This is a genomic window from Natronococcus sp. A-GB7, assembly GCF_029688865.1.
Taxonomy (GTDB): domain Archaea; phylum Halobacteriota; class Halobacteria; order Halobacteriales; family Natrialbaceae; genus Natronococcus.
Map to the genome: position 1 here is coordinate 107453 of NZ_JARUKV010000010.1, position 55225 is coordinate 162677.

Below are 55225 nucleotides of genomic sequence, written 5' to 3' on the forward strand. Positions count from 1 at the left end.
GCAGCGGTGCTCGACCGACACGGACTGCTCGAGGGGGGTCCGTGATGGCGCCGTCGCTTCGACGGGTGCTGACCGCCCCCGCGACGATCGCGACGTTCCTCTTGCTGGTCGTCCCGCTGGCGCTGGGCTGGTTCAGAACGTCGCTGCTGTCGCCGCTCGCGCTGCCAGGATATCTGATCTACATGGTTGGGTCGGCGATCGGCAATCTCGTCGCGCCGCGGTTCGAACTTTGGGTCTACTGGATCCCGTTTCTGGCGGGTTCTTACGGCATCGCCGTGACGATCGGTTACGCCGTCGAGCTCTTGGTCGATCGACCCGAGTCGCTCTGAGGTCTTCGTCCTCGACGTCCCGTCCCGATCGACTCCTTACGCCGAACTTTCGTTCTCTGTGTGCGAACTGCTAGCAAGGCTTATGATGGGTGGACCCATAGCCCCGCGTACACACCGATATGCCATCCAGGTCCCGACCGCCCCGATCGACCACCCTCTCGCTGTCACACGACGAGCACTGGACGCTTCATCACGTGTTGCTCCACCGAATCGAACAGGAAGAAACCGCTGCCGACCCGACAGACGTCGACTCGCCGCCCCTCGAGCTGTTTCAGGCGTTCGAGACGATCGACGGCGGAGCGGTCCGGTTTACCGACCCCCAGCTCGAGGCGATTCAGACGACTCTCGCCAGCTACCAGCGGTCGACGGACTGGTGGGAGCTCGAGCGCGGCGCACTCGAGTCGCTACTCGAGCACGTTACGGACGCCCTCGAGACCGATCGGCTGCCAGCCGACTGACTCGAGGGCGTGCGGAGAGAACGGTGCGACGGATACCCCGAGCGACGGCATGGCGCTCGGCGGTCGTCAGTAGTACAAGCAGCCGATCGTCTCGGCGGCGTTAGCAGTCGACCGGAAGGTCGTCGACGGTGCGGTCGCCGCTGAGGTCGTAGTCCTCGCCGGCGCCGATGCTGCCGTCCGAACTCCCGCCGCTGGTGTCGTCAGCGGACTCGTCGTCGTAGCCGTCATCGTCGTCGTCTTCGTAGCCGTCGTCGTCTTCGTAGCTGTCGTCGTCGTCTTCGTAGCCGTCGTCGTCGTCGTCGCCATCGGTTTCCTCGGTCGACTCGTCGGCTTCGTCGGCTGACTCGTCGACTTCGTCTGCGTCGTCAGCGTCGGCTTCGTCGGAGTCCTGAACCTCGGATTCCGTCTGTGGTTCCTCGGCGTCATCGTCGCCGTCGTCCGATTCGGCGTCGGCGTCGTCGTCAGATTCGGCATCGACGTCTTCATCGTCGGACTCGGCGTCGGCGTCCGTCTCTGCATCGTCCTCGAGTTTGTCCTCGGACTTCTCCCCCTCGGGCGCGGCGTCGAGACGGGCGTCGAGCCAGTCGATGATCGCCTGGGTTCCGTGGTGTGGCGCGGTCGTGTCGCCGGCCAGCTCGAGCTGTGGCGTATAGGTGATCCCGTCGTTGCTGGCCAGGGTAGCGACTTCCTCGACCGCCCCGTCGTACTCGCCGGCTTCCGCGCGGTCGATGACGGCGTCGACGTTCGACACGTCGGCAGCACGCGCTCGGTTCTCGAGCTCCTCGTAGCTGATGTGTCCCGACGGCATATCCGAGTACGTCTCGGTCACGAACTGCCAGTAGCTGTTCGGGTCCTCGTCCCAGACGGCGAGTCCGACGGCCGCGAGCCGCGAATCGGTGCCCGAAATGAACGGCTGTGAGGTGTCGCCCGGCTCGTACGCGAGGTTGCAGAACTCGACGTTGAGTTGACCGTCGGCGACGAACTCCGAGATGATCTCCTGGAGGTTTCCGGAGACGAAGTCCTGGCTCGACGGACACTTGAAGTTCCCGTAGAAGGTTGCGGTCGGCGCGTCGCTGTTCGTCCCGACCGTCGGATACGTGCGTTCGTCGGCGTCGTCCGGAATCGGTACCCCGTCGGACGATGCGTTCCCGGACGCGACCCCAGCGAGTCCGAGCAGCGAAACGGCCCCAGTAGTTGTCAGTACACTTCGACGTGTCGTCTGCGACTTCCGTGACATCGACTGCACCTCATCAGGGAGGGAGTATAAACGGGTTCAGCCGTTCTGTACGCTTCCCCGAACTTTACCAAGCTTCTACCCGTTCCAGACATCTCTCGGAACCACAACTGATCGGTGCACTGTTTCAGTCCGATTCGAGTCGTTGGCGTCGTACCCAGCAAAACGCAAGCAAGCGCCGTCGTTCGCGAGAGCGAACGATTACTCTCACCCCCAATTCGAGTTTCGATTCTCGAAATGATGTAAGTACAGCAGGCGGTTCCGACTATCCTAACTTCTATTTTGCTGATGTTTATCTAGAGATCGAATGTCGTGGTAACGACTGTCAGTATCGACCGGCCCCCAGAACTGTATCGGCTCTCGAGACGAGGCTTCTGTCGTATCGGTTACCAAACCCGGCAGCGAGATCCTTTGTCCGGAGGTGGGTTCGGCGACGGTCGCCCGTCCTGCTACCGTGCCGTGCCGACTCGGAGCGGTTGCGAGAGCGGGGCTCGTCCCGACGGTCGCGTCCTCCGGCGAAGGGGCGGTTCCTCGAAGCGTCGACGGCCCGATCTCAGCGGCCGATCGTTCCGCTGCGGGTGACCGGAGCGTCGGGATCGATACGAAACGCGATCACCGTCGATTCCTCGGTTGCGGCGACGGACACGTCGGTTTCTCCGGTCACGAGCGCGCTCTCCGTGTACCCGACCGACGCGCCGTCGACCGTGACCGCGCCCTCGAAGACGTACAGGTAAGTGTCCCATTCCGGCCGAGGGGGGAGCGTAACGGCCGCGCCGGCGTCGAGACGGCAGTCGTAGCAGTGGACGTCGTTGCGGACGGATAGCGGGGCCTCGCTGTCTTCGGGACCGAACAGGTGACGCCACTCGTTGCGAACCGCGTCGGGAATCCGCTCGTGCTGGATGCCCGGCTCGAGCTCGAGGCTGTGAGGACGGACGAATATCTGGAGCATCCGCAGCGGCGGATCGTCTGCGGCGGTTTCCTCGGCGTGCCAGAAGCCGCTGCCGGCGTTCATCACCATCAGGTGGTCCGGATCCGTGATCAGTTCGTTTCCCTGTCGGTCGTCGTGGCGCATCACGCCCTCGGGAACCCACGAGACGATCTCCTCGTTGCGGTGTTGGTGCATTCGGATCACCGTCCCCGGGTCCATGAACGACTCGACGACGGTCGCCAGCGGCCCGTAGCCGTGATCGTCGTGACCGGGAACCGCTCGGCCGGGAAAGTTGAAGTGCGTCCTGAAGTTGCCCTGATCCTGTGAAACCGCCGTTCGCGGGGCCGTATGGATCTGAAGGTTCGAGCGTGCTGATCCGGACTCGTCCATTGCCGACGTTAGCGGTCCCGTGGCTAAATGCGTTCTGAGCGTTCGAATCTCGCACCCTACGTGTGGATAGCGGAGACGAGTACGGGTCGCGAGCGTCGCCCGTTTTGTGATGGGTTCTATCTGCCCCGGATTCCGACCGGCGGTTAGTCAGAGAGCCCCGGGGAGGGTGCTGGTTCCGCCTCCTCCGGCGTTACGTCGAGTTCCGACGCGACCAGCGACCGGTACGCGCGACGAAGCCGCTCGGAAAGGGCCTGGTGGGAAACGTCGAGCTCCTCGGAGAGTTCCTGCATCGAAACGTCCCGTGGGATTTCGAAGTAGCCGTGGTTGATAGCCGCGACGAGGGTTTCGTACTGGTTCTGCGTGAGGCCGGACTGCGAGCCGGTTTCGCCGTTCGTATCGTAGAGGCGGATCACCGTCGGCTCGAGGTCCTGTTCCTCGAGTCGGGTGTGAATCGAGCTCGCGTCGCTGCGCTCTTGTACTCGAATATCGAGGATCCAGGAGCGACCCGTGGCCGAGGCGTCCAGGATAGTTCCGCCCTCCTCGAGCACCAGCTCGAAGAGGTCGATCGTTTTCGGCGCGAACTCGACGTTGTACAGCCACTGTTCGTCGTCTCCGCTGACCAGCGCGTACTCCTCGATCGTCGAGGCTTCCGCCAGGCCCGTCTCGATCTCCGCTTTCGATGCACCGGAGAGCCACAGATCGTACCCGTTCGAGACGACCCCGGCCTCCGCTTCGCACGTGAGCGACGGCACGGACTCGAACAGTTCCGCCAGCCCGGTCCCCTCGCTCGAGATCTCGAGATTGATGATCGAGGTCATGTGTTCGATTCGAACGACACGCCCCAGTTCCATAGGGGCGGCTCCAAATTTGCTAGCACCGTCAATAGAGAAAGTATCGCTGTGTTACATCCGATGCCGTAACGACGACCGAGAATCCGTTCCACTTCGGCCTCGGAATCCGGGTCGCTCGAGGTGTCAGACGTCCCGAGTCGACGATCCGGGTCTCGAGCGAACGGATACCGCCCCAGTGGGGCCGATCAGTCGTCGGCTTCGGTCTCGAGCCGGAACTGCTCGTTTTCGGAGACGGCCTCGAGGACGATACTGGTGTTCGATCGGGTAAGGTCGGGATCAGTGATCAGGGCCTTGATCTGGTCGTTCATGTCGTCGGTATCCTCGAACTTCCCGATCGCGATGATATCGTAGTCGCCGGTAACCTCGTAGACGGAGACGATCTGATCGTGATCCCGAAGTGTGGACGTGATCTCCGAGAGGGCGCTTCCGTCCACTTTGAGCTGCATCACGGCGGTCACGTCGTATCCGGCGGCGGCGTAGTCGACGACCGGTGTGTATCCCTGGATGACGCCCTCCGCTTCGAGGTCAGAGAGGTGGTTCGAGACGGTCGTGACGGAGACGTCGAGCTCCTCGGCGAGGCTCCGAAGGCTGGCGCGTCCGTTCTCGAGCAGTTCGTTTACTAGATCCGTATCGAGGTGTTCGTAGGCCACTGCGTAGTACGATCTCTCCACTCCGTCTAAACAGTTACGAACAGTCAGTTTTTCGCCCTCGTATTTGAATTTGCAGTTACCTCCGGCGACTACCCGTTGCCGTTTTGACGAGACGTCCACTCGAGCCGATCTGCGTTCTCGCGCACAGCGGCCGATGGGTGTACGGCTCCGGCCCCCTGACACCGACCTGGCGGGACGGCACCTCGCTTCGCCCACGGCTTCGCTGCTCGCGTTTGGTGGGACCTGCTCACAGCCCGTTCGTCCCCGAGTCGTCGACTGGACTTCGGACAGATTCGAGCGACGCTCGAGAACGTGCCCGCTTTGCTCGCAGAACCCCGGTCCAGTTCGAATCTGTCGTACCGATCCCCGACGGAACGATGATTCGCTTCGCTCGACAGTTCGTTTCCTCGGAGATGGGTTGGGGCAGATTTGGACCACGGTCGTTCCGCTACGCTCCACTCCTTAGCTCGAACTACCGACCGTTTTTGACGACGCGGACTCCTCGCGCTGCTCGTCGTCGTTGTGTCGTCAAAAATGGGTTGGGGCAGATTTGAACCACGCCGAGACGGTCTCGCTCGCTCCCTGCGGTCGCTGCGCGAGTTGCGACTCGCCTAGTTCAAACTGCCCAACGTAACGAATTTGCTGCTCGCGGATTGCTCGCAGCAAAATTAGTGGGTTGGGGCAGATTTGAACTGCCGACTTCCTCCGTGTGAAGGAGGTATCATAACCGGACTAGATCACCAACCCGCATCCCGTGATATCCGTGCGCTCGACTTAAGCCTTCCTTTCACTTCCGGCTCTCGAGGCCCCGCGTCGCTCGAGCGATCAGTACTGTGGGGCTTCCTCGGGTTCGCCCTCGCGCTGGTTGACCAGCCGGGCGAACGTGAACAGCCCGTCCGAGAGGCGGTTGAGGTACTCGACGGTTCGTTCGTTGATCCGCTCGCTCGAGGCCAGCCCGACGGTGCGGCGTTCGGCCCGCCGACAGACCGCGCGGGCGTGGTGAAGCCGAGCCCCGTGATCGCTGCCGGTGGGCAAAATAAACGAGGTCAGGGGCTCGAGTTCCTCGTCGTACTCGTCGATCCAGTCCTCGATCGTCTCGACGTGGTCGGCCCGGATCTCGGGGTCGTCCTCGTCGGGATCGGGGTTCGCGAGGTCGGCCTGGACGACGTGGAGGTGGTTCTGGATCGTTCGCAGTCGCTCGTCGACGTCGTCGTACCCGGTGGGACGCACCGTGCCGACCAGCGCGTTGACCTCGTCGACGGTACCGTAGGCCTCGATCCGCGGATCGGTCTTCGAGACGCGAGTCATGTCCCGGAGGTCAGTCTCGCCGTCGTCGCCGCGACCGGTGTAGATCGCCATGTCGGGATCGACGGACGGTTTGCACTTAACTTCGCCGTCCACGGCGGCGATCGGTCGCCTCCGCTCGCCCGAATCAGTACGTTAAACACGCTCGATTCGGTAGTGGCCGGTATGGCCCTGGAACTCGACCACGAGTGTCCGAACTGCGGGGAGAAGACGTTCTACCGCGCCGCGAGCACGACGGTACACCTCGGCGAGAAGGTCAAGTGGCACTGTCCGGACTGCGACTACGGCTTCGTGCGGATCAACGGCATCGACTCGAGCGCGGCCTGAGTCGACTCGAGCGGGGATTTTCCCACTCGAGTTTTCGAGGAGCACCGAGTTCGTCACGACTGCGGACGAACCCGGTCCCGAACAGTCGAGAGCGAACGCCAGACCCATACTCTCGCGGTTCGACGACTCACTCGATGCAAGGACGCCGGCTCGCGACGACCGAGGAGATCATCGCGATCGTTAGCCCCGACAGCGACGACGTCGTCGCTCGCCTCGCGGCCTGGGCCGACGACCGCGGGGTCGGGCTCTCGACGGTCGACGTCGGCGAGCCGATCGGTGACGTCTACGACGAGAATCGGGCCACGCTCGGGGTTACGATCGGTGGCGACGGGACCTTCCTCGAGGGGATCAAGACGTTCGCTCCACGGGGCGTTCCCCAGCTCGGCGTCAATACGGGCACGCTCGCGTTTCTCTCGCGCGTCGAGCCCGAGGACCTCGAGGCGGCCCTCGACGAGGTGATCCGCGGTCGGGCGACGATCGACAGTCGCCAGCAGGTCGCCGTCCGCGGTTCGGGCCTCGAGGCGACCGGGATCAACGACGTCATGATCGAGCACGTCCCGCCGGAGAACCCGATCGACCGAAAGGTGACCCGGCTGGACGTCTACGCCGACGACGAGTACGTCGGCGAGTTCGAGGGGACCGGGATCGCCGTTTCGACGCCGACGGGCTCGACGGGCGTCTCGCTGTCGGCCAACGGCCCGATCCACTATCCGGCGAACAACCACACCCTCCAGCTGGTTCCGCTCCACACCCACCAGCTCGGGGTGCGGCCGATCGTCGTCTCGCCCGAGACGGAACTTCGGATTCGGACGCAGGGCCCCGCGAGCCTACTGGTCGACGGCGGGCGGGCCAACGCGCTCCTCGAGGAGGGCGAGGAGGTGCTGATCACGGGCGCCCAGAAGCTCGCCCACGTCGTCCACACCAGCTACGACGACCACTTCTTCACCGCGATCTCGAAGAAGCTCGGCTGGGACATTCGCGATGTCGACGAACCGCCGCGGGTCCCCGCGTCGCGGTCGGAAACGGGTGCCGACGGCGACGACTTCCTCGAGCGCGCGCGGACGATCGCTACCGAGGCGGCCGAGGCGGCCGGCGAACCCCTCCGGGAGCTCCACGGCCAGGTCGAGTCCATTGCGGTCAAAAGCGACAAGTCCGACATCGTTACCGAGGCCGACCACCAGGCCAACCGGATCATCACGACGGTGATCGAAAACGAGTTTCCCGACCACGGGATCGTCTCCGAGGAGCGCCCGCGGGACGTCCGCGAGGACGGCTACACCTGGGTGGTCGACCCTCTCGACGGAACCGGGAACTTCGCCCACGGCAACCCCAACTACTCGATATCGATCGCGCTGCTCGAGGGCGAGTACCCCGTCGTCGGCGTCGTCTACGTCCCAGAAACGGACGAACTGTTCAGCGCGATCGCGGGGCAGGGTGCCCGCCGGGACGGCGATCCGATCGAGACCACCGACCGGGATCGCCTCGACGAGAGCATGCTCATCTCCGGCTACGACCCGGACGGCTCCTTTCTCACGCGGTTCTACCAGGAGACCCGCGGCGTCCGACGGCTCGGGTCGACCGCGCTCAACTGCTGTTACCTCGCCAGCGGCAGCGCCGACGCCACCTGGGAGTACGACACCTACCCCTGGGACGTCGCCGCCGGCCTGGTGATCGCCCGCGAGGCCGGGGCCCGGCTCACCGACGAGCGGGGCGAACCGTTCGTCTTCGAACTCGAGACGGAGGGACGGTCGGCTCTACTGGGCTCGAACGGCCCGCTCCATCCGGCGCTGCTCGAGCACCTCGAGGGTGGGCGGGACGACTGCGAGCGGTAGCCGGGCGGAGAGGGTCGACAGCGGTCAGCTCAGAACGGCCACGCCGGCGACCGCCGCACCGACGTAGACGCTGTGGTAGAGTGCGGTCGCGATCGACATGTGGAACGCGTACCGGCCCGCCGGGTAGGAACTCAACGCCGCGGGAACGGCGATGATGCCCCGACTCACCGGGACGACGTTGGTCGTAAAGATCGCGACCCCGCCGTGTCGTTCGAACCAGCGATCGAGCCGGCGGTACCGTGCCGACTGCGGGTCGAGTTCGACGTACGGAAGCTCCTCGAGGACGGACCAGCCGTAGCGACTGACGGCGAGATACAGCACCAGTTGCCCGAGGACGTGGGCGATCGTGACGACGACGACGACGAGTACGGCCTCGCGACCCGTGAAGCCGCCCCCGACGACGTAGCCGGGGAGGAAGACGCTCGTCGGGAAAACCTTGCCGACGAGCGCTCCCTTCAGCACGAACACCCCGAACAGCACCGGGAGGCCGAAGGCTCGGATCGCGGCCTGGAGAACGTCGACGGACGTCGCCGTCGATCCGATCATCGCTCGGCTTCGGCCGGCCCCGTTCGGACGATTTGTTCCGCTGCCAACATTCTCGTTAACTATCTGCTCCAGCCCGCCACGTTATTTATTTTGTGGTGATCCTAACAACGATCTAATTGACCGAGTCGAACAGGGATGGGACGGTCTGGTGGCGGTCGCCGATCGCGGTCGGTCCCGGTTCTCCCTTCCCTCGAGCATCGCTTGCCGGTTCCTGTACGGTCCTAACGGGCGGGGACGTACACCCGCGGACATGCAAACGATCGCCGATCGCCGGGTACAGTTCGGCGAGTTCGCCGGCCCCCTCGCGCACGGAGCGTCGTTTTTCGACTGGCAGCTGATCTCGACCCAGGAGGTTGCCGCCGCGTTCGACTACTCCTTCGCGGAGATCCTCGCCGACGGCGGGATCCCCTACGCGCCCGTGGTCGTCGCCACCTCCGTCGAGCGCTACCCGCACCTTGGGGAGACGATCTCGGTCGAGACGGTACCCCGGCGCGTCGGGGACTCGAGCGTGGAGCTCGTCTACGAGATCAACGACGACGACGAAAACCGGCTGGCGACGGCTCGAATGACCCACGTGACGATCGGACCCGACGGCGCCGCGCTGGCGCTGCCCGAGGACGTTCGGGCGGCGTTCGCGGACGCCTGCGTCGATCGGGATCCGTCAGTCGGTCCCGCGAGTGAGCCGAACGCGGAGGACGAAACTGGAGCGCTGGCGTCGTTCTCCTCGTCGTTCGAGATCCACAGCCCCCACATCGAGGGCGCCGAGTTAGCGTACTTCGAGGAGTACCCGCGCTTCGCCGACGTCGCCCTCGAGCACCACCTCGAGGAGCGCGGAACGAGCCTCGACGAGCTGCGGGGCGAGAACGAGCCCTACCGAATCCGAGACTGGCGCTGGGAGTTCAAGGCACCAGTTCAGTTCGAGACGACGCTGCGGGTCGACTGCGACGTCCTCGAGGCATCCGACGAGACGATCCGGATCGCCCACGAGCTCTCGAGCGACGGCCGAACGAACATCGAGGGGATCACCGAGTACGGCTGTTTCGACCGCTCCGGGGCGCCAGTCGCGTTCGACGAGGCGATGCTCGAGCCGTTCCGAACGTAGCGAACCGGTCCCGCTCTATTCGTCGTTCTCGAGGGCGTGCCAGGACAGCCGCGGGCTCCGCGCCGCGTCGGTCTGGTCGATCCGACGGGCGGCCGTCCGCTCGGGGGCTGCCTCGAGGGTCTCGTCGTCCTCCGCGGCGACGGCGTTGAACGCGGCGGCGAGCCGGTCTAAGGTGTCCTTGCTCTCGACCTCCGTCGGCTCGGTCATCAGCGCCTCGGGAACGATCTCGGGCCACTTCGTCGTCGGCGGGTGGACGCCGTAGTCGAGCATCCGTTTGGCGACGTCGGCCGCGTCCTGGTCGCCCGCGCTGGCGACGAACTCGTGGTGGAACGGCTCGTAGGGAACGTCGTACTCGATCTGACTGGCGAGGTAGTTCGCGTTGAGCACGGCCGTCGCGCTGGCGTCTAACAGGCCCTCGTCGCCCAGCCGAGCGATGTAGGCGAACGTCTTGACGAGCACGAGCCAGTTGCCCTGGTAGCCGTGGACCTTGCCGATGGTGTGGTCGGGGTCGAACAGCTCGTAGGTCGGCTCGGAGCCGCTCGAGTCGTCGGCCTCGCGAACGCGAGGGGCCGGCAGGAACGGCGCCAGCTCGTCGACGACGCCGACCGGGCCGGCACCGGGGCCGCCGCCGCCGTGGGGCGTCGCGAACGTCTTGTGGACGTTGTAGTGCATCACGTCGAAGCCCATGTCGCCCGGCCGGGCGCGACCCAGGAGGGCGTTCAGATTGGCGCCGTCGTAGTACAGCAGCCCGCCCACGTCGTGGACCATCTCGGCGATCTCGGTGATGTCGCGCTCGAACAGGCCGAGCGTGTTCGGATTCGTGAGCATCAGTGCCGCCGTGTTCTCGCTCAGGGCGGCCTCGAGCGCCTCGAGGTCGACCCGTCCCTCGTCGTCGCTGGGCAGGGAGACGACGTCGTAGCCGCCCAGCGCCGCGGTCGCGAAGTTGGTGCCGTGGGCGCTCTCGGGAACGATCACCTCGTCGCGGTGGCCCTCGCCGTTGTGCTCGTGGTAGGCCGTTGCGACGCGGATCCCGACGAACTCGCCGGCCGCCCCTGCGGGCGGCTGCAGCGTCACGGCGTCCATCCCGCCGATCCGTCCGAGATAGTCCTGCAGTCGGTACATGAGTTCGAGGGATCCCTGAACCGACGTTTCGGAGCGATCCGGGTGGACTGCAGCCTTCGGCAGCGCCGCCACGTCCTCGGTGAACTTGGGGTTGTACTTCATCGTACACGACCCCAGCGGGTAGGGGCCGCTGTCGATTCCGTAGATCATCTGGGAGAGCCGCGTGTAGTGGCGGGCCAGTTCGGGCTCGGAGAGGGCCGGCAGCTCGAGGGAGTCCCGCGTCAGGTCGTCGGGCAGCGGCGAGTCGTCGTCGCCGCCGATCTCGACCGTCGTCCGGTCCTTCTCCGAGAGCAGGGGCTCGTACTGGCCGTCCTCGACGTAGCGAGCCTGGTCGTAACGCGCACGGTCGTCGCGTCCGGCGCCCGAGTCGTCGCTCATCGGGCCACCTCCGTGAACGCGTCGACGAACGGATCGATCCGCTCGTCGGGGACGCCGGCGACACACACCTGAATCTCGTGTTCGCCGACGACGTGGACGGCGAAGCCGCGCTTCTCGAGGTCGTCGGCGACGGCCCGTGCGGGCTGGTCGACGCGGGCGACGAACTCTCTGAGGTGGTGGCGGTCGTGAACCGGCGCTGTGACGCCGACGATCTCGTCCAGTCGGTCGGCGAGGTCGTCTGCGCGTGTCACGCCGCGCTTCGCGAGGTCGACCATGCCGTCCGGCCCGAGGTACGCGGCGTGCATCGCGGTTCGCAACGCCACCCACGCCTGGTTCGTACAGATGTTACTCGTCGCGCGCTCCCGGCGGATGTGCTGTTCGCGGGTCTGCAGCGTCAGCGTGTACGCCCGTCGGTCGGTTGCGTCCTCGCCGGCACCGACGAGTCGGCCGGGTACCTGCCGCAGATAATCCTCACGGCAGGCGAACAGGCCCAGCCCCATCCCGTAGCTCGTCGGCAGTCCGAGCACGCTCGCGTCGCCGACGACGACGTCGACGCCGACGTCAGCGGGGCGCTGGAGCACGGAGAGCGCAACCGGGTCCGAACCGAGGACGAACAGCGCGTCGGCCTCGCCTGCGAGATCGCCGATCTCGGCGAGTCGCTCCTCGATCGTTCCCCGTACCGTCGGGTTCTCGGCGTAGACCATCACGACGTCCTCGTCGACGGCGTCGGCGAGGGCGTCGAGATCGGCGTTTGCGTCGTCCGTCGGGTACGTCGCTACCTCGAGATCGGTGCCGGCGACGTAGTTCTCGAGCGTGCTCCGGCGTCCCTCGAGCAGGAGGTCGGGAACGAGGACGCGGTGGCCGCTCGTGGACCGAACTCGCTCGGCGAGGGTTGCGGCCTCACCCAGCGCCGTCGCGGCGTCGTACATCGAGCAGTTCGCGACCTCGAGACCCGTCAGTTCGACCAGTAGCGACTGGTACTCGAACAGCGCCTGCAGGAAGCCCTGGGAGACCTCGGGCTGGTACTGCGTGTAGGAGGTGAGGAACTCCGAGCGATCCGCCAGGTGGTCGATCAGCGAGGGGACGTAGTAGCCGTAGTGACCCCGACCGAGCAGCTCGGTTAGCTCGTCGTTTCGCCCCAGTACCGATCGTACCAGCCGCCTCGTCTCCCGTTCGCTTCGCGCGTCGATTCCGAACGCGTCCTCGAAGCGAACATCGTCGGGGATGTCGAACAGTTCCTCGACGTCGTCGACGCCGACCGACTCGAGCATCGCCGTCCGTTCGTCGTCCGTGTAGGGAGCGTAGGGGCTCCCGGTAGCGTGTGATCCGTTCATGTGTAGCGAGGGTCCCGGTCGTCTCGGATCCGCCCGTTGCGATCGCGGCGAGTCCGGGTTTCGTTCCGAGACACGATACGTGGTAGTTACGGACACGGGGTAATGAACGCACCTCTTCGCGGGGCGAGTATCACTCGGCGGAGTCGGGTTCGGAACCGGTCGACCCCGACCGGTCGCTGTTGGATTCGGGGTCCGGTTCCGGACCGGGCTCGGCAGGGGGCTCCGCGCTCGAGTCGCCGCCCGGATCGTCCTCCTCGTCCGGGATCGGCGACTCATCGGTGATCCCCGTGCTCGGGGCCGTGTCGGCCGCGGGATCGGCCGCGGGAAGCGGTCCGACCGGCGGGTCCCCCTCGGCGATCGCCCACTCACGGGCGAACAGATCGAGGGTGATCTTCGCGCCGCCGAGAACGACAGGGCCGATAAAGAGCCCGACCGCGCCGAAGACGACGAGGCCGCCGAAGATGCCGACGACGACGATCGCGGAGTTGAAGGCGCTCGTGCGGCCGATGAGGGCGGGTCGGAGGTACGTGTCGGAGGCGCTGACGAGCAGGCCGTAGCCGACGAGGATCGCCGCGGGGACGGTTTCGCCGATCACCGCCAGGTAGATCGAGATCGGCATCCAGACGGCGAAGACGCCGATCAGGGGGAGCAACGCGGCGACGAACGCGGCGACGGTGAGCAACACGACCGCCGGCACGTCGAGAAACATGAGTCCGACGCCCAGCAGGACGGCCTGGATCATCGCGACGACGACGTTGCCGACGACCGACGCCCACATGAGCTGATCGAGTTCGGTGAGCAGCTCCCGCTGCACGTGGTCCTTGACGGGGAGTACGTACTGCACCCAGCCGACGAGCCGATCGCCGTCGCGGAGAAGCGCAAAGAGCACGAACACCGTCACCGTCAGCCCGATGGCGATCGACGGAACGCCGCCGACGAACTCGAGCGCACCGGTCGCGAGCTCCTGTAACCCGGTCGCGATCGGCTCCTGATAGGTGTCGTACGTCTCCTGGAGGTCGACGGGGTAGCCGAACTCCGTCTCGATCTGCTGTTCGATATCCTGTACGTTGAGCGTCCCGTCCTGGACGTCCATGGCGATGTCGAGCGCCTGCCCGAGCGCGATCGCGAGCACGTACATCACCGGCAGCAGAATCGTTAGGATCGCGACGACGACGAGGACGAGCGCGGCCGTCATCGACCGAACGTACTTCTCGAGCTGGCGCTGGGCGGGCATGAGAATGTACGCGAGGATCACGCCGAGCAGGACGTACTGGAGATACGGCAGGACGATAAGCGCCGCGAGCAGAACGCTGACGAGGGTGAGAACGACCAATCCCGCTCTGTCGGAGAGCCACTCGGACAGCTCCGGGCGCGTCGACATAGCTTCCGATTGGGTGGCCAGGACTAATTAGTTCGCGTTGAGATCGCTCCGCTGTCGCCGAAGGGGCGCCGTCGGTCAGTTCCGAAGCGACCGCGAGCTGGCCTGCGCTCGCTCCGAAAAACCGGTAATAGCTCGTCTCAGTCCTCGAGCAGCGACCGCGAGGAGTTCGTGACGACCAGGAGGCTGCTCGCACCCATCGCGAGCGCGGCGAACAGCGGGTTGAGCAGTCCCGTCACGGCAAGCGGGATCGCGATCCCGTTGTAACAGAAGGCCCAGCCGATGTTGCCCTTCACTCGGCGGTCGGTCGCTCGCGCGAGTTCGAAGACGGTGTCGACCGACCCGAGGTCGTCGTCGACGAGCGCGACGTCGGCCGCGTCCGCAGCCATCGCGGTCCCGCCGCCGAGTGCGATCCCGAGGTCGGCGGCAGCCAGCGCCGGCGCGTCGTTGGTTCCGTCGCCGATCATAACCGTCCGACCCGTTCGCTTGAGCCGTTCGACGGTCTCGGCTTTCCCCTCCGGCGGGACACCCGCGAACACCCGGTCGACCGACGGCTCCTCGCGGAACCGACGGGCCGCGCGGGCGTCGTCGCCGGTGAGCACGACGACGTCGGTGTCCGTCTCCGCGATGGCCGACAGCGTCTCCGACCATCCCTCGCGAAGGTCGTCGCCGACGACGATCACACCCTCGGCGACGCCGTTCCGGCCGACGGCGACCGGAACGCGTCCCGTCTCGCGCCCCGACTCGATGCGGCGGGCGACGTCGTCGGGAACCGTCCACCCCCGATCGCGAAGGAGATCGGGGTGGCCGACGACGATCTCGTCGCCGTCGACGACGCCCGCGACGCCGTTGCGGTGGCTCTCGAAGGAGTCGATACCGTCGTCAGCTTCCCCCTCGGTCTCGAGGGTGTCCTCGTCCTCGCCGTCGACTCGAGCCGAGCCGGGGGCCGACTCGGTCTCGAGCGTGCCGCCGTCCGCGACGGGGCGCTCGGCGGCGATCGCCTGCCCGACCGGGTGCGCGGAGCGGCGCTCGAGTCTGGCCGCCTGCTCGAACAACCCGTCCTCGAGGTCGGTCTCGACGACGGTCATCTCCCCGGTCGTCAGCGTTCCCGTCTTGTCGAAGACGACGGTGTCGGCGTCGCGGATGCGCTCGAAGACGGTGTCGTCGAAGACGACGATCGACTGCTCCAGGGCGTCGCGAATCCCCGCCGCGACCGCCAGCGGGGTCGCCAGTCCGAGCGCGCACGGACAGGAGACGATCAACACGGTGAGCCCGACCAGCAGGGCGTCGGCGACGCCCGCACCGGTCAGGAGGTAGATCGTCGTCACGACGACCGAGAGGACCAGCACGAGCGGGACGAAGATCGTCGCCAGCTTGTCGGCGAGCTTCTGGATCCCGTGGCTCGAGCTCTGGAGGTCCCAGACGAGTTCGGTGACCCGATCGAGGCTGCTGGTGGCATCCTCGCCGACGCGGACGGTGATGGCGCCGTCGGTGACCATCGACCCGCCGACGACCCGGTCGCCGGCCGTCTTCCCGACGGGCAGGGACTCGCCGGTGACGACGGCCTCGTCGACGGCGACATCGCCCTCGACGACCTCGCCGTCGACGGGGATCCGCTCGCCGGCCCGCACGAGGAGTCGGTCGTCGGCCTCGAGGTCGTCGACGGCGACCTCCTCGTGGCTCCCGTCCGGGCCGACGCGACGGGCCTCGTCGATCTGGACTGCCGTGAGGTCCGAGAGGCGCTCGGTGGCCTTCTCCTTGATCGTCGACTCGTAGTAGTTGCCGACCGAGACGATAACGATGATCGCGACGGTGACGTCGTAGTAGATGTGGTCGCCGCCGACGGCGATCGACAGCGTGCTGTAGAGGTAGGCGCTGACGGCCGCGATCGTTACCAGCAGGTCCATGTTCGGCGACCGGGTCTTCGCGGCGACGTAGGCGCCCTGCAGGATCGGCTTGCCGGTCACGCCCAGCACGATCGTCGTCAGCGCGGCGATCATCAGGTAAAACGGCGTCGCGAGCTCGCTCGCCAGCGCCTGGCTGAGGAACTCGTACGTTCGTTCGTCGTAGAACAGCCCGCCGAAGTAGGTTGGGTAGATGATCAGCAGGTACTGCATCATCACCATCATCCCCATGAGGACGCCGACGACGATCCGGCCCATCATCCAGTTGTCGGCCTTCCGGCGCATGAACGCGTCCTCACGGTCGTAGGCGCTGTACCCCAGCCCGCTGATCGCCTCCTCGAGTTGGGTCTGGGAGACGGCATCGGGATCGTGGTCGATCCGAACCGTGTCGGTGACGTAGCTCGAGTCGGCGTTGCTGACACCGTCCTCCCGGAGTGCGGCTGACTCGATGAACGCCTCGCAGGTCGCACAGTGCATCCCGTCGACCTCGAGGTACGTCGACTCGTGGTCGTCGGGCACCGCCCGCTCCCCGGCGTCGGCACGCTGTCGACGGACGTCCTCGGGGGCGACGTCCTCGACGTCGCCCAGCGCGTCGTAGACGTCCCGGCAGCCGACACAGCAGAAGCGGTTCCCCTCGTCGTCAGTGACGTCGCTGCCCTCGACGGGAAGCTCACACAGGGTGCAACCGGTTTCGTGGGTGTGGTCTGTCATCGTTCAGTGGTGGTCGTGGGCGTCGGCTCCCGGTGCGTCGATCCCGTCGTAGAACGGGAGCTCGGGATGAGGCAGGTGGATCCCGATACTCATCAGTCCGTGGGCAAAGAGGACGTAGCCCAGCACGACGAACGCAACCCCGAGCAGGCGGTGGACTCGCTGGCGGTGGACGACGTCGACCGACTCGATGACGGTGCCGTAGAGAAACACCGCGGGAACGGTCCCGATTCCCAGCGCCGCGAGCGCGAGGGCACCCCCGGCCGGCGACCCGGTCGCGAACGCGTAGAGGAAGGCCGGGTAGAGGATCGGACAGGGGAGCAGCCCGTGAAGCGCGCCCAGCCCGACGATGCCGGGGCCGTTCGCGAGTCGATCGACGTGGCCCATCAGCCAGCCGGTCAGGCGCTCGAGGCCGGGCAGGTGGATCCCGCCCGTCGTCCGCCCGAGCAGGTAGTAGATCCCGGTGGCGATGACGAACCCGCCGACGAGCAGGCCGACGCCACCTCGGATCGGTTCGACCAGGGGCGTCAGCGAGTCGGTCGTGACGAACAGGAGGCCGCCGAGCGCGCCGAAGAGGGCACCGAGGAGCGTGTAGCTCGCGGTTCGACCGAGGTTGAACAGCGCGTGCTGGCGCACCTCGTACGTGCTCAGGTGCGAGCCGCGTTTTCCGGTCGCCGCGCCGTCGTCCATCCGACCCGCGTAGACGGTCACCAGCGGCCCACACATTCCGATACAGTGGGCGCCGGCCAGCAGGCCGATGAGCAGGAACAGCGCGACGTCGATGCCGAGGAGGGTAAACGGGTCCATGTGTGGTCGGAGTCGAGGGCGATCGGGAGGCGGTACTCGTTGCTCGAGCTATCCGCCGGACAGGGTAATCGGTTTCGCCTCGAGCCACGCTCGGCCGCGGCGTCGAGGAAGCGAGCGCCGAACGACCGTACGGGTTCGGGTCCGAGCCAGCACCACACCGCGTCCGAAACGGACAAACGACTATCACGTTCGCGCCCGAACGAGGACGTATGCTTCGAACCCTCCTCTCGCGCGTGCTGCCCGGGTCCGACGACGGCCGCGACGAGACGGGCTCGGATCGGGACGAGACCGACTCCGAGTTCGCGGGCTCGCGGCTCGACGCGTCAGTGGTACACGCTCACGGCGGGGACGTCACACTCGAGAACGACGCCGACGCCGACGAGCTCGAGTCGCGGGCGCGAGCGGCCGAGCGGGAGCGGTGGCGGGAGTAAGTCGGTCCTGGCGATCGGTCAGTCGAGTGCGTTCTGCCGAACGAGCGTGTCTTCGGCGAGGTACCGCTCGAGGACGTGAGCGTCGTCCTCGAGGACCACGAGGCGCTCGCGAAGCAGTTCGCCGGTGGCCGTCTCGCCGACCCGTTCGACCTGCTCGACGTGGTCGCGAAACAGCGCCGCGAGCGTCGCGTACCCCTCGAGATCGCGCTCGAGCGACGACCGCACGTCGTAGTGGTGGGGCGCTTCGATGTGGATGGGCGCGTGCTGGCGGATCCCCATCGGACCGCAGACCGGCACCCCGCCGAGCGCGTGGACACGAACCGCGAGGGCGTCGGTCGTCTCGGCGAGTCGATCGGCGGCGTCCTCGAGAAAGCCGCCGAGGTCCTCGCGTTCGGCTCCCTCGAGCAGCCAGTAGTGTTTCCGGACCTGATTGAACAGGATGTACAGTCCCGAGAGCTCGGCGTTCAGCGCGTCGACGACCCGCTTTGCCGCCTCGCGATCGATTCGGAGCTCGTTCTCGCCGATCGTGTTCCACTCCTGGCGGACGTGCTCCGCGCCGAGGCTTCGAAGGTGCGGTTCGCTCGCCATGGTCAGTTCGTCGCCTCCGTTAGCACGAGCGTATCGCTCTCGAGGAACTGCTCGATCGCGTGGGCGTCGTCCTCGAGGGTCGTCAGGTGGTCGTCCAGTCGTTCGGCCGTCCCGAAGTCACCCACCTCCCGGGCCAACTCGACGTGCTCGCGCACGCTCGCGACCAGCGTCGCGTACCCCTCGAGATCCCCCTCGAGCGACGCGCGCAGATCGTACAGATCCTCGGCCTCGAGGTGGACCGCAGCGCGCTCCTGGATCGTCGGCGGCGTGTTCGGCGGGATGCCGCCGAGTTCGACGATCCGGACCGCGAGGTCGTCGTTGATAGCGCGGACTCGTTTGTACGCTCCCTCGAGGAACGCCGCGACCTCGCGGAACTCCGCCCCCTCCGCGGTCCAGTAGTGCTTTCGGAGGAGATAGAAAAGGTTGAACGAGCCGGCGCAGTCGACGCCGAGGGCGTCGACGACCGTCTCGGCCGCCTCGGGCTCGATTCTGAGGTCGTTCGTCCCGACGGTACCCCACTCCTGGCGGCGATCACCGGTGTCCGGTTCGCGAACCAGCCCGATCTCTCGTCTCGTCATCATGCGCTATCTTTCCCCGACCGACTTATAATTCATCGCTGGCTGGCACGTCGCCGACACGACCCCGGAGAACGATGGCTCCGAACGAGTGGTGGGTCGCTACAGAGCTACGCTACGTAGCGGTACTTGCGCTCGCCCATCCCGACGTACCTTTTTCCTCGCTCGCAAACGCGCTCGCTCGCAAAAATCTACGCTAAAAAACCGCTACTCGACGTAGCGGTACTTGCGCTCGCCCATCCGGCCCCAGCCGTCGAAGACGAACTCCTCCTCGGGCGTCGTGAACTCCTCGACGTCGACGTCCATCTCGTGGTTGTGGGCGTCGTGGACCTCCTCGTAGTCCTCCCAGCTCATGTCGTAGCGGGCCGCGAGCTGTTCGTCGACGTTTAATGCCGCGATCTCCTCGTCCCAGCTCTCGCAGACGGTCTCGGCGTGGATCTCGGCCTGGGCGCCGCTGCCGTAGGAGCCGACCAGCAGCGTCTCGCCGGTTAGATCGCGGCCGTCCTCGAGGGCGTGTTTCATCGCGCTGATTCGGGCGATGTGGACCGAACCGGTGTACCAGTTGCCGACCTCGCGAGAGATCGTCAGCGTCGGGTCGATGGTCCGAGCGTACCACTCCTGATACTGGTCGGTTCCCTTGAGTGCGTCCGTATACTCCCGGACGGCCTCGTGGTAGTCGTCCTCGGTGTCGAACGCCTCGCGCCGGGGCTGGCGGCCGATCTCCTCGGCGAGCTCCTCCTCGATGGCCGTATCCCGCGTGATGTGCCGATAGCCCAGCAGGCCCGCCTTGCGGACCATCCCCGGGAACGGCGTGTGGAACGGGATGAATGCGATGTCGTCGGGGTGGACGTCGCCCGCGACGCTCTCGAAGTCCTGTAGCGCCTCGCGCATCCGGGCGAGGTAGACCTGTACCGATCGCTTCCCGTCGACGGAGGGGAACTGCTGGTTCGGTTTGAGGAAGTCCGTCTCGTCGGCCGAGCCGTACCCCTGCTCGGGCGAGAGCTCGACGAGGTCCGGGTCCTCGGCGATGTACATCGCGACGGCTCCCGCACCCTGGGTCGCCTCGCCGGCGTCGCCGCGGGCGTAGAGCGCGGTGTCGGTCGCGATCACGATCGCGCCCCGGCCACGGTTGCGACCCGCGCGGATCCAGTTGTAGGCGTCGTCCAAGCTCTGGGTACCGGCGATGCAGGCGAACTTCCGCTCGCCCTTGTTGGCGTGGTGGAAGTCGCCCTCGTAGACCTGCTCGAGACAGCCCGCGACGTACGTCGAGACGGGCTTCGAGTTGTCGAAGGCGCTCTCGGTCGCGACGTCGATCCGACCGACGTCGTCGGGCTCGAGGCCCTTCCGTTCCATCAGTCGGTGGGCGGCGTTGGCCCCCATGGTAACGATATCCTCGTAGCTGTCGGGGAACGAGCTGGCGTTGAGTCCCAGCCCCTTCGTGTACTTCTCCGGATCCTCACCCTTCTGGGGGGCGAAGGTGCCGGGAAGGTCGAGCTTGAGGTTCCCGGTCCAGATCTCGACGGCGTCGATACCGACTGTGGTCATAGTACGGGAATACTGTCCGATCTATATGATATTGTCGTTCGTCGTTTCGACGGTCGTCGAACACCGCGTCGACGGTGCGAGTCGCTCCGGGAGCGACGACGGGCGAACCGGTCGGTTCGAGCGACGGGCGTCGCAGGAGAATCGCTCGTCGGCTGTCGAACCGATCGGAGAGAAAGCGCTGCGAGAGTCAGTCCTCGTCTTCCTCGACGACCTCGGGATCGCTCATCGCGCTCTGGAGGCTGTCCAACCCGTTGATCCACTCGGTGACCAGCCCGTACTCGAACTCCTCGGCGACGCCCATATCGAGCTCCTCGTCGTCGATGACGAGCGTGCCGGCCTGGGCGGCGTACCCCAGCGCCGCGTCGAGGTTCTCCTCGGCCTCGGCGTCGGCGGCCGCGCCGAGATAGTCGGTGACGGTCCCCTCCTCGGCTGGACCGTTGGCGATGTACTCCTCGGCGGCAAAGAAGACACAGACCAGACTCGTCTGAACGCCGTCGACGAGGATCAGCTTCTCCTCGTCCTCGATGTCGACCTCACTGAGGACGACCTCGCGAACGTCCTCGATCTCGGCCAGCGCTTCCTCCTGCTCGAGCTCGCCGTCGTCGTAGTCGGCGACGATCTTCGCGATCGCGATCGCGGTGTCGTCCTGTAGATTCAAGAGGAGCCGCGCCGAGTCCTCGTCCTCCGGATCGATCTCCTCGTCCTTGATGCGATCGATCCAGTTCTGCCAGCGTTCCGCCGAGTAGTACTCGGTGGGGGGATTGCTCATACAGACACCTACACCGGCCGCTTGAAATGCCTTTCTCTACCTGTATTCCGCGACGACAATCCCGAGACGGCCGTTTTAGGCCCGCTCGAGCGTCGATTCGGTGTCGATACCGTACACCCGCTTCGGGGTTTCGACGTGGGCGTTTCTGATGGCGTCGTCGTACCCGTTCTCGAGTAGCCACGCCACCCGCCGGGGGACCGTTTTCGGACCGAGCACGGCACCCGGGCGGTCCGGATCGTCGATGTAGTCGGTCTCCATCAGGAACGGCTCGCCGCGCTCGGCCGCGCGCTCGAGTTCGTCCTTCTCCCCGATGACGCTCGGAATCGGTCCCTCGAGACGGCCGCCCGCGTAGTGTTTGACCACCTTGTGGGCGGGGAGTCCGGCCGCTTCAGCCCACTCGGTGACCTCGGTGAGATCCTCGCCGCCCTCGGCGTGGAGCTGGACGGCACAGTCCAGGTCCGCTCCGCGCTCGAACGCGCGACGCATGACGGCGTTCGAGGCCGCCCAGACGTCGTCCGTGACCTCGTAGTGCGGTCGCCCCGACTTCAGCGCCAGCGCGTCGCCGCTCTCGACGTACTCAGCGGCGACGTCGATCCCGCCCTGCATGATCTCTCGAGCTTCCTCGGGGGCGTACCCCCGTTCGTCCACGAGCCGCGAGATCAGTCCCGGGTGGACGCCGAGGACGGGCCAGGCCCGACCCGGCAGTTCGGCCGAGGCGTCGGCGACGATCTCGAGGGTGCGCTCGAAGACGGGTCTGAAGTCCTCGCCCTCGTCAGCCTCGACGCCGAGGTGCCAGGAGGGTTTGTTCACCACGAGCATGTGGGTGCCGTCGACGCGAACGAAGTCGCGGACGGCGTCGATGCCACGATGGTTGTCCGGGTCGAGGTGGAGGTGGTTGTCGAGAACCGGCGTCTCGTCGTCGATCATACACGGCCGTGGGGCGTCCGCGGCCGAAAAGACACCGACTCGCTCGCGTCCGGCTCGCACCGACGGCGTTACTCGCCGAGCGTCACCGCGTCGTCGGCCGCGTTCCGCAGCGCGTCCGAACGGCCGTAACTGCCCGGGGCGATGGCGATCGTCTCGACGCCGACTCGACCCGCGTGCTCGAGGACGGGTTTGAAGTCGGTGTCCCGGGAGGCGATCGCGAGTCGGTCGATCGCCTCCTCGCCGGTCAGCGCGGTCGCGTCGACGGCGAGTTTGACGTCGACGTCGCCGCTGGTGACGATCACCTCGAAGCCGCGGGCCTCCGCGGCCTGGATGAGGCCGGGCGTGGCGTGCTCGTCGAGGTAGAGTCGGAGGACGCCCACCCGACCGAGCTCCTCGGCGGCGGTTCGCAGGTCGTCCAGATCGACGTCGAACTCCTCGCGGAAGACGTTCGGCCCGTCCACGAAGAGGCCGACCGTCGGTCCATCAGTTCCGGTCCCGAACCGGGCCCGGAGGCGGTCGAACATGCCGTTGAATTCCGCTCCGTAAAAAAAGGTGTGACGAAACGCCGCGGAAGACCATCGGGGCGGCGCTCCTCGAGGACCGATTCGTTTCTCCTCGGAGCGAACGCGCTGACGGCAATATCCGCTCGAGATTGCCGTCTGCCTTGTGAACCTCGTTCCGCCACGAGCGGTTCTCGTGGACCCGATGAGCGACCCACTGCCGACAGTTGTCGGCAAGTATTGCTAACATAAAACAAACTTTGTGTTAGTTTATATTTGATGTATGAGGAACTCGGAAACCAAACGTTGCTCACAGATCCATCTTAGAAGCATTCTTCCACGTACACTCAATCATATTGGTCTATACTCTATAAATTGTAACTTGTTTCATAAGAATTTAATATACTCTTGTGCTCCGACTGCATGTGTCATGACAGGTGATGACATTCACAACACTGGTCGACGAAGCGTACTCCAAGCAGCGGGCACACTGGGTGCACTCTTCGGTCTGAGCGGGGTCGCGACGGCGAGACCTGGCCGGGAGCCGGGACCGAAGAAAGAGGAGATCCTCGTCGGCGTCGACGACTCCGTCTCGGACGCGGAGGGGACAGTTGAACCGAAGATCCCGAACAACGCCGCGATCGTCCACGCGAACGAGACGCTCGGCTACGTCGTGGTGGAGTTCCCCGAAAATGCAAACGAGCGGGCGAAGGAGAACTTCAAGGAGAACGTGCTGGGCGACCGTGATATCGCGTACGCCGAGGAGAACGCGACCGTCGAGGCGTTCGCCACGCCGGACGATCCCCAGTACGGCCAGCAGTACGCGCCCCAGCAGATCAACTGCGAAGGTGCCTGGGAGACGACCTTCGGGGATTCGGACGTGACGATCTCGATCGTCGATCAGGGGATCCAGTACGACCATCCCAACCTCGAGGGGAACATGGACGGCAGCGTCTCGGACTACGGCGAGAACTTCGCCGGTAGCGGCAGCGACCCCTACCCCGTCAGCGAGGGAGAGGACCACGGCACCCACGTCGGCGGAATCGCCGCCGGCGGCACCGACAACGGAACCGGCCACGCCGGGATCTCGGACTGTTCGATGCTGTCGGCCCGCGCGTTAGACGACAGCGGCGGCGGCTCGCTGTCGGACATCGCCGACGCCATCCAGTGGTCGGCCGACCAGGGTGCCGAGATCATCAACATGTCCCTCGGTGGCGGCGGCTACTCGAGCACGATGGACAACGCCTGCGAGTACGCCCGAGAGCAGGGATCGCTGCTGGTCGCGGCTGCCGGCAACGATTTCGGGGGGAGCGTCTCCTATCCGGCGGCCTACGACAGCGTCGTAGCCGTCTCCTCGCTCGACGAGACCGAGTCGCTGTCGGACTTCTCGAACGTCGGACCGGAGATCGAACTCGCCGCACCCGGCACGGACGTGCTCTCGACGGTCAACTGGGACGACTACGACGAGTTCTCGGGGACGTCGATGGCGTCGCCGGTCGCCGCGGGCGTCGCGGGACTCGCACTCTCGGCTCATCCGGGGCTCTCGAACGAGGCGCTCCGTGACCACCTGCGGACGACGGCCGTCGACATCGGACTCCCGGAGGACGAGCAGGGAGACGGTCGGGTCGACGCCGATCTCGCCGTCAACACCGACCCCGACGAGGAGCCGGACGACGGCGATGACGACGATGACGACGATGACGACGACGGGGGAGACGATCCCGGCGACGGCGAGGAGACGACCTCCATTACCGACACGCTCTCGAGTTCCTGGGACAGCGACTGCTGGACCTACGGCTGGCAGTTCGAGGACACTCGACGGGTCGCCATCGACCTCGAGGGACCGAGCGACGCCACGTTCGACCTCTACGCCAACGAGCGCAGTAGCTGTCCGACGACCTCCGACTACGACCACATCTCCTACACCTGGGGCAGCGACGAGGAGATCGTGATCGAGGATCCCGACACGGCGGCGGACCTGCACGTGCTCGTCGACGCCTACAGCGGCAGCGGCGAGTACACGCTGACGATCACCGAGTACGAGGGCTAAGCCGCGCTCGTTCGCGGTCCTTTTTCCACCGTCGGCGACCGGGTTCTGCGTGCGAGACGACCACGACCGACGAAAAGACATTACTACCCCCGGAGTGTCAAGCCGACTATGCCGCTTCAGACGCCGCCGTTGCGTGGGATCCACGCCGATCGTGGAGCGAAGTTTACGGAGTTCGGTGGCTGGGACATGCCCGTGGAGTTCGACTCGATCCAGACGGAACACCGGGCGGTCCGGGAAGACGTCGGGATCTTCGACGTCTCTCATATGGGTCAGATCCACGTCACCGGGCCGGACGCCACGACGCTGATGCAGCGGCTCACCACTAACGACGTAACCCGCCTCGAGGTCGGCGACGCCCAGTACGCCGCGATCACCGACGAGGAGGGCCTGATCATCGACGACACGGTCGTCTACCGGCTGCCAGACGAGGACGGCCAGCCGACGTACCTCTTCGTGCCCAACGCCGGTACCGACGAGGCGACCCACGAGCGCTGGATCGGCTACCGCAACGACCTCGAGCTCGAGGCGACCGTCGACAACCAGACCGACGAGTACGCGATGTTCGCCCTGCAGGGACCCGACGCGGCCGACCTGCTCGAGGACGTCGCCGACGGCTCGCCGACCGACCTGGGTCGGTTCGAGGCCGCGTACGCGACCGTCGCCGGCGTCGAGTGCTGGACCGCCCGAACCGGCTACACCGGCGAGGACGGGTTCGAGCTCGTCGTCCCGTGGACCGAGGCCGAGACGGTCTGGTCCCGGCTCGAGTGTCAGCCCTGCGGGCTCGGCGCCCGCGACACGCTCCGTATCGAAGCGGGGCTGTTGCTCGCCGGCCAGGAGTTCGACCTCGAGTCGAATCCGCGAACGCCCTACGAGGCGGGGATCGGCTTCGCGGTCGACCTCGACACCGAGTTCGTCGGCCGGGACGCGCTGGTCGAGGCGAACGAGGACGGCGTCGAGGAACAGCTGGTCGGCTTCCAGCTGATCGATCGCGGCGTTCCACGTCACGGCTACGATATCACGAACGCCGAGGGCCGGGTCATCGGCAAGGTCACGAGCGGCACGATGAGTCCGACCCTCGAGCAGCCGATCGGACTCGGCTACGTCCCGGTCGAGTACGCGGATCCGGGAACGACGCTCCAGGTCGTCGTTCGCGGCCGATCCAAGAAGGCAAGAGTTGAAACCACGCCGTTCATCGACACAGCATAACTATGAGCTTCGACGTTCCAGACGACCGACGGTACCGCGAATCGCACGAATGGGCACTCCCGACCGACGACGGGATCCGCATCGGCATCACCGACTTCGCACAGGACGAACTCGGCGACGTCGTCTTCGTCGAACTCCCCGACGAGGGCGAGTCGATCGCCCAGGACGAGGAGTTCGGCGTCATCGAGTCGATCAAGGCCGTTTCCGACCTGTACGCACCGGTCGGTGGCGAGGTCCTCACGGTCAACGAGGAACTGTTCGACTCTCCGGAACTCGTCAACGAGGACGCGCTCGGCGAGGGCTGGATGCTCGAGATCGAGGGCGCCGACGAGACCGAACTCGAGGCGCTGCTGTCGGCCGACGAGTACGAGGACCAGATCGCCTGATCAGGGCTCCTGCGGCGTCTCCCGATTGAAAAGCACCATCGCCGCTCCGGAGACCACGACGGTCAGTACCGCCCAGACGAGCCACAGTTCCGGCTCGTCGACGACGTAGACGACGACGAGCGTCGCGAGAAAGACGGCCGTCAGCGCCGTCGTCCACAGATCCTTTCGGCGGGCCGGTGTCTCCGACATTCCTTACTCGAGCGTGACGAGGTGGTCGAGCAGCTCCTCGAGCGGTTCGGTCGTCACGGCCAGCGAGTAGCCGTCGATCCGGGCGAGGTCGGCGGCGTGCTCCCACAGATCGTCCTCCTCGATGCCGTGGAGGACGACGGCGTTGGGCGTCGGGTTGACGACCCGGAGCGCGACGGCGACGGCCTCGCCCCGCGTGACGCCGGTAAAGACCAGTACGCGGTTCGTGCTCTGGCCGTACAGCCGGAAGAACTCCTCGCTCGAGAGGCGGGTGATCGCCCCGATGCTGTCGATGACGGTGTGGCCGCTGACCTGATCCGTGCTGCCGGCGGCGACCTCGGTCGCGCCGATCTCGTCGTACAGCTGGACGAGCGGTTTCGAGGTCGCGTACTCCCGAAGGTCGTAGACGACGTCGCTCTCGAAGCCCGCCGAGAGCACGCGGCCGTACTGGCGGATGCGATCGCCGCCGCGGCGTTCGTCGATCGCGAGCAGCCCCTCGACGAGCCGGCCGACGACGCCGATCCCGGGGCTCTCTCGGCGCCCGCTCTCGTAGTCCGAGATAACCGAGGAAGACACCTCGAGTTGGTTGGCCAGGTCGGTCTGGGAGACGCCGAAGTCGGTTCGCCACTTGCGCAACGTCGCGCCGGGGTCGTCGCTCAGCGTGATCTCTCCGGCGATCTTCTCGGCGAGCTCTCGCTTGGGTCCACGGCCGCCCATACGCGACGGTCGTCCGGTCGACCCAAGTAGCTACCGGAGTCGGCGTCCCCCGAAACCGGCAGCGGTCGGCGGGCGCGCGGTCAGTCGGTCGACTCCGGCGTCGCGGGATCGACCGTCTCGATCCGCGCGTCGATCCAGCTCGCAGCGGCCTCGAGGGTCTTCGGGTCGGATCCGGAGAGGCGGATCCGACCGGGTCGGTCCTCCCCGCGGGGGTAGCTGCCGACGGCGACGTCGAACTCGTCGGTCACCCCCTCGAGGACGGCCGTCAGCGACCCCTCCGGGGCCGGTGTGTAGACGGTTCGGGAACGGGCCGCTCCCGCGAACTCCCCGGCGACCTCACGGAACATCGCCCGCATCTCCTCGGGGATGCCCGCGAAGACGGAGACGTTCCCGACCGTACAGCCCGGCGCCCACGCCTCCTCGACGACGATCGGTACCGCCCCCTCCGGAAGCGAGGCTGCGGCCTCGAGGTCGATCTCGAGGTCGTACTCCGCGACGAGATCCGGATTCTCTTCGCGGAACCGCCGGGCCTTCTCGGTCAGGCGCTCGTAGATCTCCTCGCGGACGACCATCTCGCGACCGAGCCCCGCCGCGACGGCCTCGAGGGTGACGTCGTCGGGCGTCCCGCCGAGCCCGCCGGTGACGAGCACGGCGTCGAAGCGCTCGCTCCAGTCGGCGACGGTGTCGGCGATGAGCTCGCGGTCGTCGGGGATCGTCAGGATGCGCTCGACGGTCGCCCCTCGCTGGGTCAGCTGTTCGGCCAGCCAGGCGGCGTTCGTGTTCGTTGTCGTCCCCGCCAGCAGCTCGTCGCCGACGGTGACGATCGCGACGTTCATGGATCGGGTTGGGGCTCGAGTCAGTTAGCGACTGCGCTCGCTGCTTCCGGCCCTCGACGACGGTCAGTCCCGTTTCGGTGAAAAAGAACGGTCAGGACGATTATACCGTTCTGACAGTCTCGAGCGCGTTGATCCGACCCGCACCGGTTTCCGGATCGCCGCGGCCGTCGCCCGTCGCGCCGCGCTCGATGACGTTCTCGACCTGGTTCGCGTTGGCGTCCGCTGGCTCGCGTTGGCGTCCGGCTCGAGTTCGCGCACGAGGCCGACGAGTCCGGCGACCTACGGGGCGGACATCGATGTGCCGGATGCCGAACCGTACATTTCGTCGTCGTCGTACTTCTTCTCGAAAGACGGGCGAAAGCTAGCTCGGAGACGCCCCGGAACGGTGTCTCGGCTCTACCGAGAGGAGTTGTGGCACCGCCGTTCGCACTCATCGGATCCGAGGGTACATCGTCTCGAGCGCCGATGCGAGGACATCATGTCCCGCCTCGACCCGAGGACGGTCGCCGAGGAGTGGCGCTCCGCAATCCCTAAACGCGACTCGCATCACCCACGCGTCGATGAGCGACTGGACCGAGAACTCGAGGAAGTACGATAGAGATTCGATGTACTGAGAACGTCGAATATGCGTCGTTGGTCGCTCGTGAACACAGAAACACACTCCGACAAGTGAACACAGAATGGGTATCATCCGTATATCGGGGAACGCTTTTTGTCTTGCCCACCGTACACCGAGATATGTCAGACGTAGCGCTTGACGACCGCGGTCGTCTCACGCTTCCGAAGGACGTCCGAGAGCGATACGGGGACCGATATCACGTCGTTCAGCTTCCCGACGGGATCAAATTGGTCCCGGTCGCCGACGACCCGCTCGAGGCGCTCAGGGACGAATTCGCGGACGTCGAAAAATCGGCCGACGAACTCCGTGAAGAAGCACGTGAAGCAGCGCTCGACGAGGCCGGACGATAGATGTACGCCGAGACGGACTTTCTGCTCGCGCTCATCAAGGACGAAGACTGGCTCGGCGAGGCCGCCGAGTCGGTGTACCGGGACCATCGCGACGAGTTGTGGACGTCACAGTTCACGCTCATCGAACTCCTGATGGTCGCCTACCGGGAGGAACGTGATACCGAACGCGTCGTCTCGAACGCCGCCACCCTCGTCGAGGTACGCGGTGACGTGGAGACGGTCGTTACGGCGGCGACGTACGTGGAAGACCACGATTTCACGCCGTTTGATGCACTCCACCTCGTCGAATCCGACGGCGATACTATCGTCTCGAGCGACGATACATATGCGGACGTTACGTCCCGCCTCGATCTGAAGACGGTCGCCGAGGAGTGACGCTCCGCAATCCCTAAACGCGGCTCGTTCCAATCACGAGTCAATGAGCGACTGGACCGAGACGTACCGCCCGACGACGCTATCGGAGGTACGCGGCAACAACAAGGCCCGGGACCAGCTGAAGGAGTGGGCCGAGAGCTGGGACGACCACCGAAAGGCGGTGATCGTCCACGGCAGTCCCGGCGTCGGGAAGACCTCGGCGGCCCACGCGCTGGCCAACGACATGGGCTGGCCGGTGATGGAACTCAACGCCAGCGACAGCCGCGGCGCCGACGTGATCGAGCGCGTCGCGGGCGAGGCCGCAAAGAGCGGCACCCTCACCGCAGGCGGGTCGGGGCGGCGGCTCGTCATCCTGGACGAGGCGGACAACTTCCACGGCAACGCCGACTACGGGGGCTCCCGGGAGGTGACCCGCGTTGTCAAGGACGCGAACCAGCCGATCGTCCTCGTGGCAAACGAGTTCTACGACATGAGCCAGTCGCTGCGCAACGCCTGCGAGACGATCGAGTTCCGGGACGTCTCGAAGCGATCGATCGTTCCCGTCCTCCGGGACATCTGCCGTCGCGAGGGCGTCGAGTTCGAGGAGGAGGCCCTCGAGAAGATCGCCGAATCGACCAGCGGCGACCTCCGCTCGGCGGTCAACGACCTGCAGGCGGTCGCCGAGGAGGCCGAACGGCTGACCGTCGATGACGTCGTCACGAGCGAGCGCGACACCACGGAGGGTATCTTCGACTTTCTCGACGCCCTCATCAAGGAAGAAGACGCTCAGGGGGCGCTGTACGCCTCCTACGACGTCGACGAAACCCCCGACGACCTGCTGAACTGGATCGAGGACAACGTCCCGAAGGACTACCACGGTGAGGAGCTAGCCGACGCCTACGGCTTCCTCTCGAACGCCGACCGCTGGCTCGGCCGGGTGCGGGCCACGCAGGACTACTCGTTCTGGCGGTACGCCACCGACAACATGACCGCGGGGGTCGCCGCCTCCCGCCGCGAACCGAAAGGTGGTTGGACTCGCTACGGCCCGCCGAGCTACTGGTCGAAGCTCGGCCGCACCAAGGGGACCAGAAACACTCGCGACGCCATCGCCGAGCGTATCGCCGAGCGCGAGGGTACCAGCGTCGCGACCGCCCGCCGGGAGATCCTCCCGTTCCTCTCGGCGATGACCCACCACTGCAAGAACCGCGAGCTCACGGTTCGGATGGCCGCGGTCTACGAACTCGACGAGGGCGAGGTCTCGTTTGTCACCGGTAGCGGAAAGACGACCAACAAGGTCGAGTCGATCGTCGCCGACGCCGAGGACCACCGCGAGGAACAGGCGGTCGAACACTCCGGCGGCGCCTTCTTCGGGAGCGCCTCGAGCGACGCCGACCTCGAGGACGTCGACGAAGACGGCACGGCTCAGAACGATGGGGACGACCAGCAGTCGCTCGAGGCCGTCGCCGAGACCGGAGACGAGGAGGCGTCCTCAGGGGAGTCGGCCGACGAGCCCGCGGAACCCGACGACGACCAGTCAGGGCTCTCGGATTTCATGTAGGGACGATTATCATCGGCCCGTCGATATGTTTAATTGTGAACCGATCGACACTATTACGGCGGTCGGTGTGGACACCGACTCCTGGTGAGTGTCGAATAATGACCGACTACGACTGTCCGCTCTGCTCGAACGACTACGAGGAACGTACGGATCTCCGGATCCACCTCGAAGTCAACCACCGGAAGTCGGCGATCGTCTCGGAGCTCATCGAGGCGTCGGCGGCAACCGATTCGGCGGCGGGAAGCGACGAACTCGTTCTGGAACGTGACCGGCCCGCACCACCGCTGTAGCCGGCAGCTACGCCCTTTCGTTACGCCGTTTCGAGGAGCCGATCGACGAACGACCGCTGGAGCGCGTCGTGAACGCCGTTCGCGAGCGTCGCCGGATCCGAACCCGGAAGCGGCGGCACCGTCTCGACGGGGTGGTCGGTCATGCGCTCGAGCGCTCCGGGATTCGTCCGCTCGGCGACCGACGCTCCCTCGTACTCGTTGCAGACGATGCCGTGAACGTCGACTCCGCGTCGCTCGAGGGCGTTGACGGTGAGCGCGGTGTGGTTCAGCGTGCCCAGCCCCGATCGCGTGACGACGACCGCGCTCGAGGCGAGGTCGGCGACCAGGTCGATCACCTCGCGGTCGCCCGCCAGCGGAACCCGGAGGCCGCCGATCCCCTCGAGGAGAGAAACTGGCACCTGCTCGCACTCGCGGCGGCAGTCCGCCAGCAGCGGCTCGTACTCGAGGGGGTCGTCCGCCCGTTCGGCCGCGACCCGCGGCGCGAGGGGCTCCTCGAAGTAGCGCAGGCAGGTCGCCGCCTCGTCGGTCTCGCAGGCGTCGGCGACAAACGCCGCGTCGTCGTCGGGTGGATGTCCCGTCTGTGCGGGTTTGATCGCGCGGGCGTCGACGCCGCGGTCGCGAAACTCCCAGGTGAGCCCGGCGGTGACGACGGTCTTGCCGACTCCCGTGTCGGTGCCGACGACCGCGATCGTCGTCGAGTCGCTCACAGGAGTCCGACCTCCGTCCCGGCCGCCTGGAACGCCTCGAGGCAGGCGACGACGTCGTTACGATCGTGAGCCGCGGTCGGCGCGACGCGGATCCGGCAGGTCCCCTCGGGGACCGTCGGCGGTCGGATCGCCGGCGCGATCACGTTCCGGTCGCGGATCCCGGCCTCGAGCGCCAGCGCGTCCTCGCGGTCGCCGACCACGATCGGCAGGATCTGGGACTCGCCGGGCACCTCGAACCCCATCGACTCGAACCCGTCCCGGAGGTGGGCGACGTTCTCCCAGAGCCGCTCGCGGGCGTCGCCGTGGCGGGCGAGATGGAGGGCCTCGCTGGCGGCTGCGGCCGCCATCGGCGTCAGCCCCGTCGAGAAGACGAACGGGCGGGCCTCGTTGACCAGCAGTTCGACGAGTGCGTCGCTGCCGGCGACGTAGCCGCCCTGGCTCGCCAGCGCCTTCGAGAGGGTGCCCAGTTGCACGTGAACCCGATTCTCGAGTCCCTCGGCCTGGACGACCCCGCCCCCGTCGGCGTACAGCCCGGTCGCGTGGGCCTCGTCGACCATCACCCACGCGCCGAACTCCTCGGCGACGTCGCAGATCGACTCGAGGGGAGCGACGGTGCCGTCCATGCTGAAGACGGTGTCGGTGACGATCAGCCACGACTCGTCGTCGGCGCCCGGTCGGTCGGCCCGGGCGGCCAGCTCGGCCCGGAGGCTCGCGGCGTCGCAGTGGTCGTAGACGACCGTCTGGGCGCCCGAGAGGCGACAGCCGTCGACGATGCTCGCGTGGTTGCGTTCGTCGGAGAAGATCACGTCCGGCTCGAGGGCCGTGATCGTGCCCACGTTGGCGGCGTACCCCGACGAGAAGGCGAGCGCGCGGTCGGTGCCCTTGGTCTCGGCGAGCAGCCGCTCGAGGTCCCGGTGGACCAGCGTGTCGCCGGTGACGAGTCGGCTCGCGCCGGCCCCGGTGCCGACGGTCGCCCCGGCCTGGCGCGCAGCATCCTGGACGCGCTTGTCGGCGGTCAGTCCGAGGTAGTTGTTCGAGGCGAACACGAGCGCCTCCTCGGAGTCGAGCACCGGTAGCTCGCCTCCCGACGGCGACGCGAAGTATCCCCGCTCTGCGACCCGGTCGGCGGGCGCGAGCGATCGTTTCAGGTCGTGCTCGACGAGCGCGTCGAGCCGACCCTCGAGGTCGAACCCGCGGTCTTCCATTCGAGTAAACGGAGTCTGCCGTGTGTTTTCACTGTCACGGTTCGCGTCGGGGCGACCGCGGGGTTCGCTCGAGTCGGTCATGCGATCTGTCGTCCCTGTTTCCCGAAGCGGCTGGGTTCCGTCCCGCGGTCGCTCCGGAGCGGACTTCCAGCGGCCCGTCTCAAAAGTGTGGCATCAGCTCCGCCGGACCGACGACGCCGTACTCGCCGGCGCGATTGCGACGAACGCCGGCCCGCAGGTAGCCGAGCGCGGGGCCGTTGACGTTGGCTTCCATGCTCGTCGCGTCGTCGAGCTGGAAGGTGTTCGTCCCCCGTTCGCCGTCGAAGGTCGTTCCGGTTACGGAGACGGTCGTCGTGGTCGGTTTCTCGTCGCTGCGAACGTCGAGGAGGCCGCCGACTGTAACGTCCTCGGCGTCGCAGATTCCCGCGCGCTCGAGCAACACGTCGTCGGCGTGTTCCATGTCCTCGAACTCGATGACGCCGTCGTGGTCGTCGACGATCGACTCCATCTCCTCGGCGGAGAGGTCCCGTGCGGTCTCGATGTCGTAGTCGGGCAGGTGGGCGATGTCCTCGCGGACGGTGCCGCGGTTGTCCTCGTACCCCGACTCGAGGCCGACGCCCCACCAGATCTCTACGTCCTCGATCTCGACGAACGACTGGGCCGCGAGCGCGGCCGCGCCCGTCAGCAGCCCCGGTGTCGCGCCGGCGCCGCAGACGAAGGTGATCCCCGCCTCCTCGAAGGCCTCCGCGCGGTCGTCGAGCATGCCGATTACGCGCGAGCGTTTGAGGACGTCGACCATCACGCCGCCGTAACCCCCCTCGAGGAACCGATCCGCGACGCGAGGGATGAAGTCGTGTTCGTAGTTCGGCAGCGCCAGCAGGACCGCGTCGATCCCGTCGCCGTGATCGATGACGTCCTGGATGGGGTCGTCGCTGGGGCGGGCCTGTTCGGAGGCGACCACCCCCCTGTTCTCGCCGTGCTGTTTGACGCCCTCGCCGTCGGCGGTCGCCGCGCCGCCGTCCGTCGCGACGTCGCCGGGATCGCTGTCGATGTTGCCCTCCGTCGCCGCCAGCAGTTCGTCGACGTCCAGCCCGTCGAAGTCGATCGCGGTGCCGTGGCGATCGCAGGCCGCGACGGGCGTGAGCCCCTCCTTGTGCTGGCTCACTTCGAGCGTTCGTCGTCCGATACCGCCGGTGCCGAGTACCGCAAACGTCGTTTCGTCCATGTGTAGCTGTAGTGTCGTCCCGTTGTCGTCAGTCGTCGCTCGGTTCCGCGCCCGCACTCGGGCTCGAGTCGCCCGCGCCCTCGCTGCTCGTCGCGTCGGCCGACCCGTCGTGGCGGGCCTTGACCGCCTCGGGATCGAACTCGTTTACCTCGCGGTTGGGTTCGAGGCCGGCCCGTTCGACGATCTCTATGTCCTCGCCGGGTGACTGGCCGCCGGTGGTGAGGTAGTCACCCGTCAGCAGCCCGTCGGCGCCCGCCTCGAGGGGCAGATGCTGCTCTTCGGGCGCGAGGTTGACCTCGCGACCCCCGGTCAGGCGCACCCGCGAGTCGGGGTGGAGCAGCTTGTACACCGCGACGGTCTTGACGATCTCCTCGGTCGTGATCTCGACGTCCCGCTCGGCGAGGGGCGTTCCCTCGACCGGGTTGAGCACGTTGACGGGCAGCGAGGAGATTCCGATCTCCTGCAGGGCGACGGCGGCCTCGACCCGATCGGTCGGGGTCTCGCCCATCCCGAGAATGACGCCCGCACAAAGGTCCATCCCGGCCTCCTTGGCGATCTCGAGGGTTTCAACCCGGTCCTCGAAGCTGTGCGTGTCGACGATCTCGGGGAAGTACCGCGGCGAGGTCTCGATGTTGTGATTGTAGTGGTTGATCCCCTCCTCGGCGAGGATCGCGGCCTCCCGTTCGGTGAGTATTCCGAGGGAGGCGTCGATCTCGAGGTCGCACTCGTCGCGAACGAGTCGAATCGACTCGAGGACCTCGGCCCACTCCTCGGGGCGGTGCTCCCGCGAGACGCCCTTCTCGGCGACGACGATCCCGAAGCGCTGGGCACCGTCGCGCTCGGCCCGCTTTGCGGCCTCGAGGATCTTCTCCGGGCCGAGGAAGTCGTAGGTGTCGATCCCGGTGTCGAAGTGGACCGACTGGGCACAGAACCCGCAGTCCTCGGCGCAGTTGCCCGCCTTCGCGTTGACGATCGAGCAGGCGTCGACGGTGCCGTCACCGAAGCGATCCCGAACCGTCGCGCCGGCTTCGGCGAGGGGATCGACCGGCTGGGCGATCAGCGCGAGCCCGTCGGTGCGATCGAGCCGTTCGCCGGCCAGCACCCGCTCGAGGGCGTCGTCGACCGTCGGATTTCCAGTCTCGTAAACCACACTCGACTAGCTGGTTGACGAGTATATAATAATTGTGGGGACGGTCAGGAACTGCGACTCGTCGTGCGTTTCGACTGTCGCGTCAGCGGTGGTCCCGTACCCCGCCTCGAGTGCCCTCGCCGAAGTCGGTCGGAAACGGGACGCTCAGCCGCCAGGGTGCCACGTAAGGCCGTCCCGCCGGACGGTGAAGGGCTTCGCGCCGCAGGCGGGACAGACCGTTCCGCCGCCCTCGGGGTCGTCCGGACGATCCGGAACCGTATGGCGGTGGCCACAGGCGTCGCACTCGAGGTCGACTGGCATACCGTATCGAACGTGCTGCGGTCCGATGAACCCAGTGTGGCAGCGTTTAACAGGGGTCGTAGCACGGTTTGGTATACAGTGCCTCGAGCGAAACTCGCGTTCGGTAGCGGTGAACGACGTCTCACTCCGGTCCGACCAGTCCTTCTGCGGTGGCGCACGCTGTCGGCCGATCGAGCGAAAGCGAGGGCGGTCGACGATGCCGCGCGAGGTCTTCGTGAACAGCGTGAACGAAGGCTTGTCAGAGCGCGCTCTGACAGTGGACGAACGAGCGGAGCGCGGCGCTGTTCGCCGCGGCAATGCGAACGGCGGAAGCCGTGAGCAAAGCGAGTGAGTCGGCTGGGGAGGGCGTGGCGATCCCCTGTGTTCGTGCGAGCAGGACTGCTACTCGCCAGTATTACCGCGAAAGCCCCTGGCCCCTTTCAGTCCCACCCAGTGTGGATAGTTGGGGCTGCAGACACGACGCCGGCCGTTCCATTCGCATCTATAGGCAACGAATCGACCGCTTCAGCTTCACAGTCGAGATTGAGTACCGAAATCATCCTCTCACGCGAAGCTACGCGGCGGGACGAACGAAACGGCCGCTACGCTCGCGGTCGCTCGAGGTGGACGAACGGGTCGAAAAGACGGCACGTCGAAGTATGAGTAACGAGATGTGGGTTCGGCGTCAGGAGCCTCACGAACTCACAGAGGGGCGGTATCGCCGTATCCAGTGTGTGCGGGTAGCGTGGGATTCGTTGTCATCACCACCATAGTATCGACGAGTCCGCGTACTGTAATAAGCTTTGTTGCTAGCTATGTGTCCAGCTCGAGCGACGGTTTCTACTCACACGGTTCCTGGTGCGGCTCGAAAGCTGACGTTCCGCAGGTACTACCGATCAGAGTCGACGATCTCGAGCGGGTGACGACGGCTCGTCGATCCTGCGGCCGGTTCGAGTCTCCCTCTCCGCAAACGGTCGACGGACTCACGTACGGGTCGGACTCGATGCTCGCCTCGAGACGAACGACGAGAAAAAAACGTGCGATCGACGAACGTTCGTCGTTCGCGTTCGCTCGCTACCGAACGACGGAGTTCCGGGTTACGCGAGGAACTCTTCGATGTGGTCGGCGACCTCCTCGGGGGTGTCGCCGACGGGGACGCCCGCGTCGTTCAGCGCCGAGATCTTGCTTTCGGCGGTACCGGTTCCGGAGCCGGAGACGATGGCGCCCGCGTGGCCCATCCGCTTGCCCGGCGGGGCCGTGCGGCCGGCGATGAAGCCCGCGACGGGCGTCTCGACGTAGTCGTCGATGAACGCCGCGGCCTCCTCCTCGTCCTCGCCGCCGATCTCACCGCACATGACGATGGCGTCGGTTTCGGGGTCGTCCTCGAACAGCTCGAGGGCGTCGACGAAGTCCGTCCCGATAATGGGGTCGCCGCCGATCCCGATCGCGGTGCTCTGGCCGAGCCCGCGGTTGGTGAGGTTGTCGACGACCTGGTAGGTCAGGGTGCCCGAACGGGAGACCAGGCCGACGTTCCCCTCCGAGAAGATGTTCCCCGGGAGGATGCCCAGCTTGGCCTCGCCGGGGGTGATGAGCCCCGGACAGTTCGGACCGATGAGTCGCGTATCGGTCTCGGTGAGACGCTTGTTGACCCGGGCCATGTCCTGGGTCGGGATCCCCTCCGTGATCGCGACCGCGAGCTCGAGGTCCGTATCGAGGGACTCGAAGATCGCGTCGCCGGCGAACGCCGGCGGGACGAAGATCACCGAGGTGTCGGCGTCCTCCTCCTCGACGGCCTCGTGGACCGTGTCGTACACCGGGACGCCGGCGGCCTCCTGGCCGCCCTTCCCGGGCACGGCGCCCGCGACGACGTTCGTGCCGTACTCCATCATCTGCTCGGCGTGGAACTTGCCCTCCCCGCCGGTGATGCCCTGTACCACGACGCGCGTGTCGTCGTCGACTAGTACACTCATGCTTGTCCCTCCTCAGCGTACTCGACGGCACGCTGAACCGCGTCCTCGAGGGTCTGTTCGACCGTCACGAGGTCCTCGTTCAGAATCTCCATCCCCTCCTCCCAGTTCGTCCCCGCGAGGCGGACGACGACCGGTTTGGGGATCTCGTCGAACTGCTCTAAGGCTTCGTTGATCCCCTTGGCGACCTCGTCGCCGCGGGTGATCCCGCCGAAGATGTTGAAGACGACCGAATCGACGTTGTCGTCCGAGAACACCATATCGAGGGCGTTCGCGATGCGGTCGGCCTTCGCGCCGCCGCCGACGTCCAGGAAGTTCGCGGGTTCGCCGCCGTAGTGGTCGACGAGGTCCAGCGTGGTCATCACGAGGCCGGCGCCGTTGCCGATGATCCCCGTGTTGCCCTCCAGCCGAACGTAGTCGAAGTTGTACTCGTCGGCTTTCTGCTCGAGCTCGTCACCGCCGCCCGCGGCCTCGGCCTCCATCTCGGCGAGTTCGGGCTGGCGGAACAGCGCGTCCTCGTCGATGTTCATCACGGCGTCGGCCGCGATGACCTCGTCGTCGTCGGTGACCATCAGCGGGTTGATCTCGGCGTCGGAGCCGTCGCGGTCGTCCCAGAGCTGGTAGAGCGTCGTCAGCACGCTCGAGACGTCGCGGGCGACGGCCTTGTCGACGCCGGCGTCGTAGACGGCCTTGCGGGCCTGATAGGGGTGCATGCCAAACGAGGGGTCGATGTGCTCGCGGGCGATCGCCTCGGGGTCCTCCTCGGCGACCTCCTCGATGTTGACGCCCCCCTTCGTCGAGACCATCGCGACGGGTTTGCCCTCGCCGCGGTCCATCGTGATGCCGACGTAGAGCTCGTCGACGAAGTCGACCGCTCCCTCGACGAGAACCTGGTCGACGTGGTAGCCCTTGAGGTCCATCCCGATGATCGACTCGGCCGCCTCGCGGGCCTCCTCCTCGTTCTCGACGAGTTCGATCCCGCCGGCTTTCCCCCGACCGCCGACCTGTACCTGTGCCTTGACCGCGACCGGATACCCGATCTCCTCGGCTGCGGTCAGTACGCCGTCGACGTCCGAAGCGAGCTGTGACTCCGGCGTCGGAATCCCGGCGTCGGCGAAGACTTGCTTCGCCTGGTACTCATGTAGTTTCATACCATTCGAACGGCCGTCCCGGCCTTGCTTAAATCCTGCCAGTTTCCGTTCGACTTCCGGCAGTGATTGCCACGACCGGGGCGCTCCCCGCCGCTCGAGCGAAATTAACTCAGTTCCGTATTAGGGTACTTTTATTACCTCGGCTGCGGTATGCACAGGTGATGCCCGAAGTAAACGTCTCCGAGTCCCTGTACAAGAAGCTCGAGGAAGAGAACCCCGAGTCGATCGAGGACGCGGTCTGGGAGCTGATGTACCAGGCGCGACGCGAGTCCCAGTACCAGTAGTCGATCGAGCCCTTCGTCGTGAGCGCGGCGCTATTCCTGTGCCGTCATACCCGGTAGTTGACGGTAGCTCGAGTGCTGGTACCGAAGCGTTTGACTCCGTACGGCTCCTACCCCGAAGCGAGCGGTGTCTCTCCGTATCCCCGGCAGACGCGACACGCGGGACGGACAGCTCCGGAGCCGACGCGATTGCCGGCGACCGGAGGCGGTGTCGTAGTGTCGACCTCGACGACCGCACGCGAGGGACACCACCTGCCGGCGTGGCTGCTCGCCGCGCTCCGCTTCCTGGTCCACAGCAATCTCTTCATCTCGCTCGCGGCCGCAAGCGTGGTCGTCACGACGGCCGTCCTCGCCGACCTGCCGCTCGAGGCGCTGCCCGCCTTCATCGTCTTCGCGGCGGCGATGTTCGTCTACACCATAAACCGCTTTACCGACCTCGAGGAGGACCGCGAGAACGTCCCCCGGCGCGCGGCGTTCGTCGAGCGCGCCGGCCTCGCCTGGCTGGCGCTGGGCGTCGGGCTCTACCTCGGCGCCATCGCCGTCGCCGTCGCGCTCGAACTTCCGGGCGCCGGCTACCTGCTGTTGCCCGCGGTCGTCGCCGGGCTGTACACCCTCGGGGTCAAGCGGGTCTTCCTCGTGAAGAACCTCTTCGTCGGTTTCGCCTGGGCGGTGATCCCGCTCGGGGTCGGGGTCTACTACGAACAGCTGTGGACCCGCGAGGTGCTCTTTCTCGCCGTCTACATCGGGAGCATGATCACTATCGCCGCGGCGATCTTCGACGTCAAGGACATCGAGGGCGACCGCAAGGAGGGGATCGCGACGATCCCGACGGCGTTCGGCCCGCGCTGGACCCGGATCGTCGCCCAGCTCGCCAACGTCGCCGTCGCGGTCGGCGTCGTCAGCGTCGTCGCGACGGGCGTCCTCGACGCCCGGTTCCTCGCCCTGCTCGCCTTCCACGGCTACGTCGGCTGTTACATCCCCTTCGCGAGCCGGGATCGCGGGCCGCTGTTCTACGGCGGGATCGTCGACGGCGAACACGTCTTTCTGGCCGCGCTCGTGCTCGCACTCGAGTGGCTCGTCTGGTAGCGGACGGCGAAGCTCGTCTCCGATGACGGCTACCGACGACCACGTTCGGGCGAGTAGGTCGATCGCTCGAAGTATGGGGGGCGTACGGATCGATCCGGCGGCGATACTGGAAGCATAACAAACCCCCGACCCCGGGTGTGGGTTCGACGAACGATGGACCGACGGACCTACCTCGCGATCGGAGCGGCGACCGTTCTCGCCGGCTGTACCGAACTCGGCGGCCCCGGAGAACCGGACACGAGCGACGAACGGGCTGATGGCGGCGGGACGGAGCCAACCAACGAGACGTCGGACGACAAAGATTCCGAGAACGGCGACGACGAGGGAGGTCCCGAGGACGACGACGAAGAGGAATACCCCGAACTGGTCGGCACCTTCGACGACTTCGAGGAGCTCGAGGAGTGGTGGGAGTGGCAGGACATCGGCACACTCGAGGCCGACTCGAGTCGCGCCTCGCTGGGCTCCCAGTCGGCGCTGCTCACGGCGTCGGTCGAATCACGAGGACAGGTCCGGGTTCGCCGCGAGCTCGAGGAGCCGATCGACGTTCGGGAGGTCGCGCCCGGGCTCGACCTGGCCACTGACACGGAGTCCGGCGTCGTACGCATCCAGCTCCAGGACGCCGACGCCCACTACGTCGAGTACAGCCAGGGGTTCGCGGGCGGAACGTCGCTGACGCGTCACAACTTCGGCATCACCCGGATCCGGGGCGAGCCCGACCTGAGCGAGGTCGTCGTCCTGCAGGTGATCCGCTGGTTCGGCGACGACGCCGAAGGCCGCCAGTGGGTCGACGACTTCCACTTCGTTCCTCGACCGACCCAGGGGACGGTGTTGCTCCAGTTCCACGGCGGGTACGAGACACACTACACGGAGGCCCTGCCCCGCCTCGAGGACGCAGACCTCCCGGCGACGGCGTTCGTCCCGACCGACCGCCTCCGCGAGGACGAAGCGGTCGAGGGCGACCGACTGACGCACAAGCAGGTCGACGATCTCGCTGCCGCCGGCTGGACGATCGGCGCACAGCCGGCGAACGGCCAGCCCCTCGACAGCATCGATCCGGACGGGCTCGAGGACGCCGTCGTCGACCCAGTCGACTGGCTCTCCGAGGCGGGTTACGGAGACGACGTCCGCGTTTTCACGTACCCCGGTTCGAGCTACACCGACGAGTCCGTCGATCTCGTCCGGAACAACTACGACCTCGCCTTCGCGGGCCGCTCGCGCTCGCAGGGGTACGCGGGGAACCCCCACCTCTGCTCGATGGCAGAGACACCCGAGCCGGGTGAGGCAACTGACCTGCTCGAGTGGACGGCCGAGTGGGGCGGTATTACGGCGATCCCGTTCTACGGGCTCGAGGAGGCGGACGCGCTCGAGGCGCTCGAGGAGACGCTTCGGACGCTCGAGGAGCACGTCGAAGCGGGGGAGCTCGAGGTGATCACGCCCGCCGAGATGGCCGAGGAGTACGTCTACGAATAGTTGGTCGCCGATCGACGGTGAACCGGTTCCGACGCGAGAACGAGTTCGAAAAGCGAACGGCAGCGGTGTACAAAACGCGCACGTCAAGTGTGGCCGAAATCGGCGTTCGGCCGCCACAGGAGTCGTACCAGGGGATCGCGGTATTCGATACGGGATCGGTCACGTCGCGCGAGTAGCGTGGTATTCGTTGTCATCACCACGGTACCTTCGACGAGTTCGTGTCCAGTAATAAGCTTTCCCACTAGTCAGACCGCAACCGATAGGAGGAATACAAGTTCGTATGACAACCTTAGTCGATACATACTTGCCAACCCGTCGTTCCGCCGAAGGTGATCGGCAGGCGGTAGTCCGAGTCTCTCGGACGGACTCGAGGCGGCGAGCGCCGATCAGGGCTCCTCGACGTCGACCCAGAGGTGGACGTGGTACTCGGTGTCGTCGGTCGTCGGCTCGTCGGGCACCTCGCCGTCGGGGAACAGCAGCCAGACGATCCGAACGTTCTCGCCGACCATGGTCGGCTCGAGTTCGTGAGTCTGGTGCCAGCTCTCGTCGTGGTCCAGCGTCGTCTCGAAGCGCTCGAGCTCCTGTTGTTCGGTGACGACGGTTTCGTTAACCGCGGTCTGGTTCCCGTCCTCGGCAGCCGAGTCCGTGACGGCGCTCTCGTTGACCACGGTTTCGGTCTGCTGTTCGACCGCGACGACGGTGTAGTCGGTCGTCTCGTGTTCGTGGTTGTCGACGCCGACGATGACCTCGGCGCTCTCGCCCTGGGTGAACTCCGTGGGGTAGCCGTCGGCGACGAGTTCGCCGTCGTCGTCCTCGGTGAGGAGGTAGACCGCGGAGAACTGCTCGCCGGCCGGCGGGGAGACGACCGCGAAACCGACGACGCCGACCGCGAGCACGATCGAGAGCACCAACAGGACGTTCAGGGCGCCGTCGAGGCGGGTCTCGGGCTCGAGCAGCTCCGAGCGCCCGGCAGCGTACCACGCGCCGTAGGGAACCGCGAACCGCTCGTCGGCGGGGAGCTCCCACCGCCGGTGGGCCGCGACGGCAGTCGCGAGGACGGTAAAGCCCGACAGCGAGAGCATGATCGGCGTCAGTCGGATCCCCCACGGCGTGAAGTTCAACACGAGGCCGATCAGGGGGACGATGGCGATGCTCAGCCCGAACGCGAGCGCGACGCGTTCGATGCCGTCGATCCCCGCGCGGATCGACTCGCCCGAGAAGCGGGCGGTCTCCTCTGTGTCGTCGGTCGTCGGCGACTCGCCGGCCTCCGGAAACAGCGCGGCGATGAAGACGTAGCCGGGGACGAACAGCGCGAAGGCGAGCCCCAGCGGGACCCGGAGGGGGGTGTCCCGAACGACGGGAACGAAGACGGCGACGTTGACCAGGAGGGTCACGACGAGCATCGCCGCGAGGTCGGCGGGCAGCCTGCGGACCGGGCGAGGAATCAGGAGCCGAAGCGACCGTCGATCGTCCATTCAGTACGACGTTGACGAGCGGCCAATAAAAGTCGGTCGATCGAACCGTCCTACGCGGCTGCCGACGCCGACCCGGCCGTCGTCTCGAGATCGGCCTCCTCGCAGAGCCGCGCTGCGATCTCGAGGGCGTGTTCGGCCTGGTCCTCGGTAACCGGATCCGGGGTGAAGGCGGCCTGCTCGTAGGTTTCGACGAGCTCCCGGAGCGGGACCGCGTCGGCCGCGGCGTCGTCGGCGTGCTCCCGGTAGAACTCCCAGTGGGTCGCCGAACCGGGCCGACCGACCGCGCTTCCGTAGGCGTGTCTGACGGCGGCGTGTCCGGTTCGAACCGCAGTGTCGGTTCGACCGTCCGCGAGCTGCTCGGTCGCCCGTTCGAGCAGGGCGTCGATGCGCTCCTGTGTCACCGCCGGATCGGGACCGCGATCGGGGCCGCCGACCGCGATCGACGGCGCCCGATCGAGGGCGTCTCGCCTCGATCGGCGTCGCCACCAGCCCGCCAGTCCGAGCACCCCGATCCCCAGCAGCGCGCCGACGCCGACGACGGCCGACTGCGGGACCGGCAGCGAGTCGCCGCCGTTGGGCATCGTTACGGTCTCCTCGGCCTCTGCCGCGGCCATGTTCGATCCGGCGCCGTCGTAGCTGACGGCGACCGTAACCTCCTCGCCGTCGACCGAACCCGTGTCGACGGTGCCGGCGATCCCGCCGTCCTCGTCAGTCTCGATCGTCTCCGCCGCCACGCCGTCGACCCGGACCTCGAGGGTCTGGTTGTCGAGGGGGTCGCCGTCTTCGGTTGCGAGGCTGCCGTCGATCGCGACCTCCTCCTCGCCAATCGCCGTCGCCGTCGCCGTCAGCTCGGTTTCGGTCTCGACGACGCTGATCGGCGCTTCGGCGGGCGTCGCAGTGAGCGTTCGATCCTCGTAGGGAAGCGAGGCCGTTACCGTCCCCTCGCCGGCAGAGACGTTCGCCGGCGTCTCGACCTCACCCTCGAAGTCCCCCTCCGAGGCGGTTACGGTCCCGAGGAGTTCGCCGTCGACGCTGATCGCGACCGGAACGTCGTCGACGGGCTCTCCGGCGGCGGTCACCGTTCCGCTGACCGATAGCGGGTCGCCGTAGGCGACCTCGTCGGTCGCCGTCAGATCGTCGATCGTCGCCGTCGTCTGTTCGGGCGTCACTTCGACCTCCTGCTCGGCGCCGAGGTAGTTCGTGTCGCCGTCGGGAACGTACTCGACGGTCACCGTCTCCTCGTCGAGCGCGAGATCGGTGGGTCGGTACTCGAACTCGAAGTCGCTCTCGTCGCCGGCCCACCAGTCGCCGCTCGGCTCGCCGACGGCGACGGGCTCGTCCTCGACACGAATCTCGAGGTCGCCCTCGATCGGCTCGCCGTCCGCGGTTTGGACCGCGCCGCGGACGACCATCGGATCGTCGAACGACGCCGTCTCGTCGACGACCTCGAGGTCGAGTTCGGTCTCGACGAACTGCTCGTCGCGGACGGCCGTCTGCTCGCTCTCGATCTCGCTTCGGCTCTCGTTGATCGACGCCACCGAGTCGGAGTGGTCCTCGTCAGTCTCGTTGTCGATCGTCTCGTAGCTCGTGACGGCGTCCTCCCCGGCCTCGTCGATCTCGTCGGACAGCGCCTCGAGTTCGCGCGCGAGGTCGTGGGCGCGCTCCTGGTCACCCTCCTGTAGCGCCTCCTCGTACTCCGCGCGGGTCTCGTGGTACTCCTCGATGGTGTCCGCCATTCGCTCCTGGGACTCGGAGGCGTTCCGGTAGGCTTCGACCGGGTCGTCCTCGTCGTCGCCAGTCGATCCGGAGACCTCGGCGTACTGCTCGAGGCGTTCGTCGTAGTCGTCGCCGAGGTGCTCACGGGCCTGGTCGTACTGGCCCTCGCTCAGGGCGACCGAACTATCCTGAAGCTGATCGGAGAGCTGGTCGGAGAGCCAGGACTCGAGTTCCTCGTCGTCGCCGGCCTCGTCGTACTCGTCGGGGTTCTGGTGGCGGGGCGTCTCGTTGACCGCCGGCTGGTCGCTCGCGCTCGCGAGCGTGTCACCCACGACCGACTGGGAGGAGTCGCCGGCGGGAGCGCCCGCGGCGGTCGCCGCGAGGGGCAACGAACACGCCAACAGCGCGAGGACGAGCGCACGGACGACGACCTGGTTCACGATCGGTAATTCACGCCGCCGAACAAAAGCCTGTCTGCTCGCCCCGACGGACAACCAGTAGGTTCAACACGTCACCGAAAAACCACTGGTGTATGCGACCGACGCGCCAGATCTGGGCGGTGGGAGCGACCGCGGGAGCCCTCGCCGTCCTCGCCGCCGTCTTCGCCCGACCGCTGTTGCTCGCGGCGACGGTGCTGCTCGGCGCGTGGATCCTCGTTCGACAGCTCCTGTTCGTTCGCGGCGTCGCCGATACGGTCGACTCGCTGACGGTTCGCCAGCTACCGACCGCAAACACCGTCCGGGCGAACGCCGAGATCCCGGTTACCCTCGAGGCGACGCTCGACGCGCCCGCTCGCCTGCTGCTGTCGTTCGAGGGCGGCGTGCCGACGGGCGCGAGCGCAACGACACCGCTGTCGGCGTCGCTCGAGCCGGGAACGGCGACGACCCGCGAGACGACCGCCGTAACCTGGCCCGTCGCGGGTCGCCACCGGTTCGACCCGGTGTCGGTGACCGCGACCGACGGGCTGTTTACGGCGACGATGCCGGCCGAGTCGCGACCGTCGGTAACCGTCGAACCCCGCGGGCCCCACACCGTCCACGTTGGCCGCGGCGGCGACGAGGTGTCGATCGCCCAGGGCGAACACGAGGCCGGCCAGCGCGGTCCCGGCCTCGAGCCGGCCGAGCTGCGCGAGTACGTGCCGGGCGACTCGGCCGACGAGATCGACTGGAAGGCGACCGCGCGGCTCAACACGCTTCACGTCCGCGAGTACGAGACAGAGACCCACCGCCCGACGATGCTGATCGTCGACCACCGCGGCGGGCTCGCGGCGGGTCCGCCGGGGGAGTCGAAGCTCGCCTACCTCCGGGAAGTCGCGCTCGCGGTCGCCGCGAACGCCCGCGAACTCGACGACCCCCTCGGGCTGATCGCCGTCGGCGACGAGGGGATCACGACCCGGATCACCCCCACGACGGGGCCAGCGGCGTACCTGTCGATCCGGCGACGGCTGCTCGACCTCGAGCCGACCGGAACGGACGGCGACGAACCCCCCTCGGAGACGAGCGGGCGCAGCCACTCGATTCCGGGATTCGCGCCGTCACCGACCCGTCCCCGGGCGGCCCTATCGGCGCTCGACGGCTCGACCGACCCGTTCGCGCGAACGCTCGAGCCGTACTACACGGCCCGGACAAGGTACGACGTTCGGTTCGACTCCGAGCCGCTGCTGGGGGCAGTCCGAACGGCGCTCGGCGGCCAGGACAGCCGTCAGTGGACAGTCATCTGTACGGACGACTCGGATCCGGAGACGCTGTACGAGACGGTCCGGTTCGCCCGCGCTCGAGGGAGCGAGGTCCTGCTGTTGCTGACCCCATCGGTGCTGTTCGCGAGCGACGGGGTCGGCGACCCCGATCGGGTCGCCGACAGCTACCTCGAGTTCGAGGAGCTGCGACGCGACCTCGACCGAATGGACGCGGTCACGGCGTTCGAGGTCGCCCCGCAGGAGCGGCTGTCGGCCGTCCTCGAGACGACGCGTGCGCGATCGCGGGGTGCGATCCGATGACCGACTACCCGACGGGGAGCCACGTCGAGTCGACGTTCCTCACGGAGCGGCCGTCGCCGTGGTCGACCGCCCTCGGCACGATCGCGCTCGTCGCGACCTTCGGCGCGGCGGCCGGTCCGCCCGGCGTCGGCGCCGGGATCGCGACGGCCCTGCTGTGGTACGGGTTCGGAACGCCGTACGCCGTCGCCGTCGGACACGTACTGCTGCTGGCGCTGTTTCCGGACGGGATCGATCCGCTTTCGTTTATCATCGTCGAGGCCGGGCTGGTCACGCTTCTCGTCGCCCCCGTCCTGCGGACCCGAGCGCCGCTTCGAACCGCCGCCGGAACGCTGCTGGCCGTCGCCGGACTGGGCGCCGTGAGCTGGCTCGCGGTGGTCTCGCTGTCGCTGTGGCAGGCCGCCGGGGTTACCGCCGGAGCGGTCGCGCTCGCGAGCTACGGGGCGTACCGGTACGGGCTGGTCGCGCTCGGTCTCGTCGACGACGAACCATCCTCCACTACCGACGAATGAGTACACACGACTTCGAATCACGCGATCGAACCGAGACGGAGACTGCCCCCGAGGGGACGGCGGCCGAGACGGCCGACCGACTCGAGCGAGCCGAGGCTCGGGCCGAGCTGCTCGCCGAGGAGAACCGACGGCTTCGAGCACAACACGCCCGCGCTCGGCGCTCGAAGTACCGGCGGACGGCCCTCGGACTCGTCGGAATCGGGCTCTGTGCGGTCGCGGGCGGCGTGCTCTTCCCCGGGAGCCGCGAGATCCTCCTCGCGCTGGGAGCGACGGGACTGTTCGGCGGCCTGCTGACCTACTACCTGACGCCCGGGCAGTTCGTCGCCGCCTCGGTCGGCGAGCGCGTCTACGCCGCCTGGGCGGCCAACGGCGACTCGCTCGCGGCCGAGCTCGGCCTGCGCGATGACCGGGTGTACGTCCCCGACGAGCGAACCGACACCGCCCGGCTCTACGTCCCCGCCGACGCCGCGTTCGAGCCACCGACGGACGCCGACGGGCCGGTGCTCGTCGAGCGCGACCAGCGGGGACTGCTCGTGGCGCCGACCGGGGCGACGCTGTTCGACGAGTTCCAGCGGACGCTGTCGGGCGAACTCGCGAGCCGACCCGAGCCGCTCGCAGTGCAGCTCGCCGACGGCCTCGTCGAGGGGTTCGAACTCGCTGACGGCGCCGATCCCGACGTCGACGCGGCCGCGGGACGGATCACCGTCGCGATCACGGGCAGCGCCTTCGGCGCCGTCGATCGGTTCGATCACCCGATCGCCTCGTTTCTCGCCGTCGGGCTGGCGGTCGGACTCGATCGTCCGGTCACGCTCGAGGTCGACGCCGGCGACGACCGCGCCGACTGGCTCGTCACGTGCCGGTTCGAGCCGGACGATGCGGCCGAGGAAGACGGGACGGACGAGGACGAACCGACTGACGAGGAACCCGGCGAGGACCTCGAGTTCGACGCTGACGAGTAACACGGCTGCTGTCCCTGTAGTCGCCGGTACAGTTCTGGCGTTCACTCCGAACCGTGAATACGAGTGGGTCGATTCGCTATCGCGAACTGCGTACTGACCCCCCGACGATTCCACCAGCTTCGATAGCTGTCCTTCGCGGGGTGGTGAGTACAGAGCGCGTTTCGGTCACGACGCTCGTTCTGGGACGCTGACGAAGAGACATCGTCCCCGCCCTCGTCGCTACTGCACCGAGTAGCCGTCGATCACTCTGGCTTTTCGCTGTCGTCCACCAGTGAAGAAACGACGAGTCGTTTGGTCCCACGGCGAAGGAGGCCGCTAGCTGCAGGTTGAGAGATATCCAGCGTAGCGGCGACGTCGCCGAGAGTTGCGTTCCGTGGTTCTTCGAAATACCCTTTGTCGAGTGCGACGAGGAGTGCCTCTCGTTGGCTATCGGTCAATCCTGCGTCCGTCTTCCCTAAACTGGCGTACTCGTTTACGCGCAGCAACTCGATCTCGACGTCGTTCTGTTCCGCGTACTCCCATAGTGGAGCCAGATTCGTCCGGTCGGGCATCCATACTGTTAGAACCCACCCGTTGCCGTCGTTTTTCATATCGAGTATGACGCCGTTCGCGGTCGAAATGATCGGTGAGATGATCTTCGCTTCGTTCGTATACTCGAAGCTATAGATCGCCTTCCCGTCTCTGGTCTCGATAACTCGTTCGAATTCGCCGATGGTGTGATCGTTCCGCAATCCGTCTTCGAACTGGCGGAAATCGGATGACTGGATGCGGTAGAAGAACTTCCCCGACGTAGGGTCAGTTCCAGCCTCTAACACCGACTTGACTTCCGAGCTCTGATCGTGAGTGACTGTCTTCGTGAGCACGATGTCAGGGTGCTCGATTCGGACAACTGCTTTGATGTCAGTCACTGTTCTACAGAGTAGGTGTCTGTAATATATGAGCATGTATATCCGTCGAAGTCCCTGGCAACTGTCAGAACCAGTTTGCTGCAGACAGAGTGTGCGGGAGCACTGACGGTGCGTTCCGAATCGGAGTCAGCGACACGCTCGGTCCAGAGTCTGCGCTCGGCGGTCGGGCAGCGATCCAGGTAAGAGAGCGGTCCGGCGGAGTTGGCGACACGCCACTCGGAACGAGGAAGAACGCCCACCGGAAACCGTCCTGGAGCGCTCCGGGCGATACTCGTTCCTCTTGCTTGTTCTCGTCGTCCTCGCGGTCTCCACCGAGCACTCTCGAAGGCGGTCGGGAACGCGCGAGATATATCTAGACCCGATATAAATGGATTATTCGATTAAGAGAGAGAGCGATTCGGGTACAGTCGGTACGTATCGTGTATGGCACAGCGATACCACGCCGGTGACCGAGGCAGCGACACCGAACCGAAATTCTACCTCCCCGCCGGGAACACCCCACCGTTCTATGCCAGTCGCTTCGAGCGTCTCTGGGCGTCACTGTTCGGCCGTTACGTCGAATCATAATGGGTTTCCCTGAAATAGATTCGGCCGTGTTCTTCGGTTCGATTACGATGGTAACCTGGGGAATCTGGGTCGTCCTGGGCAACGCTGCGTCGGAGTCTATCGACCCGAGGACGGCCGCCGCAATCTCCTATCTCGTTGCGGGACCCCTTGCACTCGGCTACGTCCTCGTTTCGGACGCATCGCTCGCCATTACCGCGAAAGGAGGGCTGCTCGCCGGCGTGGCCGGATTGTTCACCGGAATCGGCCTGATCTCGATGTACGTCGGTCTTTCCGGAGGGTCGACAACGGTCGTCTCTACTCTCGGTGCGATGTACTTCGTCGTCGCGGCTCTCATCGGTATGATCATCCTCGGAGACCAAGTGACGATAACCAGATTTGCCGGGATAGCGTTCGCAATTATCGGGGTCGCCTTGGTTTCCCAATAGATCGCCTGTACGCAACGCGAATTTCACAGCGGTTCTGGACGACGAAACCGTGCTACTAGCTACCGAGGAGTTATAACAGCCGTTGGAAGTCAGCGCGCATCCGATCGCACGACTGCTGTGCGATCGGTGTGCAGACAGTCTCAGTCGTTACTATAGTTCCGGAGCGGCCGCGAGCCCTCCTCGAGTCGATCCGGGGAACCGGCACCGCAGACCGCCTGCGAAAACGGACCGCTAGTTCGGCGTCGGTTTTCCACCGAGGTCGTCGGTGTCCGGGACCGTAACGGTGTCGAGGATCTCCTCGACGACGTTCTCGGGGCTGACGTCGCTCAGTTCGGCCTCCGTGTCCAGGACGAGACGGTGGACCAGAACCGGCTCCGTGAGGGCCTTGACGTCCGCGGGCGTCGCGTACTTGCGGCCGCGGATCGCCGCACGAGCCTTGACACCCTCGAGGAAGGCGAGCGACGCTCGCGGGGAGACGCCGTAGCTGACGTCGGGGTGGTCCCGGGTCGCGGCGACGAGGTCGAGAACGTACTCCTTGACCGGGTCGGCGACGTGGACCTCGGTGACGGCCTTTCGGGCTCCGCGGATGTCCTCGGTCTGGACCGCCTGGTCGATCGTCGCCGGGCTCAGTTCGGGTTCCTCGTCGAACCGCCGAAGCAGCTCCGTCTCCTCCTCGCGGTCCGGCAACCCGATCGTGAGCTTGAACATGAATCGGTCCCGCTGGGCCTCCGGCAGCTCGAAGACGCCCTCCATCTCGATCGGGTTCTGGGTCGCGACGACCATGAACGGCTCCGGCAGGGCCAGCGTCTGGCCCTCGATCGTGACCGTTCGTTCCTGCATCGCCTCGAGCAGCGCCGACTGGGTCTTCGGCGTCGCGCGGTTGATCTCGTCGGCGACGACGAGGTTCGAGAACACCGGCCCCCGCTGGAGTTCGAACTGGCCGGTCGGCTCCCGGTAGATCTGGGTGCCGGTGATGTCGGCCGGCAGGATGTCGGGGGTCATCTGGATGCGCTGGTAGTCGAGCCCGGTCGCCCGCGCCAGCAGGTTCGCGATCGTCGTCTTGGCGACGCCGGGGACGCCCTCGAGCAGGAGGTGGCCCCGCGTCAGCAGCGCGATCGTCAGGTGTTCGATCGCCTCCTCGTTGCCGACCAGGACCCGCCCGGTCTCGGTCCTGATCTTCTCGTACACCGTCTGTGGATCGTCCGCGAAGGGCCAGTTCCGGTCCGTCTCGCTCATCGATCCTCGTGTTTCGAGCGGGAACGGTTAAGCGCTGTTATCGTTTCTCGGATCCGCTCGTCGTCCCAGTTGGGGTGGCGCTCCCGGAGCAGTTCGGCCCGTTCGGCGTCCGATAGCTCCGATCCGGACACGCCGTCGGAGCCGAGTCGGTCGCGGACGGCTCCGACGCCGTCCCGGAAGGTTCGGTTCGAGGCGCCGATGACGGCGACGACGGCGAACAGCCCGACGATCGCCTGCAGCGCCGGTAGCTCCCGCAGGGTCAGGGTAATGCTCGCCAGCGGCGGGAGCTCCTCGCCGTGGCTCAGATCGAGCAGAACGTGATCGTCGTCGGCGTACTGGCGCTGGAGAAACGCCGCGTTGTCGGGTTCGCCGTACATCGCGTTGATCGTGATGCTCGGGTCGCCGACGACGACGACCTCGCCGCTGCCGACGTCCTCGACGGTTGCGACGGGGTAGGCGTCGAACGCGGTGTCGTCCTCGAGCTCCGTCCCCGGCGAGTCGGCGAGGTGGGCGTAGTCGCTGGTCCCGATCAGGGGCGTCGCGCCGTTCGGATCGACGGCCGTCGCGTGGTTGAGCGTGAGCTGGTCGACGCCGGCGGTCCGTTCGTGGTTGGCCGTCGCCGTAGCGATCGGCATCGCCGGCCCCTGATCGTGGCTCTGTTCGTCGAGCAGGACGCTCCCGTTCGTGCGCGCGTCGGCGCCGACGGCGTCGAGCAGGCCGTTCGCGTCGGTGCCGTAGTTCTCGAGGACCACTAAGGTGCCGCCGTTTCCGACGAACTCCTGGACGCGGGCAGCGTCGGCCGCGCCGTAGGGCTCGTCGGGGGCGACGACGATGGCCGTCGTCTCCTCGGCGGGGACCTCCTCGTAGCGGTCGGTCTCCCGGATCAGCTCGCCCTCGACGTCGTCGTCGGTCTGGATCACCTCTCGGAAGTCGTCGGTCCCGTCCCACGCGGGGTTGTACGGGCCGAACGCGGCCGAGGAGGTGGTCGCGGCGACGAACAGTCCGACGAGGACGACGGCGCCGAGGGCGACCAGCAACGCGGCGGGCCAGTCGATCCCGTCGCCGTCGGTGACGTACTCTCGAAGGTTCAAAACGGCAGCACCTCCGGCGGCAGGATCTCGAGGATCCGCCGGACGACGATGATCGCGAACCCGACGAGGCCGAGCCCGATCAGCCACAGCAGGCGCCGTCGCCAGGCCGGCGTGATGTTGACCGGTGCGGTCAGCTCGGTGACGATCAACAGTCCGATCAGCGAGAGCACGAAGAACAGCTCGTAGGAGAGGCTCCCCAGCAGCGTCAGCGCGACGATCGTCGCGAGCATCCAGGCGAGCTGTCCGTGGACGAACCGCATCCGGCGCTGGGTCGGCATCTACTCGAGTGAGCGAGCGCAGGGACCGTAAATCTCTCGTTCGAGCGACCGATCGGGAACCGAGACCGTCGGCCGACCGGAACTGTCACCGATCGTCTTCGAAGATCCGGATCAGCCCGCCGTCGTCGACGCGAATGCGGTACTCGAGAAAGAAGAACTCGGCCGCGACGGTCCCGCTGCCGTCGCCGTCGCCGACGAGGCTGTCGAGCGCCTTCGGATCGACGCTGTCGAGCAGCGTCGCGCCGTACTCGTCTTCGATCGCCGTCGGATCGACCCCCTCGGCCGCGGCGACCGTTTCGACGACTGCGACGCTGGCCGGGGTCCGATCGTCGTAGCGTCGCTCGAGTACCGACGATTCGCTCGCGTCGTCCGAATCCCCATTACTCGCGGGCATGGCTACGGATAGTCAGTACGACGATCATCGCTATAGCGGTACTGTATCAAATCCTGTAGTTTTCGGGTGAGAGAAACGAGCGATCGTCCACGGACGCCGATCGAGCGACTCCGGCATTTATTTACGGCGACACACCCCCTACAACTGCACTGTCTACTCGCTATGACGTATCTTCGGGTGCTCGTCGGTCGCTGGTCGCGCCGGGACCGACTCGCGGTGCTGGTTATTGCGCTGACGGTGGCGCTGCTGGTCGGCGCCTCGCTGCTCGTCGTCGCCGCCGGCGATCAGACGCGCAGCCTCGCGGCCGAACACGAGGGGAACGCGTCGGTCGTCGGCTACGACTCGGTCGACCGCGCGAGCCAGGTGGCGGGTCCCGACGCCGTCGTGCTTCCGACGGCGACCGCCGTCGATCCCGAGGGTGATACCCACCGGATCGTCGCGGTCCCCGTCGACGCCCCGTCGCTCGGACTCCCTGCCCAGCCCGACGGCACCGTCGCTCCCGATGCCGAGGGGGAGACGTGGCGCCTCGAGGGGAGCGAGGGAACGGCGGCGACGACGGTCGAACCTGCGAACGCCTCGGACGCGGTCGTCCCTCCGACGTGGCTGCGGACGACACCCGAGACCCTCGAGGAGGTCGGACCGACGGGCGCGCTCGTCGTCTCGCCGACCGACGGGGACGGGAACGAGGACCACGAAGGCGCCCCGCTGGTGGGGGCCCTCGAGTTCTTCACCCAGGGCGCCGACGACGTCCTCGGAATCGTCCGGACCGGGGTCGCCGCCGCCGGCGTGCTCGTCGCCGTGACGCTCTCGAGCGTCGTTCGGATGACGATCCGGGATCGCGCGCGAACGATCCGGGTGGCCAGGGCGACGGGCGCGTCGCCGCGGCGAATCCGGATCGCGCTCGCGGCGCGAGCCGGGGCGATCGCGGCCGCTGGCGGCGTCCTCGGCTACGCGATCGGCGTCGTCGTCACCAATGCGGCGGTCACCGCGGCGGTGGTGGTCGGCCTGCCGACGACCCTGTCGGTGACGGTGACGCCCGATCTCGTCCGGTTCGTCGCCGCGATGCTCGCCGTGATCACCCTCGTCGGGATAGCGACGGGCTACGTTACGGCTCGCGCCGCGACGACGAAACCGCCCGCACGGGTCGGTCGGGACGGCCACGGAGGGGACTCGAGCCCGCCGAGCGGTCGGCTTCGACGCATCGGTGGCGGCGTCCGAAGCCGCCTCGGACCGACGGTGCTCGCAGCGCGGACGGTCGTCCCGACGGCGGCGACGCTGTCGACGTTCGCGGTGATCGTCCTGCTCGTCGCGTCGCTGGGGACGATCGGCGCCTCGCTGTCGACGGCCGGCACGACGGTCGCCGATCCCGACGCCTCGCACCCGGCCGAGAGTCGGGTGTCGGCCGACTACGCCGAGACCCTCGCGGACCGAGGCGTCCCCGCCAGTCCGGAGATCCTGCTGTTTGCGAGCCACGGCGAGGAGCCGTACCTCGTCCGCGGGGTCGACTACGCTGCGTTCGAGTCCGTCTCCGACGCCCGGATCGCCGACGGAGAGCCGCCAGCGGGCGGCGAGGAGGCCGTCGTGGGCGTCGAGCTGGCCGACGCCCTCGAGGTCGAACCCGGCGACGAGCTCGCGGTCGGCGGGAGTACCGAGCCCGCGATGGGCGTGGTGACCGTCGTC

General features: G+C 66.7%; 56 protein-coding genes, 1 tRNA gene and 1 pseudogene (2 of these 58 cut by a window edge). 22 read left to right on the forward strand and 36 right to left on the reverse strand.

Annotated elements, in window-relative coordinates; all coding sequences use genetic code 11:
* The 3 genes from QA609_RS11055 to QA609_RS11065 form a co-directional block, all read left to right on the forward strand.
* Nucleotides 1–45, forward strand: partial view of a succinylglutamate desuccinylase/aspartoacylase family protein gene (locus tag QA609_RS11055; protein ID WP_278302662.1) — the 3' end only. 759 nt of this gene lie to the left of the window's left edge; 45 of the gene's 804 nt are visible here — the last part of the coding sequence; the start codon falls outside the window, past its left edge; its stop codon occupies nt 43–45.
* The gene (locus tag QA609_RS11060) at nt 45–329 is read left to right on the forward strand and encodes a hypothetical protein (protein WP_278302663.1); all 285 of its coding nucleotides are present in this window, start codon (nt 45–47) and stop codon (nt 327–329) included. The genes QA609_RS11055 and QA609_RS11060 overlap by 1 nt, the downstream gene beginning before the upstream one ends.
* Before the next feature lie 119 nt (nt 330–448).
* On the forward strand, nt 449–787 hold the full coding sequence (locus QA609_RS11065; protein ID WP_278302664.1) for a hypothetical protein: 339 nt from the start codon (nt 449–451) through the stop codon (nt 785–787).
* Nucleotides 788–887: 100 nt separating this feature from the next.
* Here the strand turns inward: QA609_RS11065 and QA609_RS11070 are convergent, their stop codons facing one another.
* From QA609_RS11070 to QA609_RS11095, 6 genes are all read right to left on the reverse strand, one after another.
* Complete coding sequence (locus QA609_RS11070) at nt 888–2024, reverse strand: thioredoxin domain-containing protein (RefSeq protein ID WP_278302665.1); 1137 nt, start codon at nt 2022–2024, stop codon at nt 888–890.
* 550 nt (nt 2025–2574) lie between these two features.
* Nucleotides 2575–3339 (reverse strand): pirin family protein, encoded by a 765-nt coding sequence (locus tag QA609_RS11075; protein WP_278302666.1) that lies wholly within the window; start codon nt 3337–3339, stop codon nt 2575–2577.
* Between the two features lie 143 nt (nt 3340–3482).
* Nucleotides 3483–4157: a helix-turn-helix domain-containing protein gene (locus tag QA609_RS11080; RefSeq protein WP_278302716.1), complete on the reverse strand. Its 675-nt coding sequence runs from the start codon at nt 4155–4157 to the stop codon at nt 3483–3485.
* Nucleotides 4158–4375: 218 nt separating this feature from the next.
* Nucleotides 4376–4840 carry an HTH-type transcriptional regulator Lrp gene (lrp, locus tag QA609_RS11085; RefSeq protein ID WP_278302667.1) on the reverse strand — a complete coding sequence of 155 codons (465 nt, stop codon included), beginning with the start codon at nt 4838–4840 and terminating at the stop codon, nt 4376–4378.
* 672 nt (nt 4841–5512) lie between these two features.
* Nucleotides 5513–5587: transfer RNA gene (locus QA609_RS11090), tRNA-Val, on the reverse strand.
* Nucleotides 5588–5665: 78 nt separating this feature from the next.
* Nucleotides 5666–6199, reverse strand: a complete 534-nt coding sequence (locus QA609_RS11095; protein ID WP_278302717.1) for a cob(I)yrinic acid a,c-diamide adenosyltransferase — start codon at nt 6197–6199, stop codon at nt 5666–5668.
* Between the two features lie 111 nt (nt 6200–6310).
* On the opposite strand from QA609_RS11095, the gene QA609_RS11100 reads away from it, so the two are divergent.
* Both QA609_RS11100 and QA609_RS11105 read left to right on the forward strand, forming a co-directional pair.
* Complete coding sequence (locus QA609_RS11100) at nt 6311–6472, forward strand: hypothetical protein (RefSeq protein WP_278302668.1); 162 nt, start codon at nt 6311–6313, stop codon at nt 6470–6472.
* Between the two features lie 134 nt (nt 6473–6606).
* Nucleotides 6607–8304 (forward strand): inositol monophosphatase family protein, encoded by a 1698-nt coding sequence (locus tag QA609_RS11105; protein ID WP_278302669.1) that lies wholly within the window; start codon nt 6607–6609, stop codon nt 8302–8304.
* A gap of 24 nt (nt 8305–8328) precedes the next feature.
* Here QA609_RS11105 and QA609_RS11110 read toward each other — a convergent pair whose 3' ends face one another.
* Nucleotides 8329–8850: a VTT domain-containing protein gene (locus QA609_RS11110; RefSeq protein WP_278302670.1), complete on the reverse strand. Its 522-nt coding sequence runs from the start codon at nt 8848–8850 to the stop codon at nt 8329–8331.
* A 250-nt stretch (nt 8851–9100) separates the two neighbouring features.
* Here QA609_RS11110 and QA609_RS11115 point away from each other — a divergent pair, with 250 nt between their 5' ends.
* Nucleotides 9101–9952: an acyl-[acyl-carrier-protein] thioesterase gene (locus QA609_RS11115; RefSeq protein ID WP_278302671.1), complete on the forward strand. Its 852-nt coding sequence runs from the start codon at nt 9101–9103 to the stop codon at nt 9950–9952.
* Between the two features lie 15 nt (nt 9953–9967).
* Here QA609_RS11115 and gcvPB read toward each other — a convergent pair whose 3' ends face one another.
* The 5 genes from gcvPB to QA609_RS11140 all read right to left on the reverse strand — a co-directional run bounded on the left by gcvPB (nt 9968) and on the right by QA609_RS11140 (nt 17583).
* Nucleotides 9968–11452 carry an aminomethyl-transferring glycine dehydrogenase subunit GcvPB gene (gene gcvPB / locus QA609_RS11120; protein WP_278302672.1) on the reverse strand — a complete coding sequence of 495 codons (1485 nt, stop codon included), beginning with the start codon at nt 11450–11452 and terminating at the stop codon, nt 9968–9970.
* On the reverse strand, nt 11449–12786 hold the full coding sequence (gene gcvPA / locus QA609_RS11125; protein ID WP_278302673.1) for an aminomethyl-transferring glycine dehydrogenase subunit GcvPA: 1338 nt from the start codon (nt 12784–12786) through the stop codon (nt 11449–11451). The genes gcvPB and gcvPA overlap by 4 nt, the downstream gene beginning before the upstream one ends.
* 130 nt (nt 12787–12916) lie before the next feature.
* A complete protein-coding gene (locus QA609_RS11130) occupies nt 12917–14167 on the reverse strand; it encodes an AI-2E family transporter (protein WP_278302674.1) in 1251 nt (416 codons plus the stop codon).
* A gap of 137 nt (nt 14168–14304) precedes the next feature.
* Complete coding sequence (locus tag QA609_RS11135) at nt 14305–16779, reverse strand: cation-translocating P-type ATPase (RefSeq protein ID WP_278302675.1); 2475 nt, start codon at nt 16777–16779, stop codon at nt 14305–14307.
* 3 nt (nt 16780–16782) lie between these two features.
* Nucleotides 16783–17583, reverse strand: a complete 801-nt coding sequence (locus QA609_RS11140) for a sulfite exporter TauE/SafE family protein (RefSeq protein ID WP_278302677.1) — start codon at nt 17581–17583, stop codon at nt 16783–16785.
* Between the two features lie 209 nt (nt 17584–17792).
* Here QA609_RS11140 and QA609_RS11145 point away from each other — a divergent pair, with 209 nt between their 5' ends.
* Nucleotides 17793–18014, forward strand: coding sequence for a hypothetical protein (locus QA609_RS11145; RefSeq protein WP_278302678.1), 222 nt, complete (start codon nt 17793–17795; stop codon nt 18012–18014).
* An 18-nt stretch (nt 18015–18032) separates the two neighbouring features.
* On the opposite strand, the gene dpsA (QA609_RS11150) is transcribed toward QA609_RS11145, so the two are convergent.
* The 6 genes from dpsA (QA609_RS11150) to QA609_RS11175 all read right to left on the reverse strand — a co-directional run bounded on the left by dpsA (QA609_RS11150) (nt 18033) and on the right by QA609_RS11175 (nt 22942).
* A complete protein-coding gene (gene dpsA, locus QA609_RS11150) occupies nt 18033–18602 on the reverse strand; it encodes a DNA starvation/stationary phase protection protein DpsA (protein WP_278302679.1) in 570 nt (189 codons plus the stop codon).
* Nucleotides 18603–18604: 2 nt separating this feature from the next.
* Entirely contained in the window at nt 18605–19183 is a 579-nt protein-coding gene (dpsA, locus tag QA609_RS11155) for a DNA starvation/stationary phase protection protein DpsA (protein ID WP_343233796.1), read from the reverse strand.
* A 201-nt stretch (nt 19184–19384) separates the two neighbouring features.
* Nucleotides 19385–20722 carry a hydroxymethylglutaryl-CoA synthase gene (gene hmgB, locus QA609_RS11160; RefSeq protein ID WP_278302680.1) on the reverse strand — a complete coding sequence of 446 codons (1338 nt, stop codon included), beginning with the start codon at nt 20720–20722 and terminating at the stop codon, nt 19385–19387.
* A gap of 187 nt (nt 20723–20909) precedes the next feature.
* Nucleotides 20910–21491: a DUF2150 family protein gene (locus QA609_RS11165; RefSeq protein ID WP_278302681.1), complete on the reverse strand. Its 582-nt coding sequence runs from the start codon at nt 21489–21491 to the stop codon at nt 20910–20912.
* Nucleotides 21492–21566: 75 nt separating this feature from the next.
* Nucleotides 21567–22418, reverse strand: a complete 852-nt coding sequence (locus QA609_RS11170; protein ID WP_278302682.1) for a TatD family hydrolase — start codon at nt 22416–22418, stop codon at nt 21567–21569.
* A gap of 68 nt (nt 22419–22486) precedes the next feature.
* Nucleotides 22487–22942: an NYN domain-containing protein gene (locus QA609_RS11175; protein ID WP_278302683.1), complete on the reverse strand. Its 456-nt coding sequence runs from the start codon at nt 22940–22942 to the stop codon at nt 22487–22489.
* 406 nt (nt 22943–23348) lie between these two features.
* On the opposite strand from QA609_RS11175, the gene QA609_RS11180 reads away from it, so the two are divergent.
* The 3 genes from QA609_RS11180 (at nt 23349) to gcvH (ending at nt 26560) form a co-directional block, all read left to right on the forward strand.
* The gene (locus tag QA609_RS11180) at nt 23349–24968 is read left to right on the forward strand and encodes a S8 family serine peptidase (protein ID WP_278302684.1); all 1620 of its coding nucleotides are present in this window, start codon (nt 23349–23351) and stop codon (nt 24966–24968) included.
* Between the two features lie 108 nt (nt 24969–25076).
* Complete coding sequence (gene gcvT, locus QA609_RS11185; protein WP_278302685.1) at nt 25077–26174, forward strand: glycine cleavage system aminomethyltransferase GcvT; 1098 nt, start codon at nt 25077–25079, stop codon at nt 26172–26174.
* Between the two features lie 2 nt (nt 26175–26176).
* Nucleotides 26177–26560: a glycine cleavage system protein GcvH gene (gene gcvH / locus QA609_RS11190; RefSeq protein ID WP_278302686.1), complete on the forward strand. Its 384-nt coding sequence runs from the start codon at nt 26177–26179 to the stop codon at nt 26558–26560.
* Here the strand turns inward: gcvH and QA609_RS11195 are convergent, their stop codons facing one another.
* From QA609_RS11195 to QA609_RS11210, 4 genes and pseudogenes are all read right to left on the reverse strand, one after another.
* Nucleotides 26561–26749, reverse strand: coding sequence for a hypothetical protein (locus tag QA609_RS11195; RefSeq protein ID WP_278302687.1), 189 nt, complete (start codon nt 26747–26749; stop codon nt 26561–26563). It abuts the gene before it with no gap.
* Nucleotides 26750–26752: 3 nt separating this feature from the next.
* Nucleotides 26753–27463 carry a helix-turn-helix domain-containing protein gene (locus QA609_RS11200; RefSeq protein ID WP_278302688.1) on the reverse strand — a complete coding sequence of 237 codons (711 nt, stop codon included), beginning with the start codon at nt 27461–27463 and terminating at the stop codon, nt 26753–26755.
* A gap of 80 nt (nt 27464–27543) precedes the next feature.
* Nucleotides 27544–28299, reverse strand: coding sequence for a molybdopterin-binding protein (locus tag QA609_RS11205; protein ID WP_278302689.1), 756 nt, complete (start codon nt 28297–28299; stop codon nt 27544–27546).
* Nucleotides 28300–28399: 100 nt separating this feature from the next.
* Nucleotides 28400–28617, reverse strand: a pseudogene (locus tag QA609_RS11210) (S8 family serine peptidase); the annotation flags it as partial.
* Nucleotides 28618–29037: 420 nt separating this feature from the next.
* Here QA609_RS11210 and QA609_RS11215 point away from each other — a divergent pair.
* The 4 genes from QA609_RS11215 (at nt 29038) to QA609_RS11230 (ending at nt 31470) form a co-directional block, all read left to right on the forward strand.
* On the forward strand, nt 29038–29268 hold the full coding sequence (locus tag QA609_RS11215; RefSeq protein ID WP_278302690.1) for an AbrB/MazE/SpoVT family DNA-binding domain-containing protein: 231 nt from the start codon (nt 29038–29040) through the stop codon (nt 29266–29268).
* Nucleotides 29269–29643 carry a PIN domain-containing protein gene (locus QA609_RS11220; RefSeq protein ID WP_278302691.1) on the forward strand — a complete coding sequence of 125 codons (375 nt, stop codon included), beginning with the start codon at nt 29269–29271 and terminating at the stop codon, nt 29641–29643.
* Between the two features lie 43 nt (nt 29644–29686).
* Nucleotides 29687–31180 carry a replication factor C large subunit gene (locus QA609_RS11225; RefSeq protein WP_278302692.1) on the forward strand — a complete coding sequence of 498 codons (1494 nt, stop codon included), beginning with the start codon at nt 29687–29689 and terminating at the stop codon, nt 31178–31180.
* 98 nt (nt 31181–31278) lie between these two features.
* Nucleotides 31279–31470: a hypothetical protein gene (locus QA609_RS11230; protein WP_278302693.1), complete on the forward strand. Its 192-nt coding sequence runs from the start codon at nt 31279–31281 to the stop codon at nt 31468–31470.
* Between the two features lie 20 nt (nt 31471–31490).
* Here the strand turns inward: QA609_RS11230 and bioD are convergent, their stop codons facing one another.
* From bioD to sucC, 7 genes are all read right to left on the reverse strand, one after another.
* Nucleotides 31491–32177, reverse strand: coding sequence for a dethiobiotin synthase (gene bioD, locus QA609_RS11235; protein ID WP_278302694.1), 687 nt, complete (start codon nt 32175–32177; stop codon nt 31491–31493).
* Nucleotides 32174–33382: an 8-amino-7-oxononanoate synthase gene (locus QA609_RS11240; RefSeq protein WP_278302695.1), complete on the reverse strand. Its 1209-nt coding sequence runs from the start codon at nt 33380–33382 to the stop codon at nt 32174–32176. Before QA609_RS11240 ends, bioD begins: the two co-directional genes overlap by 4 nt.
* Nucleotides 33383–33542: 160 nt before the next feature.
* On the reverse strand, nt 33543–34607 hold the full coding sequence (locus QA609_RS11245) for a transcriptional regulator (RefSeq protein ID WP_278302696.1): 1065 nt from the start codon (nt 34605–34607) through the stop codon (nt 33543–33545).
* A 28-nt stretch (nt 34608–34635) separates the two neighbouring features.
* Nucleotides 34636–35757 (reverse strand): biotin synthase BioB, encoded by a 1122-nt coding sequence (bioB, locus tag QA609_RS11250; RefSeq protein ID WP_278302697.1) that lies wholly within the window; start codon nt 35755–35757, stop codon nt 34636–34638.
* A gap of 144 nt (nt 35758–35901) precedes the next feature.
* Nucleotides 35902–36057, reverse strand: coding sequence for a hypothetical protein (locus QA609_RS11255; RefSeq protein ID WP_278302698.1), 156 nt, complete (start codon nt 36055–36057; stop codon nt 35902–35904).
* 1076 nt (nt 36058–37133) lie between these two features.
* Nucleotides 37134–38006 carry a succinate--CoA ligase subunit alpha gene (gene sucD / locus QA609_RS11260; protein ID WP_278302699.1) on the reverse strand — a complete coding sequence of 291 codons (873 nt, stop codon included), beginning with the start codon at nt 38004–38006 and terminating at the stop codon, nt 37134–37136.
* Entirely contained in the window at nt 38003–39154 is a 1152-nt protein-coding gene (gene sucC, locus QA609_RS11265; RefSeq protein WP_278302700.1) for an ADP-forming succinate--CoA ligase subunit beta, read from the reverse strand. Before sucC ends, sucD begins: the two co-directional genes overlap by 4 nt.
* Nucleotides 39155–39315: 161 nt before the next feature.
* Between sucC and QA609_RS11270 the strand changes: the two genes are divergently transcribed.
* The 3 genes from QA609_RS11270 (at nt 39316) to QA609_RS11280 (ending at nt 41991) form a co-directional block, all read left to right on the forward strand.
* Entirely contained in the window at nt 39316–39438 is a 123-nt protein-coding gene (locus tag QA609_RS11270; protein ID WP_005558169.1) for a hypothetical protein, read from the forward strand.
* A gap of 213 nt (nt 39439–39651) precedes the next feature.
* Nucleotides 39652–40521: a UbiA family prenyltransferase gene (locus tag QA609_RS11275; protein WP_278302701.1), complete on the forward strand. Its 870-nt coding sequence runs from the start codon at nt 39652–39654 to the stop codon at nt 40519–40521.
* Between the two features lie 153 nt (nt 40522–40674).
* Entirely contained in the window at nt 40675–41991 is a 1317-nt protein-coding gene (locus QA609_RS11280; protein ID WP_278302702.1) for a polysaccharide deacetylase family protein, read from the forward strand.
* Nucleotides 41992–42377: 386 nt separating this feature from the next.
* On the opposite strand, the gene QA609_RS11285 is transcribed toward QA609_RS11280, so the two are convergent.
* Both QA609_RS11285 and QA609_RS11290 read right to left on the reverse strand, forming a co-directional pair.
* Nucleotides 42378–43466: a DUF1616 domain-containing protein gene (locus QA609_RS11285; RefSeq protein WP_278302703.1), complete on the reverse strand. Its 1089-nt coding sequence runs from the start codon at nt 43464–43466 to the stop codon at nt 42378–42380.
* 50 nt (nt 43467–43516) lie between these two features.
* Complete coding sequence (locus tag QA609_RS11290) at nt 43517–45622, reverse strand: DUF4129 domain-containing protein (protein ID WP_278302704.1); 2106 nt, start codon at nt 45620–45622, stop codon at nt 43517–43519.
* Nucleotides 45623–45714: 92 nt separating this feature from the next.
* On the opposite strand from QA609_RS11290, the gene QA609_RS11295 reads away from it, so the two are divergent.
* Genes QA609_RS11295 through QA609_RS11305 form a run of 3 tightly spaced genes read left to right on the forward strand, consistent with a single transcriptional unit; the run spans nt 45715 to nt 48646 of the window.
* Nucleotides 45715–47178, forward strand: coding sequence for a DUF58 domain-containing protein (locus tag QA609_RS11295; protein ID WP_278302705.1), 1464 nt, complete (start codon nt 45715–45717; stop codon nt 47176–47178).
* Nucleotides 47175–47687 (forward strand): hypothetical protein, encoded by a 513-nt coding sequence (locus tag QA609_RS11300; RefSeq protein ID WP_278302706.1) that lies wholly within the window; start codon nt 47175–47177, stop codon nt 47685–47687. Before QA609_RS11295 ends, QA609_RS11300 begins: the two co-directional genes overlap by 4 nt.
* Complete coding sequence (locus QA609_RS11305) at nt 47684–48646, forward strand: hypothetical protein (protein ID WP_278302707.1); 963 nt, start codon at nt 47684–47686, stop codon at nt 48644–48646. The genes QA609_RS11300 and QA609_RS11305 overlap by 4 nt, the downstream gene beginning before the upstream one ends.
* 242 nt (nt 48647–48888) lie before the next feature.
* On the opposite strand, the gene QA609_RS11310 is transcribed toward QA609_RS11305, so the two are convergent.
* The gene (locus QA609_RS11310; protein WP_278302708.1) at nt 48889–49554 is read right to left on the reverse strand and encodes a helix-turn-helix domain-containing protein; all 666 of its coding nucleotides are present in this window, start codon (nt 49552–49554) and stop codon (nt 48889–48891) included.
* A 566-nt stretch (nt 49555–50120) separates the two neighbouring features.
* Here QA609_RS11310 and QA609_RS11315 point away from each other — a divergent pair.
* Nucleotides 50121–50546 (forward strand): DMT family transporter, encoded by a 426-nt coding sequence (locus QA609_RS11315; RefSeq protein ID WP_278302709.1) that lies wholly within the window; start codon nt 50121–50123, stop codon nt 50544–50546.
* Between the two features lie 231 nt (nt 50547–50777).
* Here the strand turns inward: QA609_RS11315 and QA609_RS11320 are convergent, their stop codons facing one another.
* The 4 genes from QA609_RS11320 to QA609_RS11335 form a co-directional block, all read right to left on the reverse strand.
* Entirely contained in the window at nt 50778–51782 is a 1005-nt protein-coding gene (locus QA609_RS11320; protein WP_278302710.1) for a MoxR family ATPase, read from the reverse strand.
* Nucleotides 51779–52873, reverse strand: a complete 1095-nt coding sequence (locus tag QA609_RS11325) for a DUF4350 domain-containing protein (protein WP_278302711.1) — start codon at nt 52871–52873, stop codon at nt 51779–51781. The genes QA609_RS11320 and QA609_RS11325 overlap by 4 nt, the downstream gene beginning before the upstream one ends.
* On the reverse strand, nt 52870–53151 hold the full coding sequence (locus tag QA609_RS11330) for a hypothetical protein (protein WP_278302712.1): 282 nt from the start codon (nt 53149–53151) through the stop codon (nt 52870–52872). The genes QA609_RS11325 and QA609_RS11330 overlap by 4 nt, the downstream gene beginning before the upstream one ends.
* A gap of 85 nt (nt 53152–53236) precedes the next feature.
* Entirely contained in the window at nt 53237–53545 is a 309-nt protein-coding gene (locus QA609_RS11335) for a HalOD1 output domain-containing protein (RefSeq protein ID WP_278302713.1), read from the reverse strand.
* A 162-nt stretch (nt 53546–53707) separates the two neighbouring features.
* Between QA609_RS11335 and QA609_RS11340 the strand changes: the two genes are divergently transcribed.
* A protein-coding gene (locus QA609_RS11340; RefSeq protein WP_278302714.1) for an FtsX-like permease family protein crosses the window boundary here: on the forward strand, nt 53708–55225 show its 5' end (the start). It continues 1518 nt past the right edge of the window; only the first 1518 of its 3036 coding nucleotides appear in the window; the start codon lies at nt 53708–53710; the stop codon falls past the right edge of the window.

What these genes read in the sequence shown, in the direction of transcription:
- QA609_RS11060 (WP_278302663.1), top strand. Translation starts at nt 45, where the DNA reads ATGGCGCCGTCGCTTCGACGGGTGCTGACCGCCCCCGCGACGATCGCG.
- QA609_RS11065 (WP_278302664.1), top strand. Translation starts at nt 449, where the DNA reads ATGCCATCCAGGTCCCGACCGCCCCGATCGACCACCCTCTCGCTGTCA.
- QA609_RS11070 (WP_278302665.1), bottom strand. Translation starts at nt 2,024, where the DNA reads ATGTCACGGAAGTCGCAGACGACACGTCGAAGTGTACTGACAACTACT.
- QA609_RS11075 (WP_278302666.1), bottom strand. Translation starts at nt 3,339, where the DNA reads ATGGACGAGTCCGGATCAGCACGCTCGAACCTTCAGATCCATACGGCC.
- QA609_RS11080 (WP_278302716.1), bottom strand. Translation starts at nt 4,157, where the DNA reads ATGACCTCGATCATCAATCTCGAGATCTCGAGCGAGGGGACCGGGCTG.
- QA609_RS11095 (WP_278302717.1), bottom strand. Translation starts at nt 6,199, where the DNA reads ATGGCGATCTACACCGGTCGCGGCGACGACGGCGAGACTGACCTCCGG.
- QA609_RS11100 (WP_278302668.1), top strand. Translation starts at nt 6,311, where the DNA reads ATGGCCCTGGAACTCGACCACGAGTGTCCGAACTGCGGGGAGAAGACG.
- QA609_RS11105 (WP_278302669.1), top strand. Translation starts at nt 6,607, where the DNA reads ATGCAAGGACGCCGGCTCGCGACGACCGAGGAGATCATCGCGATCGTT.
- QA609_RS11110 (WP_278302670.1), bottom strand. Translation starts at nt 8,850, where the DNA reads ATGATCGGATCGACGGCGACGTCCGTCGACGTTCTCCAGGCCGCGATC.
- QA609_RS11115 (WP_278302671.1), top strand. Translation starts at nt 9,101, where the DNA reads ATGCAAACGATCGCCGATCGCCGGGTACAGTTCGGCGAGTTCGCCGGC.
- gcvPB (WP_278302672.1), bottom strand. Translation starts at nt 11,452, where the DNA reads ATGAGCGACGACTCGGGCGCCGGACGCGACGACCGTGCGCGTTACGAC.
- gcvPA (WP_278302673.1), bottom strand. Translation starts at nt 12,786, where the DNA reads ATGAACGGATCACACGCTACCGGGAGCCCCTACGCTCCCTACACGGAC.
- QA609_RS11130 (WP_278302674.1), bottom strand. Translation starts at nt 14,167, where the DNA reads ATGTCGACGCGCCCGGAGCTGTCCGAGTGGCTCTCCGACAGAGCGGGA.
- QA609_RS11135 (WP_278302675.1), bottom strand. Translation starts at nt 16,779, where the DNA reads ATGACAGACCACACCCACGAAACCGGTTGCACCCTGTGTGAGCTTCCC.
- QA609_RS11140 (WP_278302677.1), bottom strand. Translation starts at nt 17,583, where the DNA reads ATGGACCCGTTTACCCTCCTCGGCATCGACGTCGCGCTGTTCCTGCTC.
- QA609_RS11145 (WP_278302678.1), top strand. Translation starts at nt 17,793, where the DNA reads ATGCTTCGAACCCTCCTCTCGCGCGTGCTGCCCGGGTCCGACGACGGC.
- dpsA (WP_278302679.1), bottom strand. Translation starts at nt 18,602, where the DNA reads ATGGCGAGCGAACCGCACCTTCGAAGCCTCGGCGCGGAGCACGTCCGC.
- dpsA (WP_343233796.1), bottom strand. Translation starts at nt 19,183, where the DNA reads ATGATGACGAGACGAGAGATCGGGCTGGTTCGCGAACCGGACACCGGT.
- hmgB (WP_278302680.1), bottom strand. Translation starts at nt 20,722, where the DNA reads ATGACCACAGTCGGTATCGACGCCGTCGAGATCTGGACCGGGAACCTC.
- QA609_RS11165 (WP_278302681.1), bottom strand. Translation starts at nt 21,491, where the DNA reads ATGAGCAATCCCCCCACCGAGTACTACTCGGCGGAACGCTGGCAGAAC.
- QA609_RS11170 (WP_278302682.1), bottom strand. Translation starts at nt 22,418, where the DNA reads ATGATCGACGACGAGACGCCGGTTCTCGACAACCACCTCCACCTCGAC.
- QA609_RS11175 (WP_278302683.1), bottom strand. Translation starts at nt 22,942, where the DNA reads ATGTTCGACCGCCTCCGGGCCCGGTTCGGGACCGGAACTGATGGACCG.
- QA609_RS11180 (WP_278302684.1), top strand. Translation starts at nt 23,349, where the DNA reads ATGACAGGTGATGACATTCACAACACTGGTCGACGAAGCGTACTCCAA.
- gcvT (WP_278302685.1), top strand. Translation starts at nt 25,077, where the DNA reads ATGCCGCTTCAGACGCCGCCGTTGCGTGGGATCCACGCCGATCGTGGA.
- gcvH (WP_278302686.1), top strand. Translation starts at nt 26,177, where the DNA reads ATGAGCTTCGACGTTCCAGACGACCGACGGTACCGCGAATCGCACGAA.
- QA609_RS11195 (WP_278302687.1), bottom strand. Translation starts at nt 26,749, where the DNA reads ATGTCGGAGACACCGGCCCGCCGAAAGGATCTGTGGACGACGGCGCTG.
- QA609_RS11200 (WP_278302688.1), bottom strand. Translation starts at nt 27,463, where the DNA reads ATGGGCGGCCGTGGACCCAAGCGAGAGCTCGCCGAGAAGATCGCCGGA.
- QA609_RS11205 (WP_278302689.1), bottom strand. Translation starts at nt 28,299, where the DNA reads ATGAACGTCGCGATCGTCACCGTCGGCGACGAGCTGCTGGCGGGGACG.
- QA609_RS11215 (WP_278302690.1), top strand. Translation starts at nt 29,038, where the DNA reads ATGTCAGACGTAGCGCTTGACGACCGCGGTCGTCTCACGCTTCCGAAG.
- QA609_RS11220 (WP_278302691.1), top strand. Translation starts at nt 29,269, where the DNA reads ATGTACGCCGAGACGGACTTTCTGCTCGCGCTCATCAAGGACGAAGAC.
- QA609_RS11225 (WP_278302692.1), top strand. Translation starts at nt 29,687, where the DNA reads ATGAGCGACTGGACCGAGACGTACCGCCCGACGACGCTATCGGAGGTA.
- QA609_RS11230 (WP_278302693.1), top strand. Translation starts at nt 31,279, where the DNA reads ATGACCGACTACGACTGTCCGCTCTGCTCGAACGACTACGAGGAACGT.
- QA609_RS11240 (WP_278302695.1), bottom strand. Translation starts at nt 33,382, where the DNA reads ATGGAAGACCGCGGGTTCGACCTCGAGGGTCGGCTCGACGCGCTCGTC.
- QA609_RS11245 (WP_278302696.1), bottom strand. Translation starts at nt 34,607, where the DNA reads ATGGACGAAACGACGTTTGCGGTACTCGGCACCGGCGGTATCGGACGA.
- QA609_RS11255 (WP_278302698.1), bottom strand. Translation starts at nt 36,057, where the DNA reads ATGCCAGTCGACCTCGAGTGCGACGCCTGTGGCCACCGCCATACGGTT.
- sucD (WP_278302699.1), bottom strand. Translation starts at nt 38,006, where the DNA reads ATGAGTGTACTAGTCGACGACGACACGCGCGTCGTGGTACAGGGCATC.
- sucC (WP_278302700.1), bottom strand. Translation starts at nt 39,154, where the DNA reads ATGAAACTACATGAGTACCAGGCGAAGCAAGTCTTCGCCGACGCCGGG.
- QA609_RS11270 (WP_005558169.1), top strand. Translation starts at nt 39,316, where the DNA reads ATGCCCGAAGTAAACGTCTCCGAGTCCCTGTACAAGAAGCTCGAGGAA.
- QA609_RS11280 (WP_278302702.1), top strand. Translation starts at nt 40,675, where the DNA reads ATGGACCGACGGACCTACCTCGCGATCGGAGCGGCGACCGTTCTCGCC.
- QA609_RS11285 (WP_278302703.1), bottom strand. Translation starts at nt 43,466, where the DNA reads ATGGACGATCGACGGTCGCTTCGGCTCCTGATTCCTCGCCCGGTCCGC.
- QA609_RS11295 (WP_278302705.1), top strand. Translation starts at nt 45,715, where the DNA reads ATGCGACCGACGCGCCAGATCTGGGCGGTGGGAGCGACCGCGGGAGCC.
- QA609_RS11300 (WP_278302706.1), top strand. Translation starts at nt 47,175, where the DNA reads ATGACCGACTACCCGACGGGGAGCCACGTCGAGTCGACGTTCCTCACG.
- QA609_RS11305 (WP_278302707.1), top strand. Translation starts at nt 47,684, where the DNA reads ATGAGTACACACGACTTCGAATCACGCGATCGAACCGAGACGGAGACT.
- QA609_RS11315 (WP_278302709.1), top strand. Translation starts at nt 50,121, where the DNA reads ATGGGTTTCCCTGAAATAGATTCGGCCGTGTTCTTCGGTTCGATTACG.
- QA609_RS11320 (WP_278302710.1), bottom strand. Translation starts at nt 51,782, where the DNA reads ATGAGCGAGACGGACCGGAACTGGCCCTTCGCGGACGATCCACAGACG.
- QA609_RS11330 (WP_278302712.1), bottom strand. Translation starts at nt 53,151, where the DNA reads ATGCCGACCCAGCGCCGGATGCGGTTCGTCCACGGACAGCTCGCCTGG.
- QA609_RS11335 (WP_278302713.1), bottom strand. Translation starts at nt 53,545, where the DNA reads ATGCCCGCGAGTAATGGGGATTCGGACGACGCGAGCGAATCGTCGGTA.